General features: G+C 64.9%; 38 protein-coding genes and 1 tRNA gene (1 of these 39 cut by a window edge). 21 read left to right on the top strand and 18 right to left on the bottom strand.

Features of this window, described 5'->3' with window-relative positions; genetic code table 11:
- Nucleotides 1-647: 647 nt before the first annotated feature.
- The 4 genes from LQ954_RS10700 to LQ954_RS10685 all read right to left on the bottom strand — a co-directional run bounded on the left by LQ954_RS10700 (nucleotide 648) and on the right by LQ954_RS10685 (nucleotide 2,934).
- On the bottom strand, nucleotides 648-1,049 hold the full coding sequence (locus LQ954_RS10700; RefSeq protein ID WP_231023022.1) for a hypothetical protein: 402 nt from the start codon (nucleotides 1,047-1,049) through the stop codon (nucleotides 648-650).
- A gap of 123 nt (nucleotides 1,050-1,172) precedes the next feature.
- The gene (locus LQ954_RS10695) at nucleotides 1,173-1,742 is read right to left on the bottom strand and encodes a DNA-3-methyladenine glycosylase I (RefSeq protein ID WP_231023041.1); all 570 of its coding nucleotides are present in this window, start codon (nucleotides 1,740-1,742) and stop codon (nucleotides 1,173-1,175) included.
- Nucleotides 1,743-1,819: 77 nt separating this feature from the next.
- A complete protein-coding gene (locus tag LQ954_RS10690) occupies nucleotides 1,820-2,602 on the bottom strand; it encodes an SDR family oxidoreductase (protein WP_231023021.1) in 783 nt (260 codons plus the stop codon).
- Nucleotides 2,599-2,934 (bottom strand): nuclear transport factor 2 family protein, encoded by a 336-nt coding sequence (locus LQ954_RS10685; RefSeq protein ID WP_231023020.1) that lies wholly within the window; start codon nucleotides 2,932-2,934, stop codon nucleotides 2,599-2,601. The genes LQ954_RS10690 and LQ954_RS10685 overlap by 4 nt, the downstream gene beginning before the upstream one ends.
- Nucleotides 2,935-3,030: 96 nt before the next feature.
- Between LQ954_RS10685 and LQ954_RS10680 the strand changes: the two genes are divergently transcribed.
- Complete coding sequence (locus LQ954_RS10680) at nucleotides 3,031-3,933, top strand: LysR family transcriptional regulator (protein ID WP_227771592.1); 903 nt, start codon at nucleotides 3,031-3,033, stop codon at nucleotides 3,931-3,933.
- Between the two features lie 161 nt (nucleotides 3,934-4,094).
- Here the strand turns inward: LQ954_RS10680 and LQ954_RS10675 are convergent, their stop codons facing one another.
- The 5 genes from LQ954_RS10675 to LQ954_RS10655 form a co-directional block, all read right to left on the bottom strand.
- Nucleotides 4,095-4,979, bottom strand: coding sequence for an SDR family NAD(P)-dependent oxidoreductase (locus LQ954_RS10675; protein ID WP_227771593.1), 885 nt, complete (start codon nucleotides 4,977-4,979; stop codon nucleotides 4,095-4,097).
- Nucleotides 4,980-5,427: 448 nt separating this feature from the next.
- Complete coding sequence (locus LQ954_RS10670) at nucleotides 5,428-12,561, bottom strand: autotransporter outer membrane beta-barrel domain-containing protein (RefSeq protein WP_231023018.1); 7,134 nt, start codon at nucleotides 12,559-12,561, stop codon at nucleotides 5,428-5,430.
- Between the two features lie 486 nt (nucleotides 12,562-13,047).
- Nucleotides 13,048-13,302, bottom strand: coding sequence for a hypothetical protein (locus LQ954_RS10665; RefSeq protein ID WP_231023017.1), 255 nt, complete (start codon nucleotides 13,300-13,302; stop codon nucleotides 13,048-13,050).
- 127 nt (nucleotides 13,303-13,429) lie between these two features.
- Nucleotides 13,430-13,672, bottom strand: a complete 243-nt coding sequence (locus tag LQ954_RS10660) for a hypothetical protein (protein WP_231023016.1) — start codon at nucleotides 13,670-13,672, stop codon at nucleotides 13,430-13,432.
- A 186-nt stretch (nucleotides 13,673-13,858) separates the two neighbouring features.
- Nucleotides 13,859-13,948: transfer RNA gene (locus LQ954_RS10655), tRNA-Ser, on the bottom strand.
- 121 nt (nucleotides 13,949-14,069) lie between these two features.
- Here LQ954_RS10655 and hspQ point away from each other — a divergent pair.
- The 5 genes from hspQ to LQ954_RS10630 all read left to right on the top strand — a co-directional run bounded on the left by hspQ (nucleotide 14,070) and on the right by LQ954_RS10630 (nucleotide 16,634).
- Nucleotides 14,070-14,447: a heat shock protein HspQ gene (gene hspQ, locus LQ954_RS10650; RefSeq protein WP_227771623.1), complete on the top strand. Its 378-nt coding sequence runs from the start codon at nucleotides 14,070-14,072 to the stop codon at nucleotides 14,445-14,447.
- A 115-nt stretch (nucleotides 14,448-14,562) separates the two neighbouring features.
- Nucleotides 14,563-14,868 carry a 50S ribosomal protein L21 gene (gene rplU, locus LQ954_RS10645; protein WP_066780773.1) on the top strand — a complete coding sequence of 102 codons (306 nt, stop codon included), beginning with the start codon at nucleotides 14,563-14,565 and terminating at the stop codon, nucleotides 14,866-14,868.
- 24 nt (nucleotides 14,869-14,892) lie between these two features.
- Nucleotides 14,893-15,162 carry a 50S ribosomal protein L27 gene (rpmA, locus tag LQ954_RS10640; protein ID WP_066780771.1) on the top strand — a complete coding sequence of 90 codons (270 nt, stop codon included), beginning with the start codon at nucleotides 14,893-14,895 and terminating at the stop codon, nucleotides 15,160-15,162.
- A 209-nt stretch (nucleotides 15,163-15,371) separates the two neighbouring features.
- Nucleotides 15,372-15,896, top strand: a complete 525-nt coding sequence (locus LQ954_RS10635) for a GNAT family N-acetyltransferase (RefSeq protein WP_231023015.1) — start codon at nucleotides 15,372-15,374, stop codon at nucleotides 15,894-15,896.
- A gap of 159 nt (nucleotides 15,897-16,055) precedes the next feature.
- Nucleotides 16,056-16,634, top strand: a complete 579-nt coding sequence (locus LQ954_RS10630; protein WP_227771625.1) for a TetR/AcrR family transcriptional regulator — start codon at nucleotides 16,056-16,058, stop codon at nucleotides 16,632-16,634.
- A gap of 3 nt (nucleotides 16,635-16,637) precedes the next feature.
- On the opposite strand, the gene LQ954_RS10625 is transcribed toward LQ954_RS10630, so the two are convergent.
- Nucleotides 16,638-16,904: a DUF1294 domain-containing protein gene (locus LQ954_RS10625; protein ID WP_231023014.1), complete on the bottom strand. Its 267-nt coding sequence runs from the start codon at nucleotides 16,902-16,904 to the stop codon at nucleotides 16,638-16,640.
- Between the two features lie 99 nt (nucleotides 16,905-17,003).
- Here LQ954_RS10625 and obgE point away from each other — a divergent pair, with 99 nt between their 5' ends.
- From obgE to ychF, 3 genes are all read left to right on the top strand, one after another.
- Nucleotides 17,004-18,053, top strand: coding sequence for a GTPase ObgE (gene obgE, locus LQ954_RS10620; protein ID WP_227771627.1), 1,050 nt, complete (start codon nucleotides 17,004-17,006; stop codon nucleotides 18,051-18,053).
- A gap of 79 nt (nucleotides 18,054-18,132) precedes the next feature.
- Nucleotides 18,133-18,717: a TIGR02466 family protein gene (locus LQ954_RS10615; protein WP_227771912.1), complete on the top strand. Its 585-nt coding sequence runs from the start codon at nucleotides 18,133-18,135 to the stop codon at nucleotides 18,715-18,717.
- A gap of 139 nt (nucleotides 18,718-18,856) precedes the next feature.
- Nucleotides 18,857-19,957 carry a redox-regulated ATPase YchF gene (ychF, locus tag LQ954_RS10610; protein WP_227771628.1) on the top strand — a complete coding sequence of 367 codons (1,101 nt, stop codon included), beginning with the start codon at nucleotides 18,857-18,859 and terminating at the stop codon, nucleotides 19,955-19,957.
- A 56-nt stretch (nucleotides 19,958-20,013) separates the two neighbouring features.
- On the opposite strand, the gene LQ954_RS10605 is transcribed toward ychF, so the two are convergent.
- From LQ954_RS10605 to LQ954_RS10590, 4 genes are all read right to left on the bottom strand, one after another.
- On the bottom strand, nucleotides 20,014-21,159 hold the full coding sequence (locus tag LQ954_RS10605; protein ID WP_231023013.1) for a hypothetical protein: 1,146 nt from the start codon (nucleotides 21,157-21,159) through the stop codon (nucleotides 20,014-20,016).
- Nucleotides 21,159-22,067: an NAD-dependent epimerase/dehydratase family protein gene (locus LQ954_RS10600; RefSeq protein WP_231023012.1), complete on the bottom strand. Its 909-nt coding sequence runs from the start codon at nucleotides 22,065-22,067 to the stop codon at nucleotides 21,159-21,161. Before LQ954_RS10600 ends, LQ954_RS10605 begins: the two co-directional genes overlap by 1 nt.
- Nucleotides 22,064-24,982 (bottom strand): glycosyltransferase, encoded by a 2,919-nt coding sequence (locus tag LQ954_RS10595; protein WP_231023011.1) that lies wholly within the window; start codon nucleotides 24,980-24,982, stop codon nucleotides 22,064-22,066. Before LQ954_RS10595 ends, LQ954_RS10600 begins: the two co-directional genes overlap by 4 nt.
- Before the next feature lie 397 nt (nucleotides 24,983-25,379).
- On the bottom strand, nucleotides 25,380-26,393 hold the full coding sequence (locus tag LQ954_RS10590; protein WP_231023010.1) for a hypothetical protein: 1,014 nt from the start codon (nucleotides 26,391-26,393) through the stop codon (nucleotides 25,380-25,382).
- 190 nt (nucleotides 26,394-26,583) lie between these two features.
- On the opposite strand from LQ954_RS10590, the gene LQ954_RS10585 reads away from it, so the two are divergent.
- Nucleotides 26,584-30,069, top strand: coding sequence for a glycosyltransferase (locus LQ954_RS10585; protein WP_231023009.1), 3,486 nt, complete (start codon nucleotides 26,584-26,586; stop codon nucleotides 30,067-30,069).
- A 64-nt stretch (nucleotides 30,070-30,133) separates the two neighbouring features.
- Here the strand turns inward: LQ954_RS10585 and dnaA are convergent, their stop codons facing one another.
- Both dnaA and LQ954_RS10575 read right to left on the bottom strand, forming a co-directional pair.
- Nucleotides 30,134-31,561: a chromosomal replication initiator protein DnaA gene (gene dnaA / locus LQ954_RS10580; RefSeq protein WP_231023008.1), complete on the bottom strand. Its 1,428-nt coding sequence runs from the start codon at nucleotides 31,559-31,561 to the stop codon at nucleotides 30,134-30,136.
- Between the two features lie 425 nt (nucleotides 31,562-31,986).
- Nucleotides 31,987-32,952: an MDR/zinc-dependent alcohol dehydrogenase-like family protein gene (locus LQ954_RS10575; protein ID WP_330999970.1), complete on the bottom strand. Its 966-nt coding sequence runs from the start codon at nucleotides 32,950-32,952 to the stop codon at nucleotides 31,987-31,989.
- Nucleotides 32,953-33,038: 86 nt separating this feature from the next.
- Between LQ954_RS10575 and LQ954_RS10570 the strand changes: the two genes are divergently transcribed.
- The gene (locus LQ954_RS10570; protein WP_231023007.1) at nucleotides 33,039-33,542 is read left to right on the top strand and encodes a DUF1003 domain-containing protein; all 504 of its coding nucleotides are present in this window, start codon (nucleotides 33,039-33,041) and stop codon (nucleotides 33,540-33,542) included.
- 7 nt (nucleotides 33,543-33,549) lie between these two features.
- Here the strand turns inward: LQ954_RS10570 and LQ954_RS10565 are convergent, their stop codons facing one another.
- On the bottom strand, nucleotides 33,550-34,146 hold the full coding sequence (locus LQ954_RS10565) for a histidine phosphatase family protein (RefSeq protein ID WP_231023006.1): 597 nt from the start codon (nucleotides 34,144-34,146) through the stop codon (nucleotides 33,550-33,552).
- Nucleotides 34,147-34,340: 194 nt separating this feature from the next.
- Here LQ954_RS10565 and LQ954_RS10560 point away from each other — a divergent pair, with 194 nt between their 5' ends.
- From LQ954_RS10560 to LQ954_RS10520, 8 genes are all read left to right on the top strand, one after another.
- Nucleotides 34,341-35,459 (top strand): NAD-dependent epimerase/dehydratase family protein, encoded by a 1,119-nt coding sequence (locus LQ954_RS10560; RefSeq protein ID WP_231023005.1) that lies wholly within the window; start codon nucleotides 34,341-34,343, stop codon nucleotides 35,457-35,459.
- Nucleotides 35,456-36,547 carry an SDR family NAD(P)-dependent oxidoreductase gene (locus tag LQ954_RS10555; protein ID WP_231023004.1) on the top strand — a complete coding sequence of 364 codons (1,092 nt, stop codon included), beginning with the start codon at nucleotides 35,456-35,458 and terminating at the stop codon, nucleotides 36,545-36,547. The genes LQ954_RS10560 and LQ954_RS10555 overlap by 4 nt, the downstream gene beginning before the upstream one ends.
- 23 nt (nucleotides 36,548-36,570) lie before the next feature.
- The gene (locus LQ954_RS10550; protein WP_231023003.1) at nucleotides 36,571-37,674 is read left to right on the top strand and encodes a glycosyltransferase family 4 protein; all 1,104 of its coding nucleotides are present in this window, start codon (nucleotides 36,571-36,573) and stop codon (nucleotides 37,672-37,674) included.
- Nucleotides 37,671-38,783, top strand: coding sequence for a CgeB family protein (locus LQ954_RS10545; RefSeq protein ID WP_231023002.1), 1,113 nt, complete (start codon nucleotides 37,671-37,673; stop codon nucleotides 38,781-38,783). Before LQ954_RS10550 ends, LQ954_RS10545 begins: the two co-directional genes overlap by 4 nt.
- Nucleotides 38,780-39,868, top strand: a complete 1,089-nt coding sequence (locus LQ954_RS10540; RefSeq protein ID WP_227771641.1) for a CgeB family protein — start codon at nucleotides 38,780-38,782, stop codon at nucleotides 39,866-39,868. Before LQ954_RS10545 ends, LQ954_RS10540 begins: the two co-directional genes overlap by 4 nt.
- A complete protein-coding gene (locus LQ954_RS16265; protein WP_330999969.1) occupies nucleotides 39,865-41,964 on the top strand; it encodes a bifunctional glycosyltransferase/UDP-glucuronate decarboxylase in 2,100 nt (699 codons plus the stop codon). Before LQ954_RS10540 ends, LQ954_RS16265 begins: the two co-directional genes overlap by 4 nt.
- Nucleotides 41,965-41,975: 11 nt before the next feature.
- Entirely contained in the window at nucleotides 41,976-42,131 is a 156-nt protein-coding gene (locus LQ954_RS10525) for a hypothetical protein (RefSeq protein ID WP_227771642.1), read from the top strand.
- A 148-nt stretch (nucleotides 42,132-42,279) separates the two neighbouring features.
- The gene (locus LQ954_RS10520) at nucleotides 42,280-44,238 is read left to right on the top strand and encodes a hybrid sensor histidine kinase/response regulator (protein WP_231023001.1); all 1,959 of its coding nucleotides are present in this window, start codon (nucleotides 42,280-42,282) and stop codon (nucleotides 44,236-44,238) included.
- A gap of 95 nt (nucleotides 44,239-44,333) precedes the next feature.
- Here the strand turns inward: LQ954_RS10520 and LQ954_RS10515 are convergent, their stop codons facing one another.
- The gene (locus LQ954_RS10515) at nucleotides 44,334-45,413 is read right to left on the bottom strand and encodes an alkene reductase (protein WP_227771644.1); all 1,080 of its coding nucleotides are present in this window, start codon (nucleotides 45,411-45,413) and stop codon (nucleotides 44,334-44,336) included.
- A gap of 65 nt (nucleotides 45,414-45,478) precedes the next feature.
- Between LQ954_RS10515 and LQ954_RS10510 the strand changes: the two genes are divergently transcribed.
- Nucleotides 45,479-46,393, top strand: coding sequence for a DMT family transporter (locus LQ954_RS10510; protein WP_231023000.1), 915 nt, complete (start codon nucleotides 45,479-45,481; stop codon nucleotides 46,391-46,393).
- An 82-nt stretch (nucleotides 46,394-46,475) separates the two neighbouring features.
- Nucleotides 46,476-47,075 carry the 5' portion of a COQ9 family protein gene (locus LQ954_RS10505; RefSeq protein ID WP_443026615.1) on the top strand. Its footprint extends 69 nt past the window's final position, so 600 of the gene's 669 nt are visible here — the first part of the coding sequence; the start codon lies at nucleotides 46,476-46,478; its stop codon lies beyond the right edge, outside the window.

Raw genomic sequence — 47,075 nt, 5'->3', positions numbered from 1 at the left:
CGGACCCGGAGCCGCCGCCCACATGTCCCTTCATCTTGACCAACAATGTCAAAGAGCGACAAAAACCGACGCCTCGGCTAACCCCTTTTTCTCGGGGCGACCATGGCGCCTTGTTTTCGCTAACCGCTTCAGCAACCGTGCCGGCCACCGCTGCGGTGACACCCATCTAGGCGGACCGCCCCCAACCGTCAAACACTTTTTGCAACTTTCTTACACCGCCCACAAAAAACCACGGATTCCCGCCACCCTTAACTCACCAGCAAGTCACTCTCATGTAGCGAATCAGCGCTCGGTCCGGTCGGTCGCCTATTCAAGCGCGGCCGAGGATCCGCAGGGAACGTTATGGTAGCCAGGTCGCGATTGGCGGACGCGCTCCCTGCGTCGCGCACGGCGCTTTGCGTCACGACGAACGCTGGCACGGGCTGCCGCCGCGGTATGTCGCTTAGTCTCGCCCCAGCCATGTCCTCACGTTTTTGGTGTGCTGGTTCAGGGCGCCACGATCGTGATCGAACACGATTCGCGCCGAAGGAGAACGTCGTACGTGTTCCTATTGTAATCGGCACCGATTGTTGGCTGAGAGATGCCCCTACGATGGATCATCCTTTTCTCAACATTTTTGGGAAAGATGACGCGATAGCAGGAGAAGCTCAGGCTGCTGTATTCCGCCTAGCGCGGCCGATCACGCCGATGTCCTCGACCTCCATTGAACGATCGTGCGGAACGGTTCGAATTACGTCTGATACATCAACGAGGGCGCGCCCACCGGGCGACGCGTTCCGATCGACGGGCAGCCCCGCGATGAAACGCCGCCACTTGACCTCGAAGAACATACGCGGGCGTTCACCAGGCGGTGTAATCGCGTCAAACGGCGGCAGAAGTGGGTCGGGGTGGTCGGCCCCCCGGCCATTCGAAAGTACGCGCCACAAGAGCGGTCTTGGAATTGCCGATGAGCAGCGGGTGAAGACGTCGTGGCGATTGAGGCTGGCGTGCGTGATCTTCACGCGCAACCAGCCCTCGTCGATGACCGGTTCCGGCATGTCGCCCAACACGAGCGAGGCCGTCGGGTCAGTCGGATCGGGTTCCTTGACGTAGACGGCAAACAGGGTTCTTCCTGTCCGAAGCTTGAGGGTTCGGGTTTGCGTGCGCGTCGCGCGCCCTTTCCTGCGGGAGTTTCAGGAAGCTGAGTGGCACCGAAAGCAGTCGAGCGAGTGATCGTTGACGATGCCGACGGCCTGCATCCATGCGTAGGTGATCGTCGGCCCGACGAAGTTGAAGCCGCGCCGCTTAAATTCCTTCGAGATAATCTCCGACAAGGCCGTGCTCGCGACCCAGCTCTTGCCGTCGCCGAGGATCGGCGCGCCATCGCTGAAGGACCAGCAGAAGGCCGCGAAGTCCTCGCCCCGTTGCTGCATGTCGCAGTAGATCTGCGCGCCCCTGATCGTCGCGTCGATCTTCGCCCGCGCACGCACGATGCCGGGGTCGGCCATAAGCCGCTCGATATCGCGCGCGCCAAACGCGGCGACCTTCACCGGATCGAAGTCCGCGAAGGCAGCGCGGAAGGCGGCGCGCTTGCGCAGGATGGTGACCCAGGAGAGCCCCGCCTGGAAGCCCTCCAGCATCAGCATCTCCCACAGCATCCTAGGGTCGCGCTGCGGCACGCCCCATTCGGCGTCGTGATACTCGCGCATCAACGGGTCGCCATCGGCCCAGGGGCAGCGCCGTGCGGACAAAGAGTTTGGCATCGTCATCTCTCGATCTCCCTTCCCGCGCTGTCCGGCGTCCGCCATACACCGGGTGAGCGGCCGCCCGGATCGCCGGGTCAAACAGTGCGGACCGTCCCGCCGTCGATCACGAACTCGGCGCCGTGGATCGCCGTGGCGCGATCGGATGCGAGATAGGCGATGAGGTCCGCGACCTCCGCGGGCTCGGCTCCGCGACCGATCGGGATCCCGCCCAGCGCATCGAGCACCGATTGCCGCGCATCCTCGATCGTGCCGCCCTTGGTTTTCCGAAGAATCTCGAGAAAGTCGCTGGTGGCCTCCGTCATGATCCAGCCCGGCGACACAGAGTTTACCCGAACGCCCTTGGACCCGATCTCCTTCGAGATCGACTTGCTGTACGTTCTCAGCGCAGCCTTGGCGGCGGCATAGCCGGTGGTGGACTCGGGTAGCGGCAGGATCGACTGGATCGACGTGACGTGGACGACGACACCCGTGCCGCGCGCGATCATCTGCGGGATCAGCAGCCGATCCAGCCGGACGGTGGCCAGGAGATTGAGGTTGAGCTCAGCCAGCCAATGCTCGTCGGTCAGCGCGGCGAAGCCGCCCGCGGGTGAGGATGAACCGCCGACGACATGGGCGAGGATGTCGATGCCGCCCAGCCGCTCGATCGCCGCCTTGGCCAGCGCCTCGCCCCCCGCCGCGACCGTCAGGTCCGCTTCGACATAGTCGACGCCCTCGATCCTGTCCTTGATCGTGCGGGCGGCGGTAATGACGCGCGCGCCGCCGGCGAGGAAGCGTTCGACGGTGGCACGGCCGAGGCCCTTGGTGCCGCCGCTGACAAGCACGCGCTTGTCGGCGAACTCGTACGGATCTGCGGTCATGCCCATACGATCGTCTCCAGCGTCCCGATGGTGTTGCCGTTCATCGCGAAGCGATAAGTGAAGCGGAGCGGGCTGCCCGGAAAGTCGCCGTGCGCCGGCCCTTCGAGCACGTAGACGCCGTCCTCCTCGCGGAAGCTATCCGGCTCGAAGACTGCCCTCACCGCGATCGCCTCGTCCTTCAGCATCTTGGCAATCGCATCCTCGCCGACGAAGTCCTTGCCGTTGTCGATGAAGACCGCGTCCGGCGCGAAATGCTTCATCATCCCGTCCAGATCGAGGCGCCGGTTGGCCTCGATATAATCGGCAATTGGTTTGGGTAGATGCAGTGACATGATCGTCTCCTCGACTGTGACGAGGAAGATTTAGCGATTGCACCTCTGCCCGATAATCGAGACAAATCGCGCTGGAGTATTGCGGAGATCGGGACAATGACGCGCCATTCATTGGTCGAGTTGGAGGCCGTCTTGGCGATCGTCCGATGCGGCTCATTTCGCGCCGCGGCGCTAGACCTCGGCATGTCCACGACAGCGATCAGTAACGCGGTGCAGAAGCTGGAGCGAGAACTGGCGGTGCGGCTGTTCAATCGCACCACCCGCAGCGTCTCACTCACTTATGCCGGACGCATCTTCGTCGCGCAGGTAAAGCCGGCGTTCGAGGGCATCCAGAAGGCGATGGATACGGCGCGCTCCCAACAGGAGGCGCCATCGGGTACCCTGCGGATCAACGCCTTTGCGACAGCGGCGCGCGAGATCATGGCGCCGCTGGTCCTAACCTATCTCGAACGCTATCCGCAGGTGCACATCGACATCGTCACCGAAGGTCGGCTCGTCGATGTCGTCGCGGCAGGGTTTGATCTTGGCGTGCGCGCCATGGACCTGGTGCCGAGCGATGCGATCGCCATCCCGCTAGGTCGCGAGCGACGGATCGCGGTCGCCGCGTCGCCGGCATTTTTCGAGCGCAGGACAATTCCTCAGGTGCCGCAGGAGCTGCTTTCCTATCCCTGCATCCGCGGGCGGCTTCCCAATGGCGCCCCGCTCCGATGGCGCTTCGCCAAGGACGGCGAGGAGCTGCTGCTCGACGTCGACGGCCCGATCACGCTCGACGAGGCCTCGCTGACGCGGATTGCGGCCATGAATGGCGTCGGAATCGGCTATTTCATGGAAGCCGACGTGCGGGAGGATATCGCGGCGGGGCGACTCGTGCGCATTCTGGAGGATTGGACGCCACCGCTCTCGCCACTGTGCCTCTACTACTCCAACAGACGCAATTCGTCGGCCGCCTTCACAGCCTTCATTGCGCTTGCACGCGACTTCTCCGTCAGGCGCCTCTGACCCAGCTCCGGTCATGCAGCGGCCGTTTCTCACATCCTGAAAGCGGACGCTTGTTCATCTCCCTAGATGGCCTGCTTACCTAAGGATTAGTCACAAAAGACGGTAGGCAGCGATTGGTCGCTTCCAATCTGGCAGTTACTATACCGAGAGCGGGCGACAGGTCAGGCGTCGATGCTCACCGCATCCAGCCGGCGGTCCTTTGAAAGTGCGGCGAGCGCGGAACTCTGCTTAGATTTCTCGAACGCGGCCATTATCCGCTCGAAGCGCTCGCGCACGACATGCTCGTATTCGACATGGCTCAGGATGTACAGGTCGTTGTCCTTGATGCCCTCCACCACGCGCCGCGCCACGACCAGCGGGTCGATGCCTCCAGCCATCCACTCGCGCTGCCGGTCGAGATCAGCCTGGCCGTAGCCCTTGTCATTCTCGCCGTAGACCGCGTTCTGGCGATTGCGCCGTCCGGCGTAGATGTTGGTGCTCACCAGGCCGGGGCACAGCACGGAAACGCCAATATTCCTCGGCGCCAGTTGCTGGCGCCAACCCTCGCTCATCGCCACGACGGCAAATTTTGTAGCGCAGTACGGCTCCATTCCCGACGGACTGATGAGCCCGGCCATTGAGGCGGTGTTGACGACATGGCCGCCCTCTCCGTGGCTCTCGATCAAGGGAACGAAGACCTCGACGCCATAGACCACACCCTTGAGGTTGACATCGATCACCCAGTCCCAATCGCCCTCGGGCACGCTGCCCAGCGAACCGCCGGTACCGATGCCTGCGTTGTTGGCGACAAGATGCACCTTTCCGAACTTGGCGATGGTCTCGGCCGCGCCTTTGCGCACCGATTCGCGGCTGGTGACGTCAACCTGCACCCATTCGGCCGTGACATTGCGAGCGCGCAGCTCTTCCACCTTGGTGCGCGCGACCTCGGCCTCGATATCAGCGATCATGATATTCATGCCTTCGCTACCGAAGGCGTCAGCCATGGCGGCGCCCAGCCCGCTCGCGCCACCTGTTATGATAGCAGTCTTCCCGCGCAAGTCTTTCACGGCATCTCTCCCAACCGCCGATACTTACCGATCGGGGTATTCCGGCAGCATCGCCTCAACCGTGGAGGTCCGCAAGTCGGTGTCGATCGTCTCCCCGCTTTATGGGAAGCGGCAACCCTATTGTGATCATCCAGCGGGCCGGCTGAGCTTGCCAATAACAGCCGCTTGTTCATGTCGCAGTTGCCTCGACTGGGCCATCCGTAAGATGCTCAGAAAGATGGTGTCTAGGGCCGCTCACTTATCGCGATTGGATGCTTCGATCACCCTACGCAATTGGCCTTGCCAATCGATCATTGGCTTGGATCAGATCAGCAACTAAGTCGTTTCTCGCGCGCGCCTAACCATTCCGCAGAGCAGTTTCCGACGGCGCGCAGTGCCGAGACGCTGGTGTCGCTACATGGAACGACCATCACGCGCGATCGGTCTGATCGCACGTGACGGTGGCCGATCAAAAGCGCAGTCGCAGGCCGGTGCTGATCGTCTCCTGGTGGTCGTCGCGGCCGGTCTGGGCGGAGGCGGTGCTGAACAGGTCGAGCCCGCCGGTCATGCGATAGCTGATCCCGGCCGAGGCGGTGCCGACGAGCCGCGCACGGGCGGCGCCGATCGCGGTGAGCCCGAGCGGGCCGCCGGCGTAGCTCGCCAGTGCGTCGGTGCGGCGTCCCTCGATCTGGTAGCGCGCGCCGAGCGCGACGAACGGCCGCAGCGGCGCACTCGAAGCGTCGCTGCGCGCCAGCATCACGCCGCCGTCAACGAAGCCCGCGACGTGGCGGTCGCGCGCGACATTGAGCGCGAACGCCCCGCCGGTCTCGGTCACGCCATCGCGCGTGGTGCGCAGATAGGTGACCCCGGCGCGCGGCCGCAGCGACCATTCGGTGCCCATGTCGAGCGCGTAGCTGACCGAAAGGTCGGCGACCCAGCTGTGGAGATCGTAGCTGCCGATCGCGCGCGCGGTGCCCGGCAGCGCGCGCGTGGTGCGCGCCTCGCCGCCGTCGTACAGCACCGAGGCGGTGAGCCCGATGCCGTTCGCGGCGTAGCGCGCGTGCACGCCCGCGACGAAGCCGTCGCTCTTCGTCTCCGCCCCCAGCGCGCCGATCGTCTGGCGCGTGTCGAGATAGCCGGCGAACGCGCCGACCGCGAAGCTCGTGTCGCCATAGCCGATCCCGCCGAGGAAGCCGTAGCCGCGCGTGCGTGCCTTGGCCGTGCCCTCCGCCTGGTCGGCGCCGAGCGTGTGCCACTGGCCGACGCCCTGGCCGAAGGTGAACAGCCCCGGATCCTCGCGCAGCGTGGCAAAGGCGGGGCCGCGCGCCGCGCCAGCGAGCGTCAGCGCGTTGTCGAGCCCGGCCTGCGTCACTGAGGCATAGGGCTCGGGCGTCAGCTGCGCGAAGGCGCGCGCGTTCGACGTGCCGTCAGCATTAAGCAGCGCGGGAAGCGCGGCGAACAGCGTGCTCGTCGCAGGCTGCGCCTGCAGCGTCGTGTTGGCATAAGCGATCGAGCGCGCCACCTGCGGGGTGAAGCCCGCACCGCCGAGGAACTGGCCGAGCAACTGGATGCGATCGGCGCGCTGGACGACGAAGCCGAACAGGCTGTCGGGCTTCACCACCGTCGTATAGCTGCCGGTGATCCCGCCGCTCGCCACGACCAGATCGTACGACGTGCCGGGGCGGATCGTGCCAAGCGGGGCGAGCTGCAGCGTCGCGCCCGAGGCGATCGTCACAGCGCCCGTCACCTGCAGCCGGTCCGCGCCCGTGGGAGCGACCTCAAACAGCGACAACGAGCCCGCACCGAGCGCGACATTGCCGGTGACGCTCATCGTACCGACACCAGTCGCACCCGGACTTAGCGTGCCGGCGACCGCGAGATTGCCGGTGACATTGCCTGCCGAGCCGAAGGTCGCGCCCCGGGCGACGGTGACTTGGTTGGCGGTGAGCGTCGAGCCAGCGAGCCCGACGAGTCCACCGCCCGATATGTCGACAGTGCCAAGCGCCGCCGTGCCCGACAGCGTCGCGAACCCGCCGCTCTGCGCGTAGCGTTCAACGTTGGCGATGCCGGCGAAGGCAACCGGCGCCGTGGCGCTGCCGGCCGATACCGCGATCGTATCATTCCCCGCAGCGCCATCGACGCTGCCGGCGAAGCCGCCGGCGATCGTCAGGCGATCGTCGCGCGTGCCGAACTGAATCTGGTCGGCGGTGAGCGCGGCGTCCGCGCCAATCGTGAGATCGGTGCCCGCGGTGATGCGCTGATAGCCTTGCGTCCCGGCGAGCGTCAGCGTGCCGCTGCCCTCGGTGGTGAGCAGCTCGAAGCCGGTCAGCGTGCCGCTCGCGAGCGTGCGATCGCCGGCGAGTTCGAGCGTCGCATTGTCGGTGCCCGCGCCGCCCGCGACGGTGCCGGCGAGAATGCCGCCTGCGGCGAGCCGCAGGCTGTCGTCACCCGCACCGAGATCGATCGCCCCGGCAAGCGTGCCGCCCGGCGCGACGGTCAGGGCCTGCGCGCCGTCACCGAAGGCGAGGCCGGCGCCATTGCTGCCGAGCGTGCCCGCGATCGTCAGCGCGCCGCCGGCGAGCGATACCTGCTCGAACCCGGTCGCGGTGCCGGCGAGCAGCACCGGGCCGCTCGCGGTAAAGGCCAGCGTGTCGCTGCCCGCACCGCCGGCGTAGCTGCCGCCCGCGCGGCCTGCGCCCAGCGCCAGCGTGTCGTCACCGCCACCGAGCGAAACCGCGGCGGGATCGCCGTCGACCGCCAGCGTCTCGCGCGCATCGCTGCCGGTCACCTGGCCGACGGTGAACCCGCCGAGCGCGAGGGTGAGCCCGCTGCCGGCGAGCGCGATCTGCTCGAACGACTGGTCGAGCGCGAGCGACAGCATGCCGTTGCCCTCCACCGCCAGCTGTTCGAACCCGCTGCGCTGGCCGATCCCGCTGCGGTCGCCCGCCAGCACGACGCGGTAGAGGTCGCTCCCCGTGCCGCCGTCGACGGCGCCTGCGCTGCTGCCGGCATAGTCGACGAACAGGTCGTTGCCGCTGCCCAGCAGCACCGCGCCGCCGATCGTCCCGCGATTGTCGACGCGGTCGTTGCCGCCGGCGAGATCGACCCCGCCGGTGATCGTGCCGCGATTGTCGAGCGTCTCGTCCGCGTCACTGCCGGTGACGGTGATCGCCCCCGCGCTGCTCAGCGTCTGCCCCGCGGCGACGGTGATCGTTCCGCCCATCACGCCGATCGTGTCGAAGCGGAAATTGCCCGAATAGGCGACGTTACCCTCGCCGATCTGCGCGAAGCGTTCGAAATTGACGAACTGGTCACCGTTGACCGCGCCACCGCCGGTCGCGTCGACGACGAGGCTGTCGCTGCCGAGCCCGGCGTCGACCCTGCCCTCCAGACCTGCGCTGGCGCGCTGCACGAAGGTATCGTCGCCCAGCCCGAGGAACACGTCGCCCGCGATCCGGCCGCTGTTCTCGATCCGGTCGTCGCCCGCGCCGAGTGCGATCGAGCCGATGATCGTGCCGGTGTTGACGATGCGGTCGCTGCCCGTTCCGGTCGTCTGGACCGCACCGGCGAGATAGGGCGCGCCGGCGAGCGCGCCGAGCTGGTCGTCCGCCGCCAGGATGGTGCCCGCGCCGCCGCGGATCGTGCCCGTGTTGGTGAGGTCAAGCGCGGCGTCGAGCGCGATCAGCGCGACCGAGCGCGTGCCCGTCGCCTCGATCGTGCCGTCGTTGGCGACACTGGCGGTGACGCCCGCGGCGTTGCGCCCGCTCAGCCACAGCGCCGCGGCGGGATCGGTGAAGCTGATCGTCTCGCCGTCGGGGAAGGTGAAGCTGCCGACCGTGCCGCCGCTGTTGGCGCTGATCGTGCCCGTGTTGGCGACGTCGATCGTGCCGCTGCCGGCCGCGCCCGAATAGCCGTAGAGCTGGATATAGGCGCCGAGCGCCGCTTCGCCGGTCGCGGTGATCGTGCCGCTGTTGGCGAGCGTCGCCTTGCCCGTGACGCCGTTCGACACGTCGACGGCGATCGCCACCGCGCTCTCGCCGTTGATGATCGTACCGCTGTTGGTGAGCGAGGCGGTGAGCGACGCCGGCGTTCCGGCCGGCGGGAAGCTCTGATATTGCTGGAGCCCGACCGAGACCCCGCCGTCGATCGTGCCGCTGTTGCCTGCGGTGATCGCGCTGGCGCCATAGCCCTGCAGGACGACGGCGGTCTGTTCGCGATCGTTGGCGATCGTGCCGCCATTGTCGAACGCGAGCGTATCGATCGTGTCGAGGTTCACCGCCTGCCCGGTGAGGCTCGCGCTGCCGATCGTGCCCGTATTGATAAGGCTCCGCACCCGGCCCTCGACGCCACCGTCGATCGTGCCCTGGTTCTCAAGCGCAATCGGCGTGGTGAGGCCGACAACCGTCGGGTCGCTGCCATAGGTAGGATAGGCGAGCACCGCGCCGGTGATCGCCGCGGTGTTGACGATCGTGCCGTCGCCCGACAGCGCGAGGTCGCGCGCGAACGGTGCCGGCGCGGCGATCGTCACCACCGTGTCGCTGCCGAGCGCGCGCACGCCCTCGACCTCGAAATTGGTGACGGCAAGCGCGCCGAGCGTGACGGTGCCGCTCGTCCGGCGCGCCTGGATCAGCGTGTCGATCCCCGCCCCGCCGTCGACCGTGCCGCTGACGCCGGTCGTCTCGCCGAACGCGGCGAACGTGTCCTGACCGCTGCCGAAGGTGAGATTGCCGCTAAGCGTGCCGCCATCGGCGATATAGACCGCCGGCGCGTAAGAGTAGGCATAAGCAGCGACGTCACCTACGATCGTGCCACGGTTGATCAGCGCGCCGCCACCCAGCTGGACCGCGGTGACGCCGCGGATCGTCCCGCCCGCCTCGTTGACGATCGTGCCGGTATAGCCGCCGACGATCGCGGTGCCGCGCGTGCTCTCGATCGTGCCGCTGTTGGTGATCGTGCTGTTGCCGAACCCGCTCTGCACGGCGGTGCCGTCGCTGCGGATCGTGCCGGTGTTGGTCAGCGTGGTGACGTTGGCGACGCCCATGGCGGTCGACGCATTGGCACCCGATGTGGTGCCGAATGCCGTGATCCTGCCGCTGTTGGTCACCGCGCGCACGCTGTCTACCGCAGTGCCGCCGCCCGTCAGCGTGATCGTGCCGGCATTGGCCAAACTGTCGCCGGTGAACACCGCCCCGCCGGCATAATAGCTGCCCGGCGTGTTGATGACGCTGATCGTGCCGTTGTTCGTGAGATCGGCGGTGTCGCCGAGGATCGCGGCGAGGTTGTAGGCAAAGTTTTGCGATCCGACCGTCAGCGCAAGATTGCCGTTGTTGACGATCGCGAGGTCGCGCGCCGGCCCGGCGAGCCCCTCGGTCAGCTGCGCGACGGTGAGGATCGTCGCGTCGACGAGCGTGCGATCGGCGGTCGAGATCGCGCCGTTCAGCGTCACGCTGCCGTTGCCGGCGAGCCCGATCGAGGTCGCGATCGGCTGCGGCGCGGTCAGCGTCAGCGCGGCATCGTTCGACAGTTCGTAGGCGAGCGCCTCGAACCCGCCGGTGAGCGCGAGTGTCGCGCTGCCATCGGCGGTGACGCGCGTGCGCAGCGTGTCGTAACCGTCACCGGCATCGACCCCGCCGGTCGCCCCGGCGAGCGGGCGCGCCGGATCGCCGCCCAGCGTCACCACCAGTTCGTCGTTGCCGCCGCCCAGCCGGATCGCGCCGGCGACGCTGCCGCCGTCGTCGACGAACAGGTCGTCGCCGTAATCGTAGAAGAAGGGCAAGGTGAGATCGACACTGCCGGCGATCGTGCCGGCGTTGACGATGCCGCCCGAACTGCCGCTGCTGGCGATCGCCAGCGTGCCGCCGCTGATCTGACCGCCCGCCGCGTTGACGAGCGTCGCGCCGCTCAGCGTCACGCCCGTGGTGCCGCCGGTGATCGTTCCGCTGTTGGTCAGCCGTCCGCCGAGCAGCGCGACGCCGGTGGTCGCGCCCGCGATCGTGCCGCTGTTGGTCGACGCCGTCGCGCCGCCGGCGTAGAGGCTGGCGCCGATCCCGCCGGTCGAGCGGATCGTGCCGCTGTTGACGAACGCGCCGAAGCTGTCGACCGACGCCGCGGTGCCGCTCGCGGTGATGCTGCCGCTGTTGGTCAGCTGCCGGAACGCACGCACGCCCGGGCCGCCGAGCGACGTGATCGTGCCGCTGTTCGTCACCGTATCGGGCGATCCGACCGCGAACTGGCCGGTCGTCGCGGGGCCGGCGTTGGCGAAGGTCGCGGTGATCGTGCCGCGATTGTCGAAGGTGAGCCCGAAGCCGCCAGAACCGAAGCTGGTCGTCACCGCCGGTCCGCCCGTCACCAGCGCGGTGTTGTTGACCACGGTACCGCTGCCCGACAGCGCGACGCCGTTGCCCGTGGTGAAGCCGGTGGCGAGCGTCGCGGTGGCGTTGTTCGACAGGTCGAGCCCGAGCAGCTCGAAATTGGTCGGCAGTACGGTGCGCGTGATCGTCGTGTCGGCATCGATCCCAATCGCCAGCGTGTCGGTGCCCGCGCCGCCGTCGATCGCGCCGGTGATCGAGGAGACACGCCCGCTCGCCGCGTCGAACCGCGCGCGCAGCGTGTCGTCGCCCGCGCCGAGCGTGAGGCTGCCGTTGATCGTGCCGCTGCGCGTGTCGATTGTGCTGCCTTGCCCCGATGGCGCGGTCGAGACGACCGAGCCGTTGATGGTGCCGGCGTTGGTGAGGTTGAGGGTGCCGGTGGTGCGGATCGCGGTCGCACTGCCGCCGATTGTCGCGCCCGCCGCGTTGCTGATCGTGACGAAGCCGCCGCCGCTGACCGTCGCGGGCGTGCCGCTCGACACGATCGAGCCGGTGTTGACGATGTTGAGCCCCGCCTGCGTCGAGGCGATCGCGGCGCGGCCGACGCCGTCGATCGTCCCGGCATTGTCGACGTAGGAGACGGTGCCCGCGATCCCGCCGGTGATCCGCCCGCCGGCGCGATTGTACACCGACAGGCCGCCGAAGCCGGTCTGGTCGGCGAGGATTGCCTCGCCCGCAGTGCCCGCGATCGTCCCGGCGTTGGTGATCGTCGCGCTGACGAAGCCGACGGTGTTGGCGGGGCTGCGGCGCACGAGGATGCCCTGCGCGCCCGAGATCGTCCCGCCCGCCACGACGTCGATTGCCGCTCTCGACGAGGGATAGATCGTCTGCGTCGAGCCTGGGACGCAATAGATCGGCGAAGCGCCGGCGTAGGGATCGCACGGCACGGTGCGCGGATCGCCCGTCGTCACGAACACGCCCGCCTTGGCGGCGCCGCCATCGACCAGCCCTGCAACGCGCAGCGTGTTGCCTTGGCCCAGCGTAGTGATCGCCGCCGCCGCCGCGCGCGGCTGCACGCTCGCCCCGCGCGCGACGATAACGGTGGTGTTGTCGGTCACGACGGTCAGCCCGTCGGCATCGCTGCCGGTGCAGTTGATAGTCCCGCCGGAGATGGTCGGATCGGGGGTGCATTGCGCGGTAGCGGGGCCGGCCAGAACGACTGCCAGCGTGATGGCGCTCGCGCTCAGGCCATAGCGGCCCATCCGGCGTCCACGCGGCGCAATAATCCCAGCCATGAAAATCCCCCCTAGATCAGCATCTTCTTGTGCGACGCTCCGCGATCTGTCGAGTGGGCAAAGCTGATTTTCGTTCGGGAGAACGTTGCTGCAACCCGAGAAACTGTCCCAACGGCGGGCGGATCGGCAAGCCTATAGCTAATCCACTATCGGGTCCTCGTTCTGGCGGGCAATTCCCTTGAAGAGCCGGGCATTGGGCAGCCTAAACGAACTGCAACTCTCGTGACCCCCGAATTAGCCGTTTGAACGGCCTAGAAGGACGCGCGTGGCTTGCCTCGCTGAGCCTGAACGAAGGACCGCTCTAGCTGATGTGGCGCTTCAAAACGGCCGGTCTGCAATCCACCCTCAACTGGCGTTCGTGCCCGTCTGTGCCGCTTCCTGAATGAGCGGGAGCTTACCGCGGTCGACCGCCCGAAACCGGACTGGCCGCTCCCCCCCCCAATTCGGTCATCAACGAGCGCGATGAGGTTATCGGCTGTGGCCGGGCTACTCATGAGCGGCGTCACTGGTGCCAGCGCAGTAATCGGCCCAAGCCGCCATTAGCTCCCGTCGTTTGTCGAGCGCGCGACCTCGGCGATAGCCGCGCTCTGTGGCGGACGTAATGGTACGAGCAAGCACCATTTCAATTTCCTCGCGAGCGAAGTTGGTGGCCTCCCCAGCCCAGTCACGGCAAGTTGACCGGAAGCCGTGCACCGCGATGTCCGCGCGGCGAATGCGCTTCAGCAGCTGCGACATTGCCATGTCCGACATCATTCCACCACGCCGCGCAGGAAAGGCCAGGCGCTGAGCTTCAGAGTCTCCGGTTTGGATCAAGCCAGGATCGATAAAGCCGCGTCACTTAACGGCACCTGATGCGTCTCCTAGGCTTTCATCCGCGTTCCAGGCACTGTCCAGTTACATTATAGCCGCCGAACAAGGCCATTAGTGGAAGATACATCGGCGCGGGCTGGTTGATCGTCGAAACGATTTTCACGGCATTCGTGGGCAAGTCGAATCGACGGACGAACATGCCCAAGCGCGCCTGCTCAATCTGCTCCTGAAATCGTTCTATCACCGGGGCCGCGCGACGATTGATGTCCGATTTCGAAAGCCGCCCGAGGCGCTGCGTCAAGTTCGTCTTTCCGATCGTCGATCGGAGGGTTTTTGGGACGACAACTCGCACTTCGAATCGACCATCAGACGATCTTCGCACATGCGCCATCAACCGCATTTTGTAGCATCACTTTGTAGCACCCGGACGGTGAAAAAGCGACGATTTGCGAGATAGTTGAGGGACAACAATCGGTTAGGAAAGCCGTGGCGGAGAGGGTGGGATTCGAACCCACGGTACCCGTAAAGGCACAACGGTTTTCGAGACCGTCCCAATCGACCACTCTGGCACCTCTCCGCAGAGGCTTCCGGCGCTTCAAGGGGCGGACCGGGCGATCGAAGGCGGCGCCTCTAACGCGGTTGTTCGGGATACGCAAGCGCCTGCTTGTGCAGCGCGCAACATCTACTAGATTGACGACATGTCAGCTGCCACCAGCCACACCTTGATCGACGGCGTCCTTGATGCGCCGGCCGTAGCACACGCGCGATTCTCTATCGGCGATGTGGTGCGGCATCGCATGCTCGATTTCCGCGGCGTCGTGTTCGATGTCGATCCTGTCTTCGCCAACACCGAGGAATGGTACCAGTCGATCCCGGAGAGCATTCGCCCGCGCAAGGACCAGCCGTTCTACCACTTGCTCGCGGAGAACGCCGAATCGACGTACGTCGCTTACGTCAGCCAGCAGAACCTCGTTCATGATGAAAGCGAGGAGCCCGTGGATCACCCGGCGATCGCCGGCCTGTTCAATGGCTTCAGCGATGGGCGTTACCTGCTGAAGCGCGAACATCGTCACTAGAGAAGCGCTCAAGCGCCACCCGCGCGTTGACAATGCGCAGCGATTCTACTAGCTGCGCCGTTCCTCCTGGCCCGGTTGTCCGGTCCGGGCACAAGCATTTGGATAGAGTCAGGCCATGTTCGCAGTCGTGCGCACGGGCGGCAAGCAGTATCGCGTTGCCGCCGGAGACAAGATCGTCGTCGAGAAGCTGGAGGGCGATGCCGGCGCCTCCGTTACGCTGAGCGACGTGCTGCTGGCCGGCGAAGGTTCGGAGCTGAAGCCGACCGACGGACTCACCGTCGCTGCCGAGATCATCGCGCAGGCGAAGGGTGAGAAGGTCATCGTCTTCAAGAAGCGTCGCCGTCACAATTATCGCCGCCGCAACGGCCACCGCCAGAACCACACGATCCTGAAGATCGTGTCGATCGGCGCGCAGGCATAACGCGAAGCGTAAGGAGCAAGCACAATGGCACATAAGAAAGCAGGCGGCTCGTCGCGTAACGGTCGTGATTCGGCCGGTCGTCGTCTTGGCGTGAAGAAGTTCGGCGGTCAGGAAGCGATCGCTGGCAACATTCTCGTGCGTCAGCGCGGGACCAAGTTCTACCCGGGCCGTAACGTCGGCATCGGCAAGGACCACACTCTTTTTGCGCTCGTCGACGGCCGCGTGGTGTTCCACGAGGGCAAGCTCGGCCGCAAATTCTGTTCGGTCGATATGATTGCCGAGGCGGCAGAATAACATCGGGCGACCATCCGGGTTGCCCACCAGGGCGATCCGGAGCCTCCGCTAGGGAGGCCAGCCACCAGACAAGGGAGCCGGGTCCGCCCAGGCTCCCTTTTTTATTGCTCCCTCAATTCACCGTGCTGTCGCCGGCTCGTCATCGGGCCCGGCTAGCGGCGCGTCAGGCGAGGAGGGCGCAAATGTTCGCGCGGACAAAGAGACTAACGTTGCGGCCGGGATGGCCGGAAGAGGCGGCGAGCCTCCTTGAGGCCATTGCCCATGAGGATGTGGCGATGAAGCTTGCCCGGTTGCCCTGGCCTTACACTCGGGGCGATGCCGAGGCGTTCCTGGCGATACCGCGCAGCGCCACCGATGCGCGCTTCTTCGTCCTGACACACGAGGGCGACTATCCCCGGCTGGTCGGCGGCATCGGGCTGACCGATCAGGGCAGCGGCGTGATGGAGCTTGGCTATTGGCTCACGCCCTCGGCGTGGGGACGCGGCTATGCCACTGAAGCAGCCCGCGCGGTGGTCGACATGGCCCGGCACGCGTTGCCCGTTCGCCGGATCGAGGCACGCCATCACCTCGACAATCTCCCCTCGCGCCGGGTTCTCGAGAAGCTCGGCTTTCGCGAGATACGGCGCGAGCCCAGTTATTCGCTGGCGCAGGGGCGTGACGTCGACAGCGCAGTTCTCGCGCTTGATCTGGCCCAGGAGGATGAATCGCCGGTCCGAATGGCGATCGCCGCCTGAACGACTGCCCTCCCCTCCTCGCACGCACTGGCGACCCGTGCCGCTCCTCAGACAATGGAACGGCACGGCGCTCGCCCGTGCCAATGCGCCCCTTTCCCCTGCCCCGGCCAACAAACCAAAGCATTGCAAAACATTGCCGATGCGCCGACAGCCATCGTGATGTCCGTGTCCCCGCTTCGCCGTCGCATGAGCCCCGAGGAATCGCGCAGCGCCGCACTCTCCGCGGCGCGCGAACTCCTGGTGGAAGTCGGTCCGCAGGCGGTCACTCTTAAGGCCGTCGGCGCGCGGATCGGGCGGACGCATGCCAACCTCCTTCATCATTTCGGTTCGGCCGAGGGTCTTCAGAAGGCGTTGATCGAGGATCTCGCGGCGCGGATCGTCGGCACCATCAAGGCCGCGGTCCTCCGCTCGCGTGAAGCGGAGGATCCCGCCGAGGTGGTGGATCTGACCTTTGACGCTTTCGGGCGGAACGGTGCCGGCGCGCTTGCCAGCTGGATGATCCTGACTGGTAACGAAAACGCGCTCGATCCGATTCTCACCGCCATTCACGACCTGGTCGAAGATCTCGCGCAGGATCATCATAGCGGCGCTCCGATCCGGGAGGAAACGCTCCAGCTCGTCCTGATGGCCCTGGGGGATGCGCTGCTCGGCGCTCCAATGGCCAAGGCGCTCGGCCTCTCCCGCGACACCGCGCGCCAGCTTGCCCGCGGCATGTTGCTGGCCGATCGGCGCAAATAGCCGCTACAGGACGAGCAGGCCGATTCCGACACCAGCCTGCACTGACACGATCAGCAGCAGCCGGGTGGAGAACGGCTCCTTGCGGGTCTTGTGCCGAAAGACCTGCCGGGCGACGAGCGCCCCCGGTGATCCGCCCAGCAGCGCCAGTTTCAGCAACGTGGCCTCGGAAATGCGCCGCTCGCCAGCGATGGCCCGCCGCTTGTCCGACCAAAAGGCGAACACGGCGGCGATGTTGATCAGCAGCACGGCAAGCAGGACGGCGTCGAACATGGCCCCGCATGACACGTTTTTCTTACCCGCTTCCACCAGGGCGCGCTCGCGATGCGCGGCGATGTCGCTTTACCGGCGCTAAAGCGCTAAGCGGCGGCCATGCACTTCCTTGATCAAGCAAAGATCTTCGTCCGCTCGGGCGCCGGTGGTCCCGGTGCGGTCAGCTTCCGGCGTGAAAAGTTCATCGAATATGGCGGTCCGGATGGCGGGAACGGCGGCAAGGGCGGCGACGTCATTTTTGAAGCGGTTGCCGGACTGAATACCCTGATCGATTTCCGCTACACCCAGCATTTCCGGGCCGAGCGCGGCCATGGCGGCTCCGGCTCGAATCGCACGGGAGCTGGCGGCGAGGATCTGGTCATCAAGGTGCCGGTCGGCACACAGGTGCTGGCCGACGACGAAGAGCGGACGGTTCTTCTGGATCTGACCCGCGTGGGACAGCGCGAGGTGTTTCTGCGCGGCGGCGATGGCGGCCGCGGCAATGCCAGCTACAAGACCTCCACCAATCGCGCGCCGCGCCAGCACGGCACCGGCTGGCCGAATGAGGAGGCCTGGGTCTGGTTGCGGCTGAAGCTGCTGGCCGATGCTGGGCTGGTTGGCTTGCCCAATGCGGGAAAATCGACCTTCATCAATGCGGTGACCAACGCGCAGGCGAAGGTCGGCGCTTATGCCTTCACCACCACCCGGCCGCAGTTGGGCGTGGTGCGTCATAAAAGCCAGGAATTCGTCATCGCCGATATTCCCGGCCTGATCGCCGGCGCGGCCGAGGGCGCGGGAATTGGCGATCGCTTCCTCGGCCATATCGAACGATGCCGGGTCCTGCTCCACCTCATCGACGCCAATGATACGGACGTGGGCGAGAGCTACCGCATCGTACGCGAAGAACTCGAGGCTTATGGCGCCGGGCTCGACGAGAAGCCGGTTGTCATCGCGCTGAACAAGATCGACACGCTCGACGACGAACTCATCGCGGCGCTTTCGGCGGAACTGGAGGAGGCGAGCGGCGCGGAGGTGATCCCGCTGTCGGGGGCCAGCGGAACTGGCGTCGATTGGGTGCTCGATAAGCTGCTGGAGGCGATCGGCCCGGATCACGCGACTGTCGGTGACGACGATGAAGGCGAGGAGCCGGTCGAATGGTCGCCCGTCTGAGCCACCCGCGCCTCCGCACCGGCGTCCTGGGTAGCGGCGGCGCTTGGCAACACGTGCCACTGCCCCTACCCGCCCGGTCATGACCGTCCGCGCGCTATTCCCCACCCATTTCTACGAAGGCGATCTCGGCGATGCCGCCTTGCTGGAGGAACTGGAGGATTCGGTTAGGTCGCTTGCGGCAGACGACACCGCCGGCCGCCGCTGGTCGAAGGAGCATGGCTATCGCGGCTATACCTCCTACGCCTCGCTCAACGACCTGCCGCAACGCGACCCGGCGTTCGCTGACCTGAAGCGCCATCTCGACCGGCACGTGACGCGCTTTGCCGAGGCAACCGGATTTCAACTCGGCGGTCGCAAGCTCAAGCTCGACAGCCTGTGGGTGAACCTCCTGAAACCCGGCGGCGCGCACAGCGGCCACATCCACCCACATAGCGTCGTGTCGGGCACTGCCTATGTCACCGTGCCGCCCGGGTCGGGAGCGCTCCGGCTCGAAGACCCGAGGCTCGGCCTGATGATGGCGGCCCCGCCACGTGACGACACCTTCGTCCATGCGGTGCCTGCGCCGGGGACAATTTTCCTTTGGGAAAGCTGGCTGCGGCACGAAGTCATGCCAAGCACGGCCAAGAGCGATCGGATCAGCGTCAGCTTCAACTATCGCTGGTAGCGGAAGAAGCAGCCCCTTTCCGCCGCCCCAGCACGCCCGCACAGCCGTTACAGGGCAACGGCACAGGGTGGCGCGGCAGCCCGTCGCGCGGTAGGGCGCAGCACATTATCTACCCCCAAAGCTTTACCAAGGATCGATCATGGGTTTCCGCTGCGGCATCGTGGGCCTGCCGAATGTGGGCAAGTCCACCCTCTTCAACGCGCTGACGGAGACGGCGGCGGCGCAGGCTGCCAATTACCCCTTCTGTACGATCGAACCGAACGTCGGCAATGTTGGCGTTCCCGATCCGCGGCTCCAGAAGCTCGCCGAGGTCGCCAAGTCTGCCAAGATCATCGAAACTCAGCTCGCCTTCGTGGACATTGCCGGCCTGGTGCGCGGCGCATCCAAGGGTGAGGGTCTGGGCAATCAGTTCCTCGGCAACATTCGGGAGGTGGATGCGATCGTCCACGTTCTGCGGTGCTTCGAGGATGGCGATGTCACCCACGTCGAGGGCAAGGTGGATCCGATCGCCGACGCGGAGACCGTCGAAACCGAGCTCATGCTTTCTGATCTGGAAAGCCTTGAGAAGCGCGTACCGAACCTGGTGAAAAAGGGTCAGCAGGGCGACAAGGAAGCGAAGATCGGCGCCAGCGTGCTCGGGCAAACGCTTGAGCTCCTGCGAGAAGGCAAGCCGGCGCGGCTTACCCAGCCCAAGGACGTGGAAGAAGCGCGTGTCTTCGCCCAGGCGCAGCTGATCACTGCCAAGCCGGTGCTTTACGTGTGCAACGTCGAAGAAGCGAACGCCGCCACTGGCAACGCCCACAGCGCCCGCGTCTTTGAAAAGGCCGCCGCCGAAGGGGCCGAAGCAGTGGTGGTGTCAGCCGCCATCGAAGCCGAGATCGCAACCATGCCGGCCGAGGACCGCGCCATGTTCCTGGGCGAACTGGGCCTTGAGGAAACCGGCCTCGCCCGTGTCATCCGCGCGGGCTACAAGCTGCTGAACCTGCTCACCTTTTTCACGGTGGGCCCGAAGGAAGCACGGGCGTGGACCGTACCTGCGGGATCAAAGGCACCTCAGGCGGCGGGTGAAATCCACACCGACTTTGAGCGCGGTTTCATCCGGGCCGAAACCATCGCCTATGACGATTACGTGGCTCTCGGCGGGGAAGCTGGTGCGCGCGAGGCGGGCAAGCTGCGGCAGGAAGGCAAGGAATATGTCGTCCACGACGGCGACGTGATGCTGTTCCGCTTCAACGTCTGATCGAACCCGAGAGGTCGGCAGCGGCAGCTGCCGACCAAGCTCACGCCTGGGCAGCGTCAGCCTTGCCGCTCCTTCGCCGCCTCCCGAGCGGCGACGGCGCGGATCACGCGTTCATCAGTGGGAAACCGGGTTGCCGCCGCCTCGAGTGCAGCCGCCGCCCCGGCCCTGTCACCCTTGTTGCGCAGTCGCTGCCGATCCAGAAGGAGGCGAGTCGCCAACGCGTCCGCCTGGTGGCTCACCAACCGGTCCGTCAGGGCATCAAGGAACTCAACCGACACTTCTTCCGTGTAGCGGCTCGGCGGGACGTCACTTGCGGGATAGGAATACCGGGTGATCCCGAACTCACGTGCGAGAAAGGCCACGTCTTGCCTGCTCTGCGCATGGGCCTTCAGACGTGTTGTTTGCGGCAGGTCGAATTTGTGACCGGGAAGTCCCGCGAACGCCCGTGATTCAGTTCCGCTGCGCGCCGGATTGCGCCGACCATCCTGAAGTTCGGGCACCCGTGCATTGTAGCGCCCGAGCATCAGCGCGGCTTCCATTGAAAGCGATTCGTTCACCGTCGTTCCATCGCCCTGAACGATGGCGGCAATGTTGGCGCCCAGCCCGGCCGAGAGCGCAAACTGAGCGGCAAAGCGTTCGCGCACCGCGGCCAGCGCTTCATATTCCAGCACCGTCACGGCGCGCCGACCAAAGGCTGCCCGATAGCGTTTGATTATGTTGGCCCAGTGTGCAGCTTCGGGCCTGTCGAACACGGCATCGATATCGCTGCGGGTTTTCAGATGCTGCTGCGCTGCACTGACCGCCCATTCGACGGGGTCGCGAACCACAAAGACGATCTGGACGTGCGCAACATGCCGACCGAGCCAATCCGAAAATGCCTCCAGCTCACGCCGGGAAAAGCCGGTCAGCACTTCACCGGACAGCACCAACGTGTGCCATTCCGAGGCATGGAGTTCCCGGTCCAGCTCCGTGCGGGCACGCTCCGGATCCGAAGCATATCGATCACGCGGTGTCGGAGCTTGTTCTGCATGATCCTGGCGGAAAATACCGGACAAGCCAAAAGAATGATTTGCCTCTTCGAAGGGGTAGAGCACCCCTGCATTCAACAACGCCGCGCGATTCGCGTGGAAGTGATTCTGGATGAACGTCGTCCCGGTCTTCCGGTGACCGATATGGACGATCGCTCGCCGTTCGGCTCTCATCACCGCGCCTCCAGCATGCGCCGCAAGCCATCTTCCAGCGTGACCTGCGGCTTCCACGAAAGCTCCGCCCGCGCCCGTTCGATGGCCAATGCACTGCGTGGTACGTCCACGGAGCGAGGGGGTTGATAGATGCGCCGAACTCGGCGGCCAGTCACCTGCTCAACCAGCGAACATATATGATTTAGCGAGACTTCGTTGCCGGATCCGATGTTCACCACCGGGCTGGCCGGGGCTGCGGCCGCAGCAGCGGCAATCGCGCGGCCGAGATCCTCGATAAACAAGAAGTCGCGCGTCGTTTCCCCGTCGCCCCAGATCACCACCTCTTCGTCTCGTAACGCGCGCTCGAACACGGTGCTGACAAAGCCGAACGCACGGTCCGTGCGCTGACCGGGACCGTAGGGATTGGCCACCCGCAGCGACAGCGTCGGCATGCCGGTGCATGCCGTGACAAAACGAAGCGCATGCTCGGTCTGAAGCTTCAGAAAGCCGTAGGCATTGTTCGGCTCGGTTGGGCTCTCCTCATGTGCCGGCACGGCGGCCTTGGGCCCGTAGACGGTTCCACCCGAGGAAATGAACAGCATCTTCCCGACGCCAACCTGATGCGCACGCTCCGCCAGCGTGATGATCGGCGCCACCTGCTCGACATAGGCGGCGGCGAAATCGTCCGGGACATAGGCGGGCAACATCTCGCCTGTCGCATGAACGACCACCTTGGCGCCCGCGAGATGGTTCAGCACCGCCCGCGAGCGATGATCGATCAGCACTCGGTCAACGTTCGGCAAGGCCGGTGCCGAACCCGCCCGGGTAATCTGCGTTACCGCCCAGCCGTCGGCGCTAAGGGCCCGCGCGGCAGCACTACCGATAAAGCCGCCGCCGACAACAACCGCGCCGCGCCCGGCGACATTCATGGGCGCATCGCGATCGCTTGATCGTACAAGGCGCGATAAGCGGCAGCACAGGCTTCCATGCTGAAGCGGCCCGCCACCTCCGCCGTCAGCTCGCGGGCGGACGCGCGAAAATCAGGGTCTAGGAACTGCTCCATGGTTTCGGCGACAAGGTGAATAAAGCCAGCGGTGTCGCGCATGTTGTTCGTGACGGCACCCGCAACGCCCTTGTCGGACGTCAACATGCTGCGGATCTCACCCACGTCATTGCCCAGCACCGGGCAACCTTCCTGTAGCGCCTGAATGACGCACAACGGGAACGATTCTCCTTCGAATCGGGTGGGCACGAGCGCGCAATCGCTCATGCGGTAAATGCCGTTGATGCAGGATTGGTAACCGAGATAGTGGATAGCAGGATCGCCGGCGGCGATTTCCCGCGAGCGATCGGCAAACCGTCCTTCTCCGATCATCAGCAGGTGCATTTCGCGATCGGGATGGCGCGCCTTGAGCATCTGGAACGCCTCGACCGACGCGCGCCAGCCTTTCCGCTGAATCCCCCGGGCAACGAAGGTGAACACCGTCGCATCTTCGCCGATGCCCAGGCTCGCTCGCGTGAATGGCACCTCCCGCAGGTCGCGCGGCATGCCGTTCGCCATCTTGATGAAACGGGTTCGATCAAGCGGAATGCCGGCGAAGACATCAAGGTTCTTCTCGGCGGTATAGACCCAATAATCGACGTTCCGCAGCGAACGGAACAACAGTCGGTCAAGCGCACCGCCGGGAAGGTTGTGCGATCCGTGCATGGAAACGACATAGGGGCTATTAAGCACCCCGCCCCGTTCGAAGAACAGGTTCTCGATCAGCACGCTGTGCGAATGGATAACATCAAAGCCGGCGCGGTCGAGCAGAGCCGCCGGCCCGGCCGGAAACATGTCGTCGCGTGAATAGACTGCCACCCTTGGGTCGAGCCGCGCCACCATGTCGTCATTGCGGTCGGTCAGGTTCGCCGCGATCAGCGATACCATCAAGCCCTGCCGTGCATATTCATTGGCGAGAAGAAGCGGGAACAACTCCCCTCCCCCGGTCTCAAAGCCCAGGAAGCCGATCGCGATGTGCGGCGCCCGCTTGCCGGTCGGCATCAGCGAAGCGGTGCTATAGCGATCCTCGAAACGGCCATGCTCCCGGTCCACGGCGAAATGCTTGTACTGGTGCGCCAGATCTTCGACGAACCGGACGCCGGCCGCTTCATCTACACGCCAGAAACGGCGGATCTCCTGCTGAACGGCCCAGCACTCTTCATAGTAATAAAGCTTGTCGAAGTTGCGCGCGGACGTGTTCGCCTCGTGCTGGCGGAAGTAGCTGATGGCATCTGGATGATAGGCAAGCTTCCCGCCACCGAGCAGGTGAATATAGAGAAACCAGTCCCCCGCGATCCGGAACTGCGCGGCTCGATCCCAGATCTCGTCATCGACCTGCTGGTTGCGAAAGACACACCCACCCACATTCGTGACGATATTGCGCTTGGCGAAGGCTGACCGAAACCATTGGGCCGCCGGGCGGACCACTTCCTTGTCCCAGATTCCTGGCTCCGCACCATCGCGAAAGCCAGCCATTCCGGCCGTCGGCGTGCCATCCGCGCGGCAGAACTCAATACGACCAAGCGCCATCTTGACCGAAAGATCAGCAAAGCCCGGCACAAGATGTTCAAGGAACCGGCTGTCTGCGAAATCGTCGCTTTCGCAGATCCAGATGAGCTCGCCCTGGGCCATCGCGAGACCGCGCTGCCATTGGCGAAATGGACTGCCGGTTCCACGGTCGTTGAACGCAATTCGACACGGGAACGGGCACTGCTCCAGCAATCGGGCGATCACCTCCCGACTGTCGTCGGTTGAGGCATCGTCAAGCACGATCATCTCGATATTGCGGTAAGTCTGGGCGAAGATCGATTGGAGCCGCTGCTCCAGGAAGCGGGCATGATTGTAATTCGGGACGATCACCGACACGAGCGGTGAGAAGTCGGGCTGACGGTGATACGGTACCGCCGGGCGCTTTTCGTACCGCCCATAATTTACCCAGTGAAGAAACGGATTAATTCCCGCCGCCGCGACTTCAGGGTTGGTTTCCAAATAATAGGACGTGCTGAAATCCGGTGACGGATCCAGCCGCTGGCGCCAGCCGCTGTCCATGAAGTGGCGGTACAGCGAGGCGCCATCCGGCACCGATTCAAGCTGGGCAGCGTAATATGCCGGGTCGAACAGGGCTGCTGCGGGATCACCCTCCGGCAACGATTGAGATATCGGCTCCTGCTGGCTGACGGCTGCGTCGCCAGGATCCTCCTTGTTGGCTTCCTCGCCGGGCGGGCAAGCCGTGCGCCTTCCCTCAGCGCGGCCATGCCGGACAAAGTGTAACAGCGGGTTGATGCCGCTCTCTGCCACATCAGGATTGGCGCCGAGATAATATTCGGTTTCGAACGACGGCGACGGGTTAAGCCCCTGTCGCCAGCCGCTCTGCAGGTAATGTTCCAGCAAATCGCCGTCGAATGGCAGCGGCAGCTGTTCGCGGTAATATTCTTCGTCGAAGAGCTCGCGCAGCTGCGACATCATCGTCTCTACGGAGGCGATGCCAGCACCAACGCTTCGGTCCGACGGCGGGATCTCGGCACCGCGAAAGCGGCCGATTGAGGCGTGATACTCCAGCGGCGCGCATCCAGCCGCCCGAGCATCCTCGTGCAGCGCGAGATATAGTTCCGTTGAGAATCGCGGCGACGGATCAAAGCCCGCGATCCACCCTTCCTCCAGATAGTGGCGCAGGGCGCGCTGCGGCAGCGGATGAACCCCCGCTTCCCGCAATTGCTTGCGGTAGAACGCGGAATCAAACTGCTTGACGATCCACTGACGTGCGTCAGCCTTCACGATCTGGATAGGCGCATTTTCGTCCACGAATACGCATCTCCCCCGCCGGACGACCCCATAGCGCTCATCCCCGCGCACCCCGCAAAGGTCAACCCGACCTGTCCCGCTTATTGCTGTCCCGCAGCACTGATGTGCCGCGACCGTGGCTCCGGATCGTGGATCTGCGGGCCCGCTTCGAACCGCGCATGACTGCGCCGGCGCGATCGTCGTAGCGCTTCTGGTCGGGCCGATGCGCGGCGCTTGGCGAACCGGGTTCAGTCGTTCGAAAAACTTGCGATTACATCGGTCATGCGGGCGCTAGATGACGCGGATCATCGGCTCCGGACGGCCGAATTCCCCGACGGATCAATCCCCAAGCTGTTCACGCCTCTGATGAGGCCGTTCCCTCCGACCTCGCCATCATAGCATACGCGACGGCGAACGCTCAGCGGCGCCGATCTTTGACGAGGGCGGCGACGATGGTCATGACCACGCGAAGCTTTTCATCGAACAGCTGGTCGCCCGAAAGATATCGGTACTTTTCGTGGTCAACGTGAGGAAAAAGCCTGGAGCGTCCACGGAAGTATTTCCGGCAGACCGCCTCATTGACCGGGCGATAGAACTCGATGATCTTGTCGCGTTGCGCCTTGGTCAGCAATGACAGCTTTTGTTTCTCGACCAGCGCATCGCCAGTCAGGTCGTTAAGTCCGGCGTAGAATCTGTTGTCATGGACATCGGCAAAAATATTGCGATTGCCAGCGACCATCATCGTGACCGCATCACTGACCGATTTGTTGGAATCCGACTGCTGATAATCAAAGGCATCGGTATGCTCGCCTAGCCCCATCGCATCGACAAAATCGCGCAGCAGATCACCTCCGACGAAGCTTTCGCGATCGAATACTCTGACCACCATCGCCGCGGGACCGGCTTGCGCCTCCCATTCCGCGAGCACCTTGTCCCAATGGCCGAACTGCTTGAGCGCCAGGATCAACCAGGCGTGAAAGTCGGTTTCCACCTTGGACGCCCACTGCTGCCAGGCGGAAGTCAGCAACTCATCCTGACGCCGCAAATAGATGACGATGCGCAGATCATAATGGGCGGCGAGCCCCTCGATGAGCGCGCTGTTTCCCAGATTCGAGAGGTTCTCCGCAGACAGTAGCACCGCCCGCGTATTCGGACGCGCCCCATCGAAGACCGCATCGATCCGATCGCGTAACCCGCTGGCGTTGCGATCCTTGGCAAGCGCCTCCAGGGCGAAAACATGATCGCCAGTGATGCGGTCTCCCGTCGCGAGCGACACGTCCGGAACGGCGTAACCAAGACGCGCAAGCACGAACCGGTTGCGGCGAATGAAGGCCTGGATGGACGATGATCCCGCCTTCGACGCGCCAATATGCAGGACAATTGTTTTACGCATCGGATGCGTCGCTGCTCCCCGGAGCCATTCCCTACCCACCCAGTGCGAGCAGACGAGCGGTGACTAGCGCCGATTCTCAGGACTTTGCAATTCGCGCTCCTGGGAACCGCTTGGAATCGGATCTTTCCTCGAAACTGCGCAGCTGCACCACGTCATGGACGTGCGGGCGCCAACACCTTAGCAGGCGGTGATGGGCGGCCCTTGCGGCAGGGATGGAGTTTGGGGCGGGATGGACGGGCCGATCATCGTTCCGCGCGATCATGACCGCGTTTTCGACCTCTCTCTTCCGCCGGCGTTCCAGGAACTCCTTCGAGGGACCGCCCGGCCCTGCACGCTGATCATTTCGTATGTGAGTGAGGACGGCACTCAGGTCCTCGTCGGCACACACGAATTTACCGCCGGGGAGGCGCGGGTGCCCCCTCCGATTGTCCGCAAGCGGCTTCCCGCACCTCCACCGGGCCTGCACGCCATTCGGTTGGTCCTAGACGGTGACGATTGTCAGGGCTTGGCCGACGTGCCCGCACTGGCGGCCGATCTCGCCGCGTTTGCGGCCGGTTCTATCCTGTTCGGCGATATGCCGCACCCGTTTCGCGCCGGCCTCTCCGAAGTTTTGCCGATCACCGTTCGCAACGATTCCCCGTACGCATGGACGGGCGAAGTGACCTTGCGGATAGATCTGGGCGGCCACATCAAACGAGTTCCCCTGCCGGAAACCGTACCACCGGGCGCCGAGCGAACCTTCGACATTGAGATCGACGTCCCACAGACCCCCGGCGAACATTCCCTGCTCTGTTCGCTCATCCTGGCCCCCTCACTCCCATTCACGCGCGGGCGCACGTTCAAGCCGGCGCGAGGCAGCATCCGCATTGCCCCACACGAAGCGACGGATCCCGCCTCGTCCACGGCTCAGTGCCGCATCACGCTAGCGCCTCCACCGGGCGCCTATCTGCCTGGGTCGGCCATCACCCTGCTCGCCACGGTCGAGAACCAGGGAGCCACCCGAATCGAAGCCGCAGATCCCGGCGGCATTCGCCTGCGCGCGCGCTGGCGCCGGATCCCGCCCACGACCGTTCCGATCCGCGATGCCGTAACCGTTCTGCTGCCCTACCCGCTGGAGCCCGGCAACTCGTGCATGGTGGCGCTCGACGCGACGGCCCCGATCGAACCCGGCGACTATCGGGTCGATGTTACTGCCGAACTGATTGGCCTCGGCACACGACTGGGCCCTGATCACTGCCAGAGTCCGCCGATCCCCGTTTCCATTGCCGATGCCGAGCTGCTCGACAAAGCCGTCGAACGCCAGCTTCGTGACGAGGCCAATTGTGCCGACGAACTGGCGACGCGGACGGCCTATCGGGATTGGGCGTTGCATTGCGACACCTTTACCGACGCCGCTGATTGCGCTGCCGCCACTGGTCTTCACGACTGGCCACTCCACCCCAGCGTCGGCGTGCTGCTGCCGAACGATACGCCCACCGACGTCGCTGAGGACGCCTACAGCTGGCTGATGTCCCAGCCCTACCCGGCTTGGCACCTCTTCACGCCCGATGTTGATGCGTCGGCCCCGCCTACAGACCTCATCTTACACTGGGATCCCCGAACCGGGCGCCTCGCCGATCACGCGTTGATCTTCCTGGCTGGCGCTTTCGTGCGCAATCCAGCGCTCGCCTGCGTCTATGCGGATTTCGACCACATCGACGAAACCGGGCGTCACAGCCGCGTCTTCCTTCCGGGTCCCGATCCATTTTTCGCCCGGGCACAACCTGAGATGGCTACCCTTGTGGCGGCCCGGCCAAGCGCCTTTGCGACCGCCGGCACATCCCTGAAGGATCCGGATTGCGGCGTTCGCCTGCTGACCGATCTATCGGAAGCAGTGATCGCGCATGTTCCCGAAGTGCTGTTCCACCGGCGCGCGGTACCAGCGTTTTACGAGCAGCAGCAGGGATCCGTGCGCGGGCACTGGCGCCGCACGAAGATGCACGACACTCCGGGCTATGCCGTTCATGCCCGCGTTCCCGATCCAGCGCCCAGGGTCGCGCTGATCATCCCCACCCGTGACCGGCTTGATCTGATCGCTTCCTGTATCAGCTCGGTCCTTGATCGGACTGCCTATCCATCCTTCGAGCTGATCGTCGTCGACAATGGTTCGGAGGAGCAAGCGACGCTCGATTATCTGCGGTGGCTCCAGGCTGAGGGGTTGGCCCGCGTGTTGCGCGATGACGGCCCCTTCAACTGGTCTCGCCTGAACAATCGTGCGGCGGCGATGACGGACGCGGAAGTCCTCTGCTTTCTCAACAACGATATTGAGGTCACGTCGGAACGCTGGTTGGCCGAACTGGTCGGGCTCGCCAGCCAACCCGAAGTGGGGGTGGCCGGTCCTACCCTGTGGTTCCCCGACGGGACCATGCAACATGTGGGAGTCGTCTTCTCTTCGCGCGGCAGCCCGCTCCACCCGTTTCGCGCAGCGCCGCGGGGCACCGCGCCGTTCTACCTCCGATCGCTTCGCACGCAGCCAGCCGTAACCGGCGCTTGCCTCGCCGTGCGTCGATCAGTGTTCGAGGCGATATGCGGCTTCTCAGAATGCTTCCCGCTCGGCTTCAACGATGTGGATTTCTGCATGCGTGTGAAGGAGGAACTCGGCCTTCGCTCCGTCTGCACGCCCACCGCCGAATTGCTTCACAAGGAAAGCGCCTCACGAGGGCGCTTGCGCAGCGAGGGCGATCACGCGCGCTTTCTCCACGATCTCGCGCTCTTTGAAGGACGCCATCTGGAAACAGCGCTCGCGGACCGCTGGGCGTCAACCGTTGCGCACGAAGCTCGCCGCGGCGCGCCCCTAACCATGGTTGCACGTCGCGCACCCGGTGCAAGATCCGTCGCACGGCAGTACCGCCGGATGGCAGCGCCCAGGATCACCTTTATCCATATTCCCAAAACGGCGGGCACTGCTGTGCGCCGGGTGCTGGAGCGAGCACTTCCTGATCGCGCTGTCGTCAGCATCGGGGCGCGCGCCGTAGTGGAAGGTCAGGCTGGCGACCCTGTAACAGCGGCCCGCCTCGCCCCGCTGCTACGCGATGCAGAGATACTGATATCTCACGTCAGCCATGGATTTGGCGAGGCGATCGGCTGGCCCTGTCGTTATGCCACCATTCTGCGCGCACCGCGGGATCGGGTTCGCTCCCACCACCACTTCTTGATCGCTCCGCCGAATGCGCCCTTGCGGGACACGCCATTCGCCAACTGGTCGACCGCGCAGTTGCTGCGCAAGGGGATCATTCCGGGCAATCTCATGCTGGCCAAAATCCTCGGCGCACCGCCAGAGCCGGTTCGCTGGCCAGCGATCGACGGCCGCTTTCCGCGCTACACAGGGTTCGGCCTTCCCTCGGCCTTGTGGCGCGGCGACTGGGATGAGCTCGCCGCCGCGCCGGACGTGATGCCGGACCAAGATGAGTCAAAGGTCGCTGCCGCCCTCGCGATCATCAAACGCGACTTCATGTTCGTCGGCCTTCAGGAGCGGCTGGACGATCATCTGGCGCAATTCGGTCGGTTGATCGAACTACCGGATATTGGCGGCGTTCCGCAGATCAATGTCGCCCGGGGAGCCGACCCCTTGTTTAGCGATGAGGACGTTGAGGCGATCGATGCCTATAACGCCCTCGATCGCCTGCTTTACGACGCGATAGTGGCTCTTCCGGGCGGGCTATTTCTCGCGAGCTGACCCGCAATCCGGCAAGCTCCGCCTCGACGGTTCGCCTGTCACTCCCCCGGAGAAGGCGAAAGCCTCAGCCCTCGAGTTCGCGCATCAACGTGCGCACCGCGCCGTCGACTTCGCGGTCACTGTCCCGCAGCTCCTCGATCCGGCGCACGGCATGGATCACGGTGGAATGGTCGCGTCCGCCGAACTTCCGACCAATCTCCGGAAGCGAGCGCGTGGTCAGCCGCTTGGAAAGGTACATGGCGATCTGCCGCGGCCGTGCCACCGCACGCGCCCGGCGTGCGGAGATCAGGTCCATCGGCTTCAGATCGAAATGGGTGGAGACCAGCTTCTGGATCTCGTCGATCGTTACCCGCCGTTGGCTACCGCGCAGCACGTCGCCGAGCGTCGCGAGTGCAAAGTCCAGGTCGATCGTCTCTCCGGTCAGCTGCGCATAAGCGACCACCCGGTTCAGCGCGCCTTCCAGTTCACGGATGTTGCCGGTGATTCGGGCCGCGAGCATGTCGAGGACATCGCACGGCACCGTCGTGTCGGTCAGGTCCGCCATCTTGCGATCCAGGATCGTGCGGCGCAGCTCGAGCGAGGGCGCCTTTATATCGGCGACCAGGCCGATCGCCATGCGCCCGATGATGCGCTGCTCGATACCATCCAGTGCCTGGGGGCAGCGATCAGCGGAGATCACCAGCCGCTTTCCTGCTGTCATGATTTCGTTGACGGTGTGGAAGAACTCTTCCTGGGTCGCGTCCTTGCCCGCGATGAACTGCAGATCGTCGATCAGCAGGAGATCCGCCGAGCGAAGCCGTGCCTTGAACGCAAAGGTATCGCGGGCGCGCAACGCGGCCACGAAGTCGAACATGAAGCGTTCGGCCGACATTGCGATCACACGGGCACCAGGCACCGCGGCCATGAAGGAATGGCCGATCGCATGCATGAGATGGGTCTTGCCCTGGCCTGTCCCCGAATGGAGGAACAGCGGGCTGAACCGCACCGGGCCGGGCTCCGCCAGCGCCTTGGCCGCATTGAACGCCACTCGGTTCGATGCATCCACGACGAAGCGCTCAAAGGTGTAGCGCGCCTCCAATGCCGGGCGCTCAACGTCCGAACCGCCGATATGAGCTCCTGCCGCTCCGCCGCCTGAAGCGGCAGGAGCCGCTACTACTGGCGCGGGAGCCGCAGCTGGCGTCATCGTGATCACGGCCGGGGCCTCACGGGTCGGGGCGGTCTCGATGGTTACGGCGCGAACGTGCGGCAGGACCGCGCGAAATTCATGGAAGAGACGGTCGGCGTAATGGCTGCGGACCCAGTTCGTCATGAATGCCGACGGCAGGGTCAGGCTGACGCGGTCATGATCACCGCTGTCGCCCAACCGCATCGGCTTCAGCCACTGATCGAACAGCCGCGCACCGGCGGACTCGCGCAGGTTGGTCCGCACCCGTGCCCATGCCCGTGCCAAATCGTCCCCATCATCTGGCACCACAAACTGTGACAACGGCACGCACACCTTTCCTAGGGCCACGACGCACGTCGCGACCACAGATCAACAATGCAAAACTGTCCCCCGATGTGGCCCCCGCCACGGTCGGCTACGACGATGGTTCGTTTGAGCGCCTCAGGCAGAACGTGCCGTGGCGACTGCCCGAGGTTTAGGAACAGGGCCGTGAGTCGATCAAGTCCGGCCCCTGCCACATTTCCGAAATATACCGCCTTGACTCGATCCCGGCCGCGCAAATCCGTCAAAAAAAGTGATAAGACTTTGAAGACACTGATAAAAAGTCGATCTCACCCACTTGGCGCGCGGCGCGAATCGCGGATGATCCTAGGATTCTTGATCGGGCGCTACGCGGCGCTTCAAGGCGACCCCCAAGGGCCCGCAGCGGCCCTATCGAGCTAAGCTATTGAAGCGCCGTGCACCGCCAGTTTTCAGGCCATGGTAACCAGCGCTTTAACGAATCCGCCGGGCTTGTCCCGGGTGGCGGTCAGAGCCTCCCCGAGTCGGTCGAGCGGGTATCTGCCGGTGTAGAGCGGCGTCGGATCAAGCCGTCCGCTGGCAACGAGATCGACCGCCTCGCGCAGGCCGCGCATCTGCACCGCCGGGTCGCGCTCATGAGCATTGACGACGTCGATCCCCTTCCAGTTCCAGTTCTGGACGTTCACCTGCCGGGGTCCATCCTGATGATAGCCGGCGATCACGAGACGCCCGCCGAACCCGATCAACTCACCCGCGAGGTCGAGCGGCCATTGCTTGCCGACTGCTTCGATCACCCGCGGGCAGAAGTTACCGCCGGTCAGTTGCCCGACCTCGCCGATGATCTTGTAATGATCGATCATCGGGATCGTCACCTCCGCGCCGAACTGACGGGCCAGCTCCAGCGATTCGTCGCGCCGGGAAATGGCGATGACCCGCGCGCCCGCCTCGCTCGCCAGACGCGTCAGGATTGCGCCAAGAAAGCCGATGCCGATGATCGCCACCCACTGCCCCGCCTCAACCTGGGCACGACGAAAAATGTTGACCGCACAGGCGATTGGCTCCCCCGGGAAGGGCTGGCCTTCCAACGCCGCCGGAAGCGGCACGACCTTCTCGACCGGCGCCACGTCGTAGCCAGCGAAGGCGCGTTCGGACAGCATCGCGACCCGCGTGCCGACCGCCAGATCGGCGTCCTGCCCGACCGCGTCCACAACCCCCCATGCTTCGTGCCCCAGCCCGCCCGGCGCGCCCGGCCAGCTTGACCACGGCTGTCCCTCCCACGGCTCGACATTGGACGCGCAGACGCCGCATCCTTCGATGCGGACCCGCACTTCTCCAGGGCCGGGTTGCGGCACGGGAACCTGGTCGACGCTGATGGCGCTCGGCCCCTGGAGTACTGCCGCCTGCATGAATTCGGTCACGTTTTTCCGCCTTTCGCACAATGATGAATGATCGATCTTGGCGCTCTGCGCGTTGCCGCGGGCATGTACGCCGGGATGATGCCACGATGACCGACGCTCAGATGACGCGCACGCTGCGCGACAACATCGAACGTTTGAGCGCGCGCGCCGAGCGTCAGGCGAAGCACGCGCCGGCCGGCGATCGGATCGCAGACGCGATCACGCGCTTTGCAGGCTCGATGCGCTTCGTGGTGCTGCACGCGCTGCTCTTCGGTGGCTGGATCGTCTGGAATTTGGGCTGGATCCCGGGGCTCAAGCCCTTTGATCCGACCTTTGTGGTGCTTGCGATGGAAGCCTCGGTGGAGGCCATTTTCCTCTCCACCTTTGTACTGATTTCTCAGAACCGGATGTCTGCGGCGGCGGACCGGCGGGGTGATCTCGATCTTCATATCTCGCTGCTGGCCGAACATGAACTGACCCGCCTGGCGGGCATGATCGAACGGATTGCCGACAAGATGGGCGTCGGCAGCGATCCGGAAATAGAGGAAATCAAGCGCGACGTTTCACCCGAACAAGTGCTCGACGTTCTTGAGGAAAAAGGCACCGGTTGACCTGCCATCACGCCGCTTGAACATTGAGCGACAACAGTCGTCCGCCCCACTCGCCGACAACCAGGCTGGTGATCGAGCCCGGATCGACATCAAACAACAGCATCCGGTCCAGTGAGAGCCCGAGGTAATGCGCCACCACGCCGCGGATGATGTCGGCGTGTGACACGCAGACCACGCTCCCGGACCATGATTGCCGTCCCAGCGCGTTGAGGTGCGCGACCGCGCGGCTCACCGCGTCCGTCATCCGCTCGCCGCCGGGGACCCGGGCCTGCGAACGGGCGCTGTTCCAACGAGTCCAGTCGGGATCTCCGTCCAGATCGGCGATCACCCGGCCGGTCCATTCGCCAAAGTCGAGTTCATCGAGCGCCTCGACGATCTCGGGCTCTGCGCCGCACACTGCCGCAATTACCCCCGCCGTTTCGCGGGTGCGCCGCTGCGGGCTGCTCTCCACATGCACCACCTTCTGTGATCCGAGCCGCTCGGCTGCCCATGCTGCCTGGGCCCTGCCGATTGAGGCCAGTCCATCATCACCGCCACGCCCGGTAAGCACCCGTCCGGCATCAGCATGCGCGCCGTGCCGCACGAGATGGATAATCGTGGTCAACCAGCCCCCCACCGCATCTTTGTTGAAGATGCCGCCTGAACGGGCGGCGCGCTTCCTCGTTCCACCTAAGCCTGCACGCAGGCCGCCCGCAAATCGTATCGCTTCGGGAACAAAGGGTAGATGAAGATGTTCCTGCTTCCGTGGGGCCGCTCCTAAGCGGGCGGAAAACCAGAACAAACACGAAGCGGGGACTGATGAGCGAACATGTTCTGATCACGGGCGGCGCCGGATTCATCGGCCGCTTTGTCACTGAAGAATTGCTTCGCCGCGGCCACCGCGTGCGTATCCTCGACAATCTCCTCCCGCAAGTCCACGGCGACAGTGGTGCCCGCCCGGGGAACCTTGCGCCAGAGGCGGAGCTGATCGTCGCCGACGTGCGCGATGGGGATGCCGTTGCCAAAGCGCTGAACGGGATCGACAGCGTGGTCCACCTCGCCGCTGAGGTCGGCGTCGGACAGTCGATGTACGAGGTTGAACGCTACACCTCCGTCAACGACGTCGGAACGGCCGTGCTGTTCGAGCGGCTGATCGACAAACCTGTCCGCCGGGTCGTCACTGCCTCCTCCATGAGCATCTATGGCGAAGGTCTGTACCGCGACGCCGACGGCAATCTGGTGGAGGATGCCGCGCGCGGGATGATCCGCGATGGCCAGCGGCAGTGGGATCCGACCGACGCGCAAGGTCGCCCGCTCGTCCCCGTCGCCACGCCGGAGACCAAGCGCCCGGCGCTCTCCTCGATCTATGCGCTCAACAAATATGTGCAGGAGCGCACAACGCACATCATGGGCGCGCCCTACGGTATCGAAAGCGTCTGCCTGCGGCTGTTCAACGTCTATGGCCCCGGCCAGGCGCTCTCCAATCCCTATACCGGCGTGCTTGCGATCTTTGCCTCGCGCCTCCTGAACAAACAGCGCCCGATGGTGTTCGAGGATGGCGAGCAGCGCCGCGATTTCGTCCATGTCGGTGACGTCGCTCGCGCCTTTGCCGAGGCGCTGTTCCTGCCCGAGGCAGTTGGCGGCACGTTCAACGTCGGCTCGGGCAAGGACCGCTCGGTCACCGAGGTGGCCGAGGCACTCGGCCGCGCTATGGGCCAGAATGATGCGACGCCCGAGATCGTCGGCAAGGCGCGCGTCGGCGACATCCGCCACTGCTTCTGCGATACCTCATTGGCGGAGCAGCAGCTGGGCTTCCGCGCCACCGCCGATTTCGAGACCGAGCTTGCGGTGCTGGCCGATTGGGTTGCGCAGCAGACCGCCGAGGATCGCGTTAGCCAGGCGCGGGCTGAACTCGAAAAGCGCGGTCTGGTCGCATGACCACCGACCCTCACGCCCGCGACGGTCGCCCGATCCTCGTCACTGGCGGGGCCGGCTTCATCGGCAGCAACATCGCGCATCGGCTGGCGCGCGATGGGCACAATGTCATCGTCTATGACGCGCTCGTTCGCGAGGGCGTTAGGCGGAACCTCGAATGGTTGAAGTCGAGCCACGGCGACAAGATCGACGTGCGGATCGCCGACATTCGCAACGAGGCCGCGATGACCGATGCGGTCCAGGCGTCGCAGGCGGTGTTCCACATGGCGGCACAGGTCGCCGTAACGACCAGCCTCGTCGATCCGCGCGACGATTTCGCGATCAACATCGCCGGCACGCTCAACGTGCTGGAGGCCGCCCGCCTGTCGCCGCAGCCGCCAGCAGTTATCTTCGCCTCCACCAACAAGGTGTACGGCGATCTCGCCGACCTCGCCTTTGACGAGACGGCAAACGGCTACCAACCGGTTGACCCGCTCGTGAAGGCGTATGGCATTGGCGAGGCCCGTCCCCTCGACTTCCACACGCCTTACGGCTGCTCCAAGGGGGCGGCAGATCAGTACGTACTCGACTATGCGCGCAGCTACGGCGTGCCCGGGGCGGTGCTGCGGATGAGCTGCATCTACGGTGAGCGCCAGATGGGTACCGAGGATCAGGGCTGGGTCGCCCACTTCCTCATCCGAGCGCTCGAAGGTCGTACGGTTGATATCTACGGCGACGGTCATCAGGTTCGCGACATTCTCGAAGTGAGCGATGCCGTGGACACCTATCTTGCGCTGTGGCGGCAGATCGATCGCTACAGCGGGCACGTCTTCAATCTGGGCGGTGGACCGGACAATGCCGTCAGTCTGCGTACCGTGCTGGCGGAGATCGAGGCAATCGTTGGTCATCCGATCGATCTGCGGTTCGGTGATTGGCGCGCGGGCGACCAGCGCTATTTCGTCGCGGATCGGCGCTCGGCCGACGCGGCGCTTGGCCTTGCCAAGCCGGCCGATTGGCGAAGCGGCCTGCGTCGCCTTGCCACTTGGCTCTCGGCCGAGCGCAACCTGCCGCTCGGCGCGGCGCCGCAGCCCACCCTGAAGGTGGCGGTGTGACGCACCGCTTACGCCGAATTCTGATGACGGTTGATGCGGTGGGCGGCGTCTGGCGCTACGCCGTTGATCTGGCGGGGTCGTTGGCAGAGTCTGGCATTGAAACGGTGCTGGCGGTGCTTGGCCCCACCCCATCCGACGTTCAGCGCGCGGAAGTGGCGGCCTTGCGCCGGGTGACGCTGGTGGAAACAGGCGAACCGCTCGACTGGCTCACCGATGATGCCGTCGCCGTGCGGCATGCCGCCGCCACCGTCGCGGCCCTCGCCATCCGCCACCGCGCTGATCTGATCCACGTGAACCAGCCAGCGCTTGCCGCCGGGCTGACGGGCGATCTTCCCGTGGTGGTCGTAGCACATGGTTGTGTCTCCACCTGGTGGGAAGCCGCACGACCGCGAACACCGCTCGATCCGGGCTTTGTCTGGCATCGTGCGCTCGTCGCCGAAGGGCTTCGCCGCGCGACCTGCGTAGTGGCGCCCAGCGAAAGCTACGCGAGGACGGTCGCTCGTTATTATGGTCTGCCGGTGCAGCCGATCGTCGTGCACAACGGCCGGGCGCCAGCGCCGCTCACGGCGGCGCCCATGCGCCACATCGCCTTCACCGCCGGCCGTCTCTGGGACGAGGTAAAGCGCACGCCGCTCCTCGATGCCGCTGCCGGGCGCCTCGCCGCGCCGCTTTATGCTGCTGGCGCAACCCGTGCGCCACATGGCGCCTCGGTTCCGGTGGAACATCTCCACCTTCTGGGGGAGCTGACGCCGGACGGCATGGCCGCCATGCTGGCCGCACAGCCAGTCTTCGTCTCTGCCGCATCGTTCGAGCCGTTCGGCCTGGCGGTGCTGGAGGCAGCTCAGGCGGGCTGTCCCCTCATCCTGTCCGATATCGACACCTTCCGGGAGCTGTGGGACGGCGCCGCGCGCTTCGTCGCCGGCGATGATCCCGCCGCCTGGGCAGACGCCATCGCGCAGGTGATGAGTGACGATACAGAACGCGCGCGTCTCGCTGATGCCGCTATCGCACGCGGCTCGCATTTCACCGTCAGCGCCACGGCGAAAGCGATGCGCACGCTCTACGCCGAAGCGGCAGCCGCCGTCGGCAAGTCCCCGGCCAGCACCAACGAGAGGGTCGCGGCATGAAGATCATCTATTTTACCCACAGCTTGGCCTCCTGCTGGAACCACGGCAATGCCCATTTCCTGCGCGGCGTGCTCAGTGAACTGGTGGCGCGCGGACATGACATCGTCGCCTATGAGCCCGAAGGTGCATGGAGTCTCGCGAACCTTCTCGCCGATCATGGCGAGGCAGGGCTCGCGGCCTGGCGCAGCAGCTATCCGGAGCTGACCGCCTCCACCTACGATCCGGCGACGCCGGTCGACCAGCTGACCGATGGCGCCGATCTCGTCATTGTGCATGAGTGGAACGATCATGCGCTCGTCGCCGCGCTAGGGGAGCAGCGCAAGCGGGGCGCGCGCCACACGCTTCTGTTTCACGACACGCATCACCGCGCGGTGAGTGAGCCCGATGCGATGCGGGCTTATGACCTCACCGGCTATGATGGCGTGCTGGCGTTCGGGGAGACGCTGAGCGAAATCTACCGCGGCTGGGGCTGGGGCAAGCGCGTCTGGACGTGGCATGAGGCGGCCGATCTGCGCCGCTTCCATCCGCCCGAGATCGAGGGGGAGCGGAGCGGCCTCGTCTGGATTGGCAATTGGGGCGATGGCGAGCGGACCGAGGAACTGGAGCAATTCCTCTTCGCACCCGCGCAGCAGGCAAACCTACCGCTCGACATCTACGGCGTCCGCTATCCGGCCGAGGCCCTGGAGACGCTCGACCGCTATGGCGTTCGTTACCATGGCTGGGCGCCCAACGCCGCGGCGCCGAACATCTTCGCGCAACATCTGGCCACCGTGCACGTGCCGCGCCGCTATTATTCCACCATCCTACCCGGCATTCCGACCATCCGCGTGTTCGAGGCGCTGGCCTGCGGCATTCCCCTGGTATCGGCACCATGGGATGATGCGGAAGGCCTGTTCAGCCCCTGGCAGGATTATCTGGTCGCCCGCGACGGCGCGGAAATGACCCGCCATCTCACCGCCCTGCGTGACGATGCCGGCTTGCGCCGCTCGCTCGTCCAGCACGGCCTCGCCACTATCAAGGCGCGCCACAGCTGCGCGCATCGTGTGGATCAGCTGCTCGCTATCGTTGCCAGCCTGCGCACGCCCGAACAGACAAAGGATGCCGCATGAAGATCGCCTTCTACGGATCGAGCCTGCTGTCCTCCTATTGGAACGGTGCCGCCACCTATTACCGCGGCATCCTGAAGGCACTGGCGGCGCACGGTCATCAGATCACCTTCTACGAACCCGACGCATTCGACCGCCAGGCCAATCGCGACATCGAGCCGCCCGAATATGCGACGTCGATCGTCTATCCCGCGACTGAGGAAGGCCTTCGCTCGGTTCTCGCAGAGGCGCGCCATGCCGATGTGGTGGTGAAGGCGAGCGGCGTCGGCGTGTTCGATGCGGAGTTGATCGCCGGCATCGTCGAGCATGCGCGCCCCGATGCGCTCAAGATCTTCTGGGATGTCGACGCCGCCGCCACCCTGGACGAGATCCGCGCCGATCCCGAACATCCCGTCCGCGCCGCTCTGCCGCAGCTCGACATGGTGCTAACCTATGGTGGCGGCCCGCCCGTCGTCTCTGCCTATGAGGCGCTTGGCGCGGCACGTTGCATCCCGGTGTACAATGCGGTCGATCCCGACACGCACCACCCCGTTGCGCCCGACGATCGCTTCGCCTGCGACCTTGCCTTTCTCGGCAATCGCTTGCCCGACCGCGAGGCACGCGTAGAGCAATTCTTCCTCGCTGCCGCGGCGGCGCTGCCTGAGCAGAGCTTCCTAATTGGTGGCAGCGGCTGGCACGACAAGCATATGCCGTCCAACGTCCGCCATCTCGGGCATGTCGGCACAGCGGATCACAATGCCTTCAACTGCACGCCGCGGGCGGTGCTGAACATCGCTCGCGATTCGATGGCGGCGGTGGGCTATTCGCCCGCCACCCGCGTGTTCGAGGCCGCCGGTGCCGGTGCCTGCCTCATCACCGATTACTGGGAGGGCATCGAGCAGTTCCTGATCCCCGGGGAAGAAGTGCTGGTCGCGCACACTGGGCAGGATGTCGCCGATCTCCTCGCCGATCTCACCACCGAACGCGCCCGCGCCATCGGCGATGCGGCTCGCCGCCGCGTCCTGGCCGAGCACACCTATGCTCTGCGCGCGCGCCAAGTGGACGAACTCCTGCGCGCCCATGTCGAACAGGCGAAGGTGGCTGCATGAAGCTCGTCGTCCTTGGCCTCAGCCTAGGCTCCTCCTGGGGCAACGGCCATGCCACCACCTGGCGAGCGCTCCTGTCGGGCTTCGCCGCCCGCGGCCATGATATCCAGTTCCTCGAGCGAACCGTTCCCTGGTATGCCGGCGACCGCCGCGACCTGGTTGATCCCGATTTCTGCCGGCTCGATTACTATGCCGATCTTGCCGATCTCGAGAACTGGCGCGACACCATTGCCGAGGCGGATGCGGTCCTCGTCGGCTCTTACGTGCCAGACGGCGTAGCGGTCGCGAAGTTCGTGCAAGGCACCGCAACAGGTGTCACCGGTTTTTACGACATCGACACCCCGGTTACGCTCGCGAAGCTGGAACGCGGAGATTACGAGTATCTCTCGCCCGAGGTGATCCCCGACTTCGACCTGTATCTGTCCTTCACCGGCGGCCCGACGTTGGACCGGATCGAAAGGCAGTATGGCGCCAAGGCGGCTCGCGCACTCTACTGCACGGTGGATGCGCAGCGGTACCAGCCGCTCGACACCTCCAAGCGTTGGGCGCTGTCCTATCTCGGCACCTACAGCCCGGATCGCCAGCCGACACTGGAAAAGCTGCTGATCGAGCCGGCGCGCCGCCGCCCGGACCTGCAGTTCGCCGTCGCCGGGCCGCAATATCCCGACGACATCGACTGGCCGGCCAATGTCACCCGGATCGATCACCTGCCGCCGGCCGATCACCCGGCCTTTTACAGCGAATCGCGTTTGACGCTGAACGTGACCCGAGCCGACATGATTGCTGCCGGCTGGTCCCCCTCAGTGCGCCTGTTCGAGGCTGGCGCTTGCGGCACGCCGATCCTGTCCGATCGCTGGGACGGCATCGACGACCTGTTCAAGCCGGGCACCGAAATCATGCTGGCAGACACAACCGAACAGGCGCTCGCCGCGCTCGATCAGGATGCCGCCGCGCTTGGCGAGGCCGCCCGTGCCCGCGTGCTCGCCGCTCATACCGCGCAGCACCGCGCTGCCGAACTCGAAACCTATCTCACGGAGGCCGCCAGGCCCCGCCCCAACAGGAGCAAGCCCAGCATGGATCGTTCGGAGACCCGCGACACCACCGGTCCGATCACCCTTGTTGCCGGCGGCGCGGGCTTCATCGGATCGCATCTGTGTCAGGCGCTTCTTGACCGCGGCGAGAGGGTCCTTTGCCTCGACAACCTGCAGACATCGCGCCCGTCGAATCTGGATGATCTCATCGATCACCCACGCTTCAGCTTCATCAAGGCCGACGTGATCGACAAGCTGCCGGCGACGGTGACGGACCTGACGGACCGGATCACGCGCGTCTACAATCTGGCCTGCGCGGCCTCGCCGCCCCATTATCAGGCGGACCCGGAGCATACGATGCTGACGTGCGTCCTGGGCACCGATCACCTGCTGCGCTTGGCGGAACAGTCCGGCGCCCGCTTCCTCCTTACCTCCACCAGCGAGGTGTACGGCGATCCAGAAGTGCACCCGCAGCGCGAGGATTATCGCGGCGCCGTCAGCTGCACCGGCCCGCGAGCCTGTTACGACGAAGGGAAGCGCGCTGCCGAGGCGATGGCGCTCGATTTTGCGCGACTTAATCGTGCTGACGTCCGCATCGCGCGCATCTTCAACACCTACGGTCCGCGGATGCACCCGGATGACGGACGTGTGGTATCGAACTTCATCTGTCAGGCGCTCTCGGGCGACACGCTGACCGTTTACGGGGACGGCAGCCAGACGCGGAGCTTCTGCTACGTCAGCGATCTTGTGGACGGGCTGATCCGCCTGATGGACAGTGACACCGTCGGATCGGAACCGGTGAACCTGGGCAATCCCAACGAGTTGACGGTGGGCGATCTGGTCACGCGCATCGTCGCCATGACCGGCACGAAGGGGCGGATCGATTATCAGCCGCTTCCCGTGGACGACCCGCGCCGTCGCAAGCCCGACATTACCCGCGCAAAGCAATTGCTCGGCTGGGCTCCGCTCGTTCCACTTGAAGATGGCCTGTCTCGGACCTGCGCATGGTTTGCGGAGGAACTGCGTCAGACGGATCGAATGCCGCTGCTGTCGGTTGCCGCTGAATAAGGAGAGCGGCCATGGACAAGCACGGCACCACCGAAACGAAGCGCCCGAACCTGTCGACCGAGCACCAGAAGGATGGCGATGCGATGCGGCCGTCCGAAACGCTCGACAAAGGGCGGAAGAACGAACAGACCGTGGAGCGCAAAACGTCGCTGACGAAGAACGAATAGCGGTTTTGGGTTCGCAAATCCGGGATCTTGCAGCTGCGGCAGCTGCTTGGTCCGCGGTTGAACGGTTCCGCGGAAAAGCGCGGTTTATTAATCAGTAACCCGCCATTTTTATTGCGGAATTGTTGCCACACCCATAGGCCGGGTTCCAATGAGTGCGACCCGCAACCAGCACCTGCTCGCGATGGAAAACGAGCGTCGTTTTCAGCTCCTGCTGGATGCGGTGAAGGATTACGCAATCTACTTGCTAGACGCGGATGGTTTCGTCGTCAGCTGGAATGCGGGGGCGCAACGCTTCAAGGGCTATTCCGCCTCCGAGATCATTGGCGAGCATTTTTCCCGTTTCTACACGCCGGAGGACCGCGCGATCGGTCTTCCCCTCCGCTCGCTGCAAACTGCGGCTTTGGAGGGCAAGTTCGAAGCTGAGGGTTGGCGAGTTCGCAAGGACGGACAACGCTTCTGGGCCAATGTCGTCATCGATCCCGTCAAGGACGAAACCGGCGCTTTGATCGGCTACGCCAAAGTCACTCGTGACATCAGCCAAAAGAAGGAAGCGGAACGCGCACTGTTCCGCAGCGAGCAGCAGTTCCGCCTGCTCGTCCAAGGCGTGCGTGACTACGCCATCTACATGCTCGATCCCGATGGAAACGTGTCCAGCTGGAACGCAGGGGCGGAAGCAATCAAGGGATATCGCGCCGAGGAGATCGTCGGGCACCACTTCTCCCGCTTCTATACCGAGGGAGACAGGGAAACCGGCGAACCTGCCAAGGCGCTTCGCACCGCCCTTCTCCAGGGCACGTTCGAAAAGGAGGCACTGCGCGTTCGCAAGGACGGGACAACCTTCTGGGCGCACGTGGTGATCGATCCGATCCACGACGACGCGGGCGTGCTGACTGGCTTCACGAAGATCACCCGTGACGTCACCGAGCGGCGCCGTGCTCAGGAGGAGCTGGAAACTGCACGCGAGGCATTGGCGCACAGTCAGAAGATGGAAGCCATCGGCCGCCTGACGGGTGGCGTGGCCCATGATTTCAACAACCTCCTGACGATTATTCGCTCATCGGCAGACCTTTTGCAGTTGCCGAACCAAACCGAAGAAAAACGGCAGCGGTACATCTCGGCGATTGCTGAAACGGCCGATCGCGCGGCGCAGCTTACCGGCCAGTTGCTGGCCTTCGCGCGCCGTCAGCCACTGGAGCCGGAAACTTTCTGCGTCGGTGAGCGCGTTCGCGGTCTTGAACGGCTGATCATCACCACCGTTGGTTCGCCGGTCTCCGTGAAGATCGAGATCGAGGAGGCTGTAGGCTCCGTCACCGCCGATCCGAACCAGTTCGAATCCGCGATCCTCAACATGGCCATCAACGCAAGGGACGCCATGCCGCAAGGTGGGGAGTTGCGGATATCGGCACGCAATGTCCGCCATGTTCCGTCCGTTCGCCGGCACGCGGCGATCGAGGGCGAGTTCGTCGCGGTGGACATCACCGACAACGGCACCGGGATGGATGCTGGAACCCAGGGGCGCATCTTCGAACCCTTCTTCACCACAAAGGAAGTGGGCAAGGGCACCGGGCTTGGCCTTAGCCAGGCTTATGGCTTCGCCAAACAGTCAGGCGGTGAAATCAGCGTACAAAGCCGTTTTGGCGAGGGTAGCACGTTCACCATCTATCTCCCTCGTGCCACCGCACGCGCCGCGCCTGATCAGGCCGGGTCAACGCCGGCGCAACTACGCGACGAGCTGCCAACGCAGCGAGTGTTGATGGTGGAGGACAATGAGGTGGTCGGCCGCTTCGCTCTCGCGCTGCTGGAGGAACTCGGGCAGTCGACGGTTTGGGCCACCAACGGCGAATCCGCGCTGAGGACGATGGAGTCGCAGAACGGCGCCTTCGACTTGGTGTTCACCGACGTGGTGATGCCCGGGATGAGCGGGGTCGAGCTCGCAAAGGAAGTGGAACGTCGCTGGCCGAATTGCCGCGTCGTGCTGACCAGTGGCTATAGCCATGTGCTGGCGGAGGAAGGAAACCATGGTTTCCCGCTGCTGCGAAAGCCGTATTCGCTGGAGCGGCTGATGGAGGTGCTCGGCGTCAGCGGAAAGGAAACTGCGCAGGCCTGAGGCCGCGCGGGACGCCATTCATCGCCGTTCGCACAGCGAGATAGCGGGCACCAAATGCTGCCCCGCCGCTATGACGGGGCAGCCACCCACTAGGCTCAGGCCGCGGCCTGCTCCTCGTAGGACGGATAGTCGATGTAGCCTTCCGGTCCCTTGGAATACCAAGTCTTGGGATTGTCCTGCGCCAGCGGGGCGCCGGCACGCAGGCGTTCGACCAGGTCCGGATTGCCGATGAACGGGCGACCGAAGGCGATGGCGTCGGCGAGCCCGGAGTCCAGATCGGCCTGGGCCTTCTCCAGCGTGTAATCCTGGTTCAGCACCAGCGGGCGCGTGAACACCTTGCGGATCTGCGGGCTCAGCTTGGGCACCGTGGTCGCCCCGAACGTGCCGTCGGGCGCCTGCTCACGCAGCTCAAGGAAGGAAATGCCAAGCTCGTCCAGCACCTTGGCGGCCGGAATGAACACGGCTTCGGGATTGCTGTCGTCGGCGCCCTGGGTCTCGCCATTGGGCGACAGGCGGATGGAGGTACGCTCGGCGCCGGCTACCGCAATCACCGCTTCCACCGCTTCCTTCATGAAGCGGATGCGATTGTCCGGCGAGCCGCCGTAATCATCGTCGCGAAGGTTCGTGTTGTCGCGCAGGAACTGGTCGATCAGATACCCATTGGCGCCATGCAGTTGCACCCCATCGAAACCGGCGGCCAGTGCGTTGCGAGCAGCCTGGGCATATTGTTCGATAGCTTCCTTGATCTCATCCAACGTCGCGGCGCGCGCCTCACCATAGGGATTCTTGGCCGGGTTCGGATAGGGCGCGCGGGTGGCGGAAGCCGACAGCGGCTGCAGCTTGTTCACATCCGGCCGCGCCAGCCGGCCCTGGTGCCACAACTGCGCAATGATCTTGCCACCGGCTTGGTGTACCGCCTCGGTGACTGGCTTCCAGGCTTCGGTCTGCGCTTCGTTCCAGATGCCCGGCGCGTTGGGCCAGCCCAACCCCTGGCGGCTGATGCCGGTCGCCTCGGAGATGATCAGGCCGGCGCCGGCGCGCTGGCGGTAATATTCGACCATCATTTCGGTCGGCACGTGATTGTCGTCGGCCCGGGTACGGGTCAGCGGCGCCATCAGCACGCGGTTTGCGGCCCGAATGGCGCCCAGTTCGATGGGATCGAATAGGCTTGGCATTTCAAACTCCCCTTCCGTTTCACTTTGCTACGGGACTTGCCCGACTTAGGTGGTTACGGGGCAGCATGCACGAGGGACCCGCCCCAAGAAAAGCTACATCACGCCCAAGCGGCGGAGCGCTGGCCTTTGCCGCCCTGATCGGCGGCAACGTCGCGCTTGCCTTCGGGCCCTGGTTTGTCCGCCTGACGGATGTGGGCCCAGTAGCGGCGGGGTTCTGGCGGATCGGCCTTGCGACTCCACTCCTGCTGGGACTCGCCTCTCTTACGGGCGGTCGGCCGATCGCAAGCGCCCGCGGGCTTGGCTGGGTGCTTGCCGGCTCCGGGCTCCTGTTCGCTGGCGATCTCGCCAGCTGGCACGTCGGGATTCATCAGACGAAGCTCGCCAACGCCACTTTGTTTGGCAATGCTGCCACCTTCGTGTTTCCGCTCTACGGCTTTCTCGTGGCGCGCGCCTGGCCGACACGGATGCAGGGGCTGGCGCTTGGGCTGGCTGCGGTTGGTGCGGCATTGCTGATGGGGCGCTCCTATCAGCTTGATCCGCAGAACTTCGTCGGCGACCTGCTCTGCCTGGTCGCGGGGATCCTCTACGCTGGATACTTCATCCTGATGGCGCGGGCACGGGCCAGCATGGCGCCCCTGCCCGCCCTTGGCCTGTCGTCAGCGGCAACGGTCCTGCCACTCCTCTTCGCCGCGGTGCTGCTTGGAGAGCGCATCTGGCCGCAGCATTGGGGGCCGCTGATCGGCCTCGCCTTGTGCAGCCAGGTGATCGGCCAAGGCTTGATGATCTATGCCCTGGGCCGGTTCAGCCCTCTTGTGATCGGCCTCGCGCTGCTGACGCAGCCGGTGGTGGCGGCAACGGTTGGCTGGCTTGCTTATGGCGAAGCGCTCGGCACGGCCGATTTCGTCGGAGCCCTGCTCGTCGCCATCGCGCTGGTGCTGGTGCGCATCGCGCCAGAACGCCGCGCGGCTATCTCGGACTGAAGCGGCACTCGCGGCTCTCCGCCCGGGTTCCAGCAACAGGGGAGAAGGCACAAGGTGGCAATTGCGCCACTGACGCGCCTATATGCTGTTCATGACCGATACCGCAGACTTCACGCTCGACGAGATTCGCGTCCTCCTTGCGCCCGCCATCGCGGAAAATGCTGCGTTTGACGGCTGGGCACCGGCTGCGCGAGACATGGCAGCGGACATGAACGGTGTTGATCGTGATGTGGCAGCCCTCGCTTTTCAGGGTGGGCCGGTTGATATGATCGATGCCTGGTTCGCCAGTATCGATGCGGCCATGACGGAGTTGCTCCCGCCACAGCAACTCGCCGCGATGAAGATCCGGCAGCGGATCACCGCACTTGTTGAGGCACGGCTGATGGCCACGGCCCCGCACCGTGAGGCACTCCGTCGGGCGCTCGCGATCCTTGCCATGCCTCAGAACGTCGGCACGGCCGCGCGGCTCGGCTGGCGCAGCGTCGATGCCATGTGGCGCGCCGCCGGGGACACGGCGACCGACTATAATCATTATACGAAACGGGCGATGCTGTTCGCCGTCTACGGTGCCACGGTCACCGTCTTCCTTGATGACGAGAGCGAGGGCCACGCCGATACCCGGGCCTTCCTGGCACGGCGCATCGACGGGATCATGCGGTTCGAAAAGGCAAAGGCGGGGATC

Origin of the sequence: Sphingomonas sp. IC-11 (genome assembly GCF_021043365.1) — a bacterium.
Taxonomy (GTDB): domain Bacteria; phylum Pseudomonadota; class Alphaproteobacteria; order Sphingomonadales; family Sphingomonadaceae; genus Sphingomonas.
This window is presented reverse-complemented; position numbering and strand designations above follow the sequence as displayed.

Coding starts and splice junctions, on each gene's coding strand:
- LQ954_RS10615 (WP_227771912.1), top strand. CDS start 18,133: ATGACCGTCCGCGCGCTATTCCCCACCCATTTCTACGAAGGCGATCTC.
- LQ954_RS10630 (WP_227771625.1), top strand. CDS start 16,056: ATGTCCGTGTCCCCGCTTCGCCGTCGCATGAGCCCCGAGGAATCGCGC.
- LQ954_RS10690 (WP_231023021.1), bottom strand. CDS start 2,602: ATGACCGCAGATCCGTACGAGTTCGCCGACAAGCGCGTGCTTGTCAGC.
- LQ954_RS10555 (WP_231023004.1), top strand. CDS start 35,456: ATGACCACCGACCCTCACGCCCGCGACGGTCGCCCGATCCTCGTCACT.
- LQ954_RS10625 (WP_231023014.1), bottom strand. CDS start 16,904: ATGTTCGACGCCGTCCTGCTTGCCGTGCTGCTGATCAACATCGCCGCC.
- LQ954_RS10525 (WP_227771642.1), top strand. CDS start 41,976: ATGGACAAGCACGGCACCACCGAAACGAAGCGCCCGAACCTGTCGACC.
- rpmA (WP_066780771.1), top strand. CDS start 14,893: ATGGCACATAAGAAAGCAGGCGGCTCGTCGCGTAACGGTCGTGATTCG.
- LQ954_RS10605 (WP_231023013.1), bottom strand. CDS start 21,159: ATGAGAGCCGAACGGCGAGCGATCGTCCATATCGGTCACCGGAAGACC.
- LQ954_RS10685 (WP_231023020.1), bottom strand. CDS start 2,934: ATGTCACTGCATCTACCCAAACCAATTGCCGATTATATCGAGGCCAAC.
- LQ954_RS16265 (WP_330999969.1), top strand. CDS start 39,865: ATGAAGCTCGTCGTCCTTGGCCTCAGCCTAGGCTCCTCCTGGGGCAAC.
- LQ954_RS10695 (WP_231023041.1), bottom strand. CDS start 1,742: ATGCCAAACTCTTTGTCCGCACGGCGCTGCCCCTGGGCCGATGGCGAC.
- LQ954_RS10560 (WP_231023005.1), top strand. CDS start 34,341: ATGAGCGAACATGTTCTGATCACGGGCGGCGCCGGATTCATCGGCCGC.
- hspQ (WP_227771623.1), top strand. CDS start 14,070: ATGTCAGCTGCCACCAGCCACACCTTGATCGACGGCGTCCTTGATGCG.
- obgE (WP_227771627.1), top strand. CDS start 17,004: ATGCACTTCCTTGATCAAGCAAAGATCTTCGTCCGCTCGGGCGCCGGT.
- LQ954_RS10515 (WP_227771644.1), bottom strand. CDS start 45,413: ATGCCAAGCCTATTCGATCCCATCGAACTGGGCGCCATTCGGGCCGCA.
- LQ954_RS10570 (WP_231023007.1), top strand. CDS start 33,039: ATGACCGACGCTCAGATGACGCGCACGCTGCGCGACAACATCGAACGT.
- LQ954_RS10510 (WP_231023000.1), top strand. CDS start 45,479: ATGCACGAGGGACCCGCCCCAAGAAAAGCTACATCACGCCCAAGCGGC.
- LQ954_RS10600 (WP_231023012.1), bottom strand. CDS start 22,067: ATGAATGTCGCCGGGCGCGGCGCGGTTGTTGTCGGCGGCGGCTTTATC.
- LQ954_RS10680 (WP_227771592.1), top strand. CDS start 3,031: ATGACGCGCCATTCATTGGTCGAGTTGGAGGCCGTCTTGGCGATCGTC.
- LQ954_RS10670 (WP_231023018.1), bottom strand. CDS start 12,561: ATGGCTGGGATTATTGCGCCGCGTGGACGCCGGATGGGCCGCTATGGC.
- LQ954_RS10540 (WP_227771641.1), top strand. CDS start 38,780: ATGAAGATCGCCTTCTACGGATCGAGCCTGCTGTCCTCCTATTGGAAC.
- LQ954_RS10665 (WP_231023017.1), bottom strand. CDS start 13,302: ATGGCAATGTCGCAGCTGCTGAAGCGCATTCGCCGCGCGGACATCGCG.
- LQ954_RS10550 (WP_231023003.1), top strand. CDS start 36,571: ATGACGGTTGATGCGGTGGGCGGCGTCTGGCGCTACGCCGTTGATCTG.
- LQ954_RS10545 (WP_231023002.1), top strand. CDS start 37,671: ATGAAGATCATCTATTTTACCCACAGCTTGGCCTCCTGCTGGAACCAC.
- ychF (WP_227771628.1), top strand. CDS start 18,857: ATGGGTTTCCGCTGCGGCATCGTGGGCCTGCCGAATGTGGGCAAGTCC.
- LQ954_RS10520 (WP_231023001.1), top strand. CDS start 42,280: ATGAGTGCGACCCGCAACCAGCACCTGCTCGCGATGGAAAACGAGCGT.
- LQ954_RS10585 (WP_231023009.1), top strand. CDS start 26,584: ATGGACGGGCCGATCATCGTTCCGCGCGATCATGACCGCGTTTTCGAC.
- rplU (WP_066780773.1), top strand. CDS start 14,563: ATGTTCGCAGTCGTGCGCACGGGCGGCAAGCAGTATCGCGTTGCCGCC.